Origin of the sequence: Pseudomonas guineae (assembly GCF_900113745.1) — a bacterium.
Classification (GTDB): Bacteria; Pseudomonadota; Gammaproteobacteria; order Pseudomonadales; family Pseudomonadaceae; genus Aquipseudomonas; species Aquipseudomonas guineae.
In genome coordinates, this window is record NZ_FOQL01000006.1 from 94,642 (window position 1) to 152,312 (window position 57,671).

Consider the following 57,671-nt stretch of genomic DNA (forward strand, 5'->3'; position numbering starts at 1 on the left):
CGCACGCCTTCAGCCTGTCCCTCAACGACTATGCCCAGGCCGCGCTGCTGCCCATGTTGCAGGCGCATCTGGCGCGCAGCGCTCCCCAGGTCGAGCTGCTGGTGCAAGCCGATGATGCCGACAGCCTGGTGCAGCGACTGGAAAGCGGCGCGCTGGATTTGGCCATCGACTACCTGCACTTCGATTCACCCGACCTGCACTACGCGCCGCTGCGTGAAGAACCGCTGGTGGCAATCGGCCGCGCCGGGCACCCGGCCTTTGCCGGCGGGCTGAGCCTGGAGGATTACCAACAGGCCCGGCATATCACGGTGACGCCGCGCGCCGGGCGTGGCTCGCCGCTGGAAATCGTCCTCGGCTCGGCCAGGGTGCGCCGGCAGGCGGCGCTGCATTTGCCCAACTATTTGCCGATCCCGGCCATCGTGGCCCAGACCGACCTGCTCGGCACCGTGCCCGCGCGCCTGGCCGAGGCTTTTGCCCCGGTGCATGCGTTGGAAATTGCAGCGCTGCCCTTCGATATGCCACCCGTGCAGGTCAGCCTGATATGGCATCACCAGCAGCATCTCGACTCGGCGCACACCTGGCTGCGCCAGCAACTGATCGAACTGCTCGACTGAAATGCAAACGCAATCAAAGCGTCACAGTCGCTATATAACAGCAGCGGACACAGCTGCAATGAACACAGCTTCTCTGCATATCACGCTGATCAGCGCCATGCTGCCTGAGCAAGAGTTACCGGCCGGCAGAACCCAGTATTGACATGAACCGCTGTGGGAGGCGCTTTAGCGGCGAGCGTTCCACCGCTGTTGCCGCGGCTACGGCAGTAGAAAGGTAGGGCCGCACCCGGCGGGTCTGCGGCATTCACCACATCCCTGTGGATCGCGAAGCAGAATGCCAGAGCCGAAAATCCCGCCTACAACAGCACATCCAGACGCTTGATCAGCCGCACGTCCTGCGCACTGATCACTGCGCCGTAGGCCAACACTTCCACACCGGCACTCACCGCCTCACGCAGCGCGGCGGCATAGGCTGGGTCGATTTCCTCGGCCGGACGCACCGCCTCGATATCGCTCAAATTGACGCAATACAGTTGCACCGCACGCACCCCTTCACGGGCCAACGCAGCCAGTTCGCGCAGGTGCTTGCTGCCGCGTTCGGTGCGCGCATCGGGAAAGGCGGCAACACGAGTGTCGGCAAACCCCAGGGTGACGCTCTTAACTTCGATGAACGCCGGCCCCTCTGGATAGTCCAGGCGAAAGTCGATACGGCTGCGCTCCTGGCCATACGGCACTTCGCGCTTGAGGTTAGTAAACCCATTTAGCTCGGCAATTAACCCGGCGCGCAGCGCTTCTTCCACCAGCGCATTGGCCCGGGCGGTGTTGATCACCGCGAGGCGCCCATGGGGTGTTTCGCCAATTTCCCAGGTGCCCGGCAACTTGCGCTTGGGGTCGTTGCTGCGGCTAAACCAGATGCGCGCGCCGTCGCTCATGCAGTTGAGCATCGAGCCGGTATTGGCGCAGTGGATGGTCAGCAACTCGCCACTTGCGGTCTCTATATCAGCGAGAAAACGCTTATAGCGGCGCAGCAGCCGCCCCTCTTCCAGCGGCGGATCAAACTCCATGGGGCTTCCAGGTTTTTAGGCCACGGGCAATGCGGTCAACCGCCTGCTGCAGGCGCGGCAAGTCCTGCGTGTAGGAAAAGCGCACATGCTGAGTGGCCAGGTAGCGACCGAAATCCAGGCCAGGGGTAAAGGCCACATGCTCGGTTTCGAGGAAGTGCTGGCAGAAGGCAAAGGCATCACCGCCAAAGGCGCTGATGTCGGCATATAAATAGAAAGCGCCTTCCGGCTCCACGGCGATTTTGAAGCCTAAGTCGCGCAGCGCCGGCAAGAGGAAGTCGCGGCGACGTTGGAATTCGTGGCGACGCTGCTCGAGGATCTCTAGGGTCTGCGGCGCAAAGCATGCCAGCGCGGCGTGCTGGGCCATGCTTGGCGCGCTGATATAGAGGTTCTGCGCCAGTTTCTCCAGCTCCGGCACGGCGGCCGGGGGCGCGACTAACCAGCCGAGACGCCAGCCGGTCATGCCGAAGTATTTAGAGAAGCTGTTGAGCACAAAGGCCTCGTCGTCGACTTCTAATACACTGGCGGCATCTACACCGTAGGTCAGGCCGTGGTAGATCTCATCCACCACCAAATGCCCGCCACGCGCTTTCAGCGCCTGGGATAGGCCGCCCAGCTCATCACGGCTGAGCAAGGTGCCGGTCGGGTTCGCCGGGGATGCCACCAATGCACCAACACTGCCCTGATCCCAATAACGCGCCACCAAGTCGGGGGTCAGCTGATAACGCACCTCAGGACCTACCGGCACCAGCTGCGCGGCACCCTCGACCAACCTTAGGAAGTGCCGGTTACAGGGGTAACCCGGATCAGCCAGCAACCAGTGTTTGCCGGGATCAACCAGCAGGCTGGTGGCCAGCAGCAAAGCGCCCGAGCCACCGGGGGTAATCAGGATGCGTTGCGGGTCGATATTCAGGCGATAACGCTCGGCGTAGAAGCCTGAAATCGCTTCGCGCAGGGCCGGCAAACCGCGCGCGGCGGTATAACGGGTATGCCCATTGGCCAGTGCGGCCTGCCCGGCGGCGACAATCGGCGCGGCCGTAGTGAAGTCTGGCTCGCCGATTTCCAGGTGAATCACATCATGACCATCAGCCTGTAATTGATTGGCCCGGGCCAGCAGCGCCATCACGTGAAAGGGTTCTATGGCGCGGCTGCGCGCACTGTAGGACTGGGCCATGGTGCTGCCTTGATCTGAATTAAGAGGCGGATTCTAAAGCATACCCGACACGGCTTCGACAACCGGGAGTGGCGCGGGGTGAGTTGTTCTGGTAAGTTCGCCCGCTTTACAGCCGCAGGGCCGAATAAAATCGGTAAGGGACACCGTCCTGCGCAGTGGATTAGAAGAGTGAGAGGCGGTCATCCATGCCCACCAAAGCAAAAGCAAAAAGCAGCCAACTGATTCGTGGTTTTGAGCCCTACAAAGAAACAAAGGGCGAGGAATACATGAGTGAGCCGATGCGCGCCCACTTCACCGGCATCCTTAACAAGTGGAAGCTGGAATTGATGCAGGAAGTTGATCGTACTGTGCACCACATGCAGGACGAAGCAGCTAATTTCCCTGATCCAGCGGACCGTGCCAGCCAGGAAGAAGAATTCAGCCTGGAACTACGCGCCCGTGATCGTGAACGCAAGCTGATCAAGAAGATCGATCAGACCATGCAACTGATTGAAGACAACGACTACGGCTGGTGCGATTCCTGCGGCGTAGAAATCGGCATCCGCCGACTTGAAGCCCGCCCTACTGCGACCTTGTGCATTGACTGCAAGACGCTGGCGGAAATCAAGGAAAAACAGGTCGGTTCCTGACCTAACCCAAGGGGTGCTTCGGCACCCCTTGTTGTTTCTGTCTTTTATTATGCGCAGCACCGTATGAACCCACCTGCCTATATCGGCCGCTTCGCCCCCACCCCCAGCGGTTACCTGCACTTCGGCTCACTGGTCGCGGCGCTTGCGTCCTATCTTGATGCGCGTGCGGTAAACGGCCGCTGGCTGCTGCGCATGGAAGACCTCGACCCGCCGCGTGAAGTGGCAGGCGCCCAAGCAGCCATCCTAAACGCGCTGGAGAGCTACGGTTTCGAGTGGGATGGCGAACTGGTGCGCCAAAGTGAACGCCATGACCACTACGCCACGCTGGTCGAGCGCTTGCTCAGCCAAGGCCTGGCCTACGCTTGCACCTGCTCGCGCAAGCAGCTGGAAGGCAGCCAGGGTATCTATCCCGGTAACTGCCGCAATGCGGGCCATAGCGTTGTGGACGCGGCGATTCGCCTGCGTGTGCCTGAGCTGGTCTATCACTTTAACGACCGCGTACAAGGCGATTATCGTCAGCACCTTGGTCGTGAAGGTGGTGACTTTATTATTCGTCGCCGCGATGGTTTGTTTGCCTACCAGCTGGCGGTGGTGCTCGATGATGCCTGGCAGGGCGTGACCGATATTGTCCGCGGCGCCGATCTGCTCGACTCCACCCCGCGTCAGCTGTACCTGCAGGAGCTACTTGGTTTTTCGCAGCCGCGCTACCTGCATGTGCCGCTGATTACTCAGCCGGATGGCCACAAGCTGGGCAAATCTTACCGCTCGCCCCCGTTACCGGCCGATCAGGCCAGCCTGCTGTTGATCCGCGCCCTGCGCGCACTCGGCCAGCGAGTGCCGGACGACGCCAGTTACGGCCAGCCCGCTGAGCTGCTGCGTTGGGCCAGCGAGCACTGGGACGCCACGCGCATTCCACGCAGCCTAAGCCTGGCCGAAGCACAACTTCGCTAAGAGCCATCGACGACCTGCTACGCGTCGGCCCTGCTGACTTACACCTATGTCCGCTAGCGAACAGAGCTCACCTGGGCGCTGCTGTAGGGTAGTGATAATGCTGCGACAGCATTCTTCCCGATGGTGCAGGTTCATCCCGGCCATCACGGCACCCGGGGCTTGGCTGTTGGCCGACCATAACGGCCGATACGCAAAACCAGCACGACGAAGTAACAGGGGCACAGCAATCGTGACTTCGTAGGTCCGCTGTCGCGGTCTATCAGATGGGTTTCGTTTATCGGCACCCGTCGCGCACGCCAATGATGGCTGGAACCGCGCCCCATGACCTCAGTCTTCACCGCTTTATTCAGCCGTGCTGCCTCCTCGCCATGGCGCGATCACACCCCGGTGCGCGAAGAATTGTTCGGCATCGAACGCCTCGAACAACACGCCAGCACCTTGGCTGCTGCGCAAACGGTCAGCGCCCATCCGCCGCGGGTGCTGTCCCTGCATAGGCGCCTGAACGACAACGCCAAGGTGCTGCTGGCCGTCTATCGCGCCAGCGCGGCCGAACTGGCCAACGGGCGTGGCGTAGTACCGGCGGCAGAATGGCTGTTGGACAACTACCACTTAGTGGAAGAGCAGATCCGCGAAATACGCGATGACCTGCCACCCGGTTATTACCGCCAACTACCAAAACTGGCCGCAGGACCCTTTGCCGGCTACCCACGGGTACTCGGCCTGGCCTGGGCGTTTATCGCCCACACCGATAGCCACTTCGACCCGGAGATCCTGCAGCGCTATCTAACCGCCTATCAGCAGGTGCAGCCCCTGACCATTGGCGAGTTGTGGGCCGTAGCGATCACCCTACGCATTGTGCTGATCGAAAACCTACGCCGTCTGGCCGATCAAATTAGCCTCGGGCTCAGCGCGCGCGAAGAGGCCGATGCCCTGGCCAATCGCTTGCTAGAGAAAGGCGCGGCGCATGATCTGACGGATAAGGAACTCAACATACGTTCACGCACGGCCTTGAACGAGTCGTTTGCCGCGCAATTGGCCAAGCGCCTGCGCGACCACGACCCGCTCACCACGCCGACGCTGGGCTGGCTGGAAGAACGCCTTGGTGCCCAAGGCAGCAATATCGATGAGGTGGTGCAGCACGCCCAGCAACGTCAGGGGGCGTCCAACCTTAGCGTACGCAATATCATCAACAGCATGCGCCTAATCTCCTCCATCGACTGGGCGCTGCTGTTTGAGAGTGTCAGCCTGGTTGATGCACGCCTGGCCGCCGGCAGCGACTTTGCCGCGATGGACTTCGCCACCCGCAACCTGTACCGCAGCGCCATTGAACAACTGGCCCGCGGCAGCGCCTGCACCGAGCTGGAGGTTGCCGAACAGGCCCTGCAGGCCGCGCATCAGGCGCATGCCCGCCACGCGGATGACGATGACCCACGCCTCAGCGACCCCGGCTACCACTTGATCGCCGAGGGTCGCCTGGCCCTGGAGCAACGCATCGACTTTCGCCCACCGCTGCGCCTGCGCATCAGCCGGGGCCATATCCGCCTCGGGATGCCCGGCTATGTGGCCGCGATCGTCAGCCTGGCCTGCTTGCTGCTCGGCCTGGCGTTATATGTGTTGGCCGGCCAGGGCGTCAGTGCCGGCTGGCTGCTCGCGCTTGGTTTGCTGGGTTTTCTGCCGGCCAGCGAAGTGGCCACCGCGCTGGTCAACCGTGCGGTCAGTGCCAACTTCGGCGCCATGGGCTTGCCGGGCCTGGAACTGATTGACGGCGTACCCAGCCGCCTGCGCACGCTGATTGCGGTACCGACCCTATTGGGCAGCGAGGCCGACCTGCTGGAACAAATCGAACGCCTGGAAGTGCATCACCTCTCCGGCGACGGCGGCGACCTCACCTTCGCCCTACTTACCGACGGTCTGGATGCTGCGCAGGAGCAGTTGCCCGGCGACGCAGCCTTGCTGCAACTGGCCAGCCACGCCATTGGCCAGCTCAACCTACGCTATGGGCCGGGCGTGGCCGGTAGCCGTTTCCTGCTGCTGCACCGGCGCCGTCAGTTCAACCCCAGCGAAAACGTCTGGATGGGCTGGGAGCGCAAACGCGGCAAGCTGCACGAGCTCAACCGTTTGCTGCGCGGTGCCGACGACACCAGCTTTATCCCGGTGCCGGGGCTGACCCAACGCGTGCCCGCCGCCGTGCGTTATGTCATCACCCTGGATGCCGACACCCGCCTACCGCGCGATGCGGCCCTACGCTTGATCGGCAAAATGGCTCACCCGCTGAATCAACCTCGCTTTAGTCAGCGGCTGCAGCGGGTAGTCGGCGGTTACGCAATTTTGCAGCCACGGGTGACGCCTTCGCTGCCCTTGCAACGCGAAGGGTCGCTGTATCAAAAGGTATTTTCCAGCCCCGGCGGCATGGACCCCTACGCCGCTGCCGTGTCCGACGTTTACCAAGACCTGTTCGGCGAAGGCTCCTTTACCGGCAAAGGCATCTACGACATTGATGCCTTCGAGGCGTCACTGGCCGGACGAGTGACGGAAAACAGCATGCTTAGCCATGACCTGTTTGAGGGCGTCTTCGCCCGCGCCGGACTGGCCTCGGATATCGAAGTGGTCGAAGAATTCCCTTCGCGTTACGACGTTGCCAGCAAGCGCCAACACCGCTGGACCCGTGGCGACTGGCAACTGTTGCCGTGGCTTCTCGGGCCATTCAGAGGCGCGCGTGCACTCCCGAGCAGCGGCCGCTGGAAGATGCTCGATAACCTGCGCCGCTCTGTGTTGGCGCCGGCCACCCTCGCGGCGCTGGCCGTGAGCTGGCTGCTGCCGCTGCCCGCCGCGCTGACCGCCAGCCTATTGCTGGTCGCCAGCCTGCTGATCCCCGCCCTACTGCCACTGTGCTTCGGCCTGCTGCCCGCGCGCGCCGGTATTCGCTGGCGCAGCCACCTGGCCAAGCTGCGCGATGACCTACTGCTGGCCCTGCTGCAAAGCGCGCTAACCCTGACCTTTCTCGCTGACCAGAGCTGGCGCATGCTCGATGCCATCAGCCGCACCCTATCCCGCCTGCTGATCAGCCGCCGCCACCTGTTGGAATGGACCACCGCCGCGCAAACCGCGATCAGCCCACGGCTAAAACTGCTGGGCTTCTACCGCGGCATGCTCGGCGGCACGTTGCTCGGCCTGCTGCTGTGCGGCCTAGCCCTGGCATGGTCGCCGGCGAGCTGGCTGGTGCTGCTGCCGTTCGCTCTGCTTTGGCTCAGCGCACCGGCGATTGCTTTGCAGGTTAGCCGTTCGCCGCGGGTGGCCAAACGCCTGCTGGTCGACCCGGCAAAAACCACTGAGCTACGCCTGATTGCGCGGCGCACCTGGCGCTTCTTCGAAACCTTCGTCAACGCGGCGGAAAATCAACTGCCGCCGGATAATTTCCAAGAAGACCCGAAACCCGTCATTGCCCACCGCACCTCGCCAACCAATATGGGCCTGTACCTGTTGTGCGTTGTTGCAGCCCGCGACTTTGGCTGGGCCGGCACTCAGCGCTGCCTCGCCCGCCTGCAAGCGACCCTGGCGGTAATGGCGCAATTGCAGCGCCACCGCGGGCACTTCTTTAACTGGTACGACACCCAGGATTTACGGCCGCTGGCCCCGATCTATGTGTCCTCCGTGGACAGCGGCAACTTAGCCGGCCACTTGCTCGTAGTCGCCAATGCCTGCGAAGAATGGCTCCAAGCGCCCGTCAGCAGCGATGCGCGCCAAGGCCTGCACGACACCCTGCAACTGGCCAGCGCCGCATTGGCCACCCTGCCGTTAAGTCGCAGTGAGCGAGGCCAGCAACTGCATGAGCTACTGCTGCAGATCGACGTCGCGCTAAGCGGTGTTCAACCCCTGAGCGGCCTGTTCCCCGTCTTGCTGCGGCTGAGCGATAAAGCCGCCCAACTCGCCGGAGGCAACGGCCCACTCGACAGCGATGACCACGTTGCCGACCTGTTGTTCTGGCTGCAAGCCCTGAGCCAAGCCCTGGCCGATCTGCAGCACGATGCACAACTGAGCGACGCCGAGCGCACGGACCTGCAACAACGCTTGCGCGCCGTCGCCGAGCAGGCGCGCAGCATGGCCCTGGCCATGGATTTCGCCTTCTTACTGGAGCCTGAACGCAAACTGCTGTCGATCGGCTTCTGCCTGAGCGACAACAGCCTGGACAGCAGCTGCTATGACCTGCTCGCCTCCGAAGCACGCCTGGCCAGCCTGTTCGCCATTGCCAAGGGCGATGTCAGCACCCGCCACTGGTTTCGTCTGGGCCGCACCGCGACACCGCTGGGCAACGGCTCGGCGCTGATTTCTTGGTCAGGCTCGATGTTCGAGTACCTGATGCCGTCACTGGTGATGCGCGCGCCGGCTGGCAGCCTGTTGGAGCAGACCAACCGTTTAGTGGTGGCGCGCCAAGCCGAATACGGAAATACCTTGGGCATTCCCTGGGGCATCTCCGAGTCGGCTTATAACGCCCGCGACCTGGAGCTGACCTACCAGTATTCGAACTTCGGCGTACCGGGCCTGGGCCTCAAACGCGGCTTATCAGCCAACCGCGTGATTGCCCCGTACGCCACTGGGCTGGCGACCATGGCCGATCCACAGGCCGCGCTGGCCAACTATCAACGCTTGGCCAAGATGGGCGCACTGGGGCGCTATGGCTACTACGAAGCGCTGGACTTCACCCCTAAGCGCCTGCCGGATGACCAACCCTACGCCATCGTGCGCAACTTTATGGCCCACCATCAGGGCATGAGCATTGTCGCCATTGCGAACACCCTGCATGACGGCCAGATGCGCGCGCGCTTTCACCGTGAACCGATGATTCAAGCTTGCGAACTGTTGCTCCAAGAACGCATGCCGCGCAATGTCGCGGTCGCCCACCCACGCGCCGAGGAAGTCGACGCCTGCGCCACAGAGGGCGATTGCGGCCAGCCTAGCGAACGCCGACTCAACCACTTCAGCGATAACCCACCGACCACCCACCTGCTCAGCAACGGTCGTTACAGCGTGATGCTCACCGCCAGTGGCGCGGGCTACAGCCGCTGGCGCGACATTGCCATCACCCGCTGGCAGGAAGACAGCACCCGCGACCACCATGGTTCATTCATCTTCCTCTGGGACACGCAGAACGACAGTCACTGGTCCCTTGGTGCGCAACCCAGCAGTGACATGCCCTACAACGAAGTGGTGTTCGCCGAGGACTACGCCAGCTACAGCCGCCAAGACGGCAACCTCAGTACCACCCTAGAAATCTTGGTATCCGGCGAAGATGACGGTGAAGTGCGCCGCGTCTCGCTGACTAACAGCGGCCGGGTGGCGCGAGAAATAGAACTGACCTCCTATGCCGAACTGGTGCTGGCCAGCGCCGCCAGCGACAACGCTCACCCGGCGTTTTCCAAACTGTTTGTGGTCACCGAATACCTGCCCGCCTTTGCCGCACTGATTGCCACGCGCCGGCCGCGTAGCGCCAGTGAACAGCCAATCTGGGCCGCGCACTTTGCCGTGGTCGAAGGTCAACTGAGCGCCGTGCCGCAGTATGAGTCCGACCGGGCACGCTTTCTCGGGCGCAGTTGCGCGCTGCATGCGGCGGCGGTCATCCGCCGGGGCCAGCACCTGTCCAACACCGTTGGCACGGTGCTCGACCCGATCTTCTCGCTGCGCCAGCGTGTGCTGGTTGGCCCAGGAAAAATCGCCCGCGTGGCGTTCTGGACGCTGGTGGCGCCCTCGCGTGAGGAGTTGCTCGACCTGATCGACAAGCACCATGACCGCAGCGCCTTTGAGCGGGCAAAAACGCTGGCCTGGACCCAAGCCCAGGTGGAACTGCGTCACCTTGATATGCACGCCGCCGAAGCCGCCGACTTTCAGTGCTTGGCGGCACCCATCCTCTATGCCGACTCACGCTTTCGCGCACCGGCTGCCAGCCTGCTACGCGGTTTAGGGAGCCAGGACGGGCTGTGGTCACAGGGGATTTCCGGCGACCTGCCGATTGTGCTGCTGCGCATCGCCGACGCCGAAGACATCGCTCAGGTAAGGCAGCTGCTGCGCGCCCACGAGTACTGGCGGATGAAGCGCCTGGCAGTGGACTTGGTAATCATCAACGAGCATGCCTCCTCCTACCTGCAGGATTTGCAAGTGGCCATCGAGACGGCCGTGCGCAGCAGCCAATCACGCCCACGTTTTGCCACCGAACTGGCGCAGGGCTCGGTGTTTGTATTGCGCGCCGACTTGCTCACGGGTGAATTCCGCGAGCGCTTGCAAGCGGTGGCACGGGTGCTGCTAGTGGCGCATCGCGGGCCGGTGTCCGAACAGCTGGCGCGGATTCAACCCATCACCCCACCGCTGCCAGCCAGCGCCGGCAATCAACATGCAGAGCACATCGCCGTGCACCGCGCGCAGCCGCTGCCTGACCTGCTGGAGTTTGACAATGGCCTGGGTGGCTTCGACCTGGATGGCCGCGAGTACGTGGTGCACCTAGACGCCTGGAGCAATACCCCGGCGCCGTGGATCAATGTGATCGCCAATGCGCAGTTCGGTTTTCAGGTCTCGGCTGAAGGCAGCGGCTACACCTGGGCCGACAATAGCCGGGAGAATCAGCTCACGCCTTGGTCCAACGACCCGGTCAGCGATCCACCCGGCGAAGCCTTGTATGTGCGCGACGAAGACAGCCTGGCGCTCTACAGCCCCACAGCCCAACCGCTGCGTGACAGCGGCCACTACGAAGCCCGCCACGGCTTTGGCTACAGCCGTTTCAGCCACCAGGCCGGTGGCATCGCCATGGAATTGCTGCAGTACGTGCCGTTGCATGACCCGATCAAAATTTCTCGGCTGACCCTGCGCAACCTCTCCGACCGCCCACGGCGGCTAAGCGTTAGCGCCTATGCCGAGTGGGTACTCGGCACCACACGGGCGGCCAGCGCAGCGTTTATCGTCAGCCGGCAGGACGCCGCCACGGGGGCGATCCTGGTACGCAACCGCTGGAGCATTGCCTTCGCCGGGCGCAGCGCTTTCAGCGACCTGGGCGGTCAGCAGAGCAGTTGGACCGCCGACCGCTGCGAGTTTATCGGGCGCAATGGCAGCCTCGCGCAACCGGCGGCCCTCGCCCGGCAAACAGCGCTTAGCGGCAATCTGGGTGCCGGGCTCGACCCCTGCACGGCACTGCAATGCGAGCTGGAACTGCAGCCTGGAGAAAGCACCGAAGTGCTCTGGCTACTCGGCCAATGCACCAGCGAACAGAAGGCCAGCGCCTTGATTAAACGCTACCGCCAGGCCGACCTGGACGCCGTACTGGCAGAAGTGCAGGCGCACTGGCAGCAGCTATTGGGCGCCGTACAAGTGCAGACCCCAAGCCGCGCCATGGACATCATGCTCAATGGCTGGCTGCTCTATCAAACTCTGGCGTGCCGTATCTGGGCGCGCTCGGCGTTCTACCAAGCCAGCGGCGCCTATGGCTTCCGCGACCAGTTGCAGGACGGCATGGCCCTGACGTTCGCCAGCCCAGAAATGACCCGCCGGCATATTCTGCGCGCCGCCAGCCGTCAGTTTATTGAAGGCGATGTGCAGCACTGGTGGCTGCCGCATTCCGGTCAGGGCGTGCGCACGCGCATCTCCGATGATCGCGTGTGGCTGGCCTATGCCACGGCCCAATACATCCAGAGCACGGCCGATACGGTGATTCTCGATGAGCCAGTGGATTTTCTTGAAGGCCCACAACTGGCGGCCGCCGAGCACGATGCATTCTTCCAACCCATGCAAGCGGATGCGCCCGCCTCGCTGTTTGAGCACTGCGCCCGCGGCCTGGACCAATGCCTGCAACTGACTGGCGAACTGGGTCTGCCGCTGATGGGTGGCGGTGACTGGAACGACGGCATGAACCGCGTTGGCGAACACGGCAAAGGCGAAAGCGTCTGGCTGGGTTGGCTGCTGCTGCGCACCATCGCCCTGTTTGCGCCCTATGCCGAGGTGCATGACAGCGCCCGCGCGGCACGTTGGCAGGCGCACGCCGAGGCACTGCGTAACGCGCTGCAAGCGCATGCCTGGGACGGCCAGTGGTACCGCCGCGCGACCTTCGATGACGGCACCTGGCTCGGCTCAGCACAGAACACGGAGTGCCAGATCGACTCCATTGCTCAATCCTGGGCGGTATTGTCCGAGGGTGCCGACCCAGTGCGCGCGAATATGGCCATGGCCTCATTGCAGCGCCAGCTGGTTCGCGAGGACGACGGCATCGCCCTGCTGTTCACCCCACCCTTCGACACAACCCCGCTGGAGCCCGGTTATATCAAGGGCTACCCGCCAGGCCTGCGCGAAAACGGCGGGCAATACAGCCACGCGGCGATGTGGGCGATTCTGGCCTACTGCCGGCTCGGCTCAGCGCAGCAGGCCTTCGCCCTGTTTGATCTGGTCAACCCGATCAACCACAGCCTTAACCCTGAGGCTAGCCAACGCTACAAGGTCGAACCCTATGTGCTCGCGGCCGATGTTTACGCGGTGGCGCCGCATATCGGCCGTGGCGGCTGGACCTGGTACACCGGTGCCGCCGGTTGGATGTACCGCGCCGGCATTGAGGGGATTCTCGGCATTCGCCGTGAAGGTGATTGGCTGCTGCTCGAACCGTGCATCCCAGCCGACTGGCCGGGCTTCAGCGCGTGTATCCGTCTGGGTGACAGCCGTTACCAGATTGAGCTGAGTAACCCGGCGCAGCGTAGCCAGGGCATACGCCAGGCCTGGCTGGACGAGCAAGTACTCGACTGCACACAAGGGCACATCAAGGTAGCGCTGGACGGGGCTGCGCATCAGTTGCGCGTCGAGCTGTAGCAGATGGTTTTTTCAACGATCAGCTTGGTCGAGCGGGACAAGCTCGGCCATTAGCTCGGCCAGTTCATCACAGCCACTTTGCACAGCCACTTGGGCAGCGGCGCAAATGCCGCGGTAGCGTTGCAGTACCTGCTCGCCGGTGGCGGTGAGCTGGGTGCCACCGCCGTGCTTGCCACCGGCCAGGGTGCTGACCAGTGGCTGCTTAAAACTACGGTTCATGGTTTCCACCAGCAGCCAGGCGCGCCGGTAAGACATGCCCAAAGCACGTGCAGCCGCGCTGATCGAGCCATGCTCAGCAATCGCCGCCAGCAGCTCGGCCTTGCCGGGGCCGATGGCAATATCGCTGCCGTTATGCAGGCGGATTTTCAGATCAAGACGATACATGCGCTGACCACAACGAGGGATTCGCTGCGCAGCCTAACGCCTGATCAGATCAGGTGGAAGGTTCGACGCAACCGGTAGGAGCGGCGGGGACGCCGAGTTCATGCCCGCGATGCTTTGCTGTCGACATCGATTCGCGGGCAAGTCCGCTCCGACAAAGGTTACGCATGTTGGCATGGCAGCTTTAAATTATGCCCATTACGAGCAGCACCACCAGCACAATCACCACTACGCCCAAACCGCCCGTAGGCCCGTAACCCCAGCTTTTGCTGTGTGGCCAAGCGGGTATGGCGCCGATCAATAACAGCACCAGCACGATCAATAGAATAGTACCCAGGCTCATGGCGTTCTCCTTGATGAGTCACTGCAGCACGCCGGAACATCAGGTGCCAAGATGGCACCCAAGCGTCGCATCATCCTGCGCGCGAAAATGGCCCGTGTCGGTGCGCTATCGAACCCATGAGCGTTGCGCTATTCGGCGGCCAATGCGCCATCCACAATCTGCTGCGCCTCACTGAAGATGCGCTGCAAGTGCGCTTCATCGCGGAAGCTTTCGGCGTAGATCTTGTAGATATCTTCAGTGCCCGACGGCCGCGCGGCGAACCAGCCGCCGTCGCTGATCACCTTGATCCCGCCAATCGCCGCGCCGTTACCTGGTGCCTTATCCAGCACCTGGATGATGGCATCGCCGGCCAGTTCACGGCTGCTGATTTGTGCGGGCGAGAGTTTGCCCAAGGCCTTCTTCTGCGCGGGTGTCGCGGGCGCATCAACGCGGTCGGCGTAGATCGCGCCGAACTCATCGCTCAGGCCTTGGTACAACTCGCCAGGGTCGCGCCCGCAAACCGCAGTCATTTCTGCCGAGAGCAGCGCCAGGGCGATGCCGTCCTTATCGGTGGTCCAGACCCGACCATCACGGCGTAGGAAGGTCGCACCGGCGCTTTCCTCACCGCCAAAGCCCAGGGAGCCATCGAACAGGCCGCTGGCAAACCATTTAAAGCCCACCGGCACTTCCTGTATTGGCCGGCCCAGGCGCTGGCTAACGCGGTCGATCATCGCGCTGCTGACCAGGGTCTTGCCCACCGCCGCGGTGGCGCTCCACTGTGGACGATGCTGGAACAGGTAATCGATGGCCACGCTGAGGAAGTGGTTGGCCGGCAACAAGCCGACACTCGGCGCGACGATGCCGTGACGGTCGTAATCGGTGTCGCAGGCAAAGGCGATGTCGTAACCGTTTTTCAAGCTGATGAGGCGCTGCATGGCATGGCTGGAGGATGGGTCCATGCGGATCTGCCCATCCCAGTCCAGGCTCATAAAGGCAAACTGCGGGTCGATGGTCTGGCTTACTACGTCCAGATTAAGGCCGTACTGCTCGGCAATCCGCCCCCAGTAATGCACGCCTGCACCGCCCAGCGGATCGACGCCCAGGTGCAAGCCAGCGGCGCGAATTGGGGCAAAGTCGATGACGTTGCCCAGGTCATTCACATAGGCACTGAGGTAATCGTACTCATGCACATTGGCGGCCTGGCGCGCCTGCGCCAGGGGCATGCGCTTAACCTCACGCAAGCCACCTTCAAGCAGCGCGTTGGCACGGTTCTGCACCCAGCTGGTGATGTCGCTGTCGGCTGGGCCGCCGTTAGTGGGGTTGTACTTGAAGCCGCCACTGTCCGGCGGGTTGTGCGACGGGGTGATGACGATGCCATCGGCCAAGCCGCTGCTGCGGCCCTGGTTATGCACCAGAATGGCCTGGCTGATCGCGGGCGTCGGAGTGAACTCGCCACCGGCGGAGATCATTGTTTGCACGCCATTGGCGGCCAGCACTTCAATCGCGCTGTCCAGCGCCGGTTGCGACAGCGCATGGGTATCCGCGCCGATAAACAACGGCCCGCTGATGCCCTGCGCTACCCGGTAATCACAAATCGCCTGGCTGATGGCCAGCACATGCGCTTCATTGAAGCTGTGCGCCAGAGAACTGCCGCGGTGCCCGGACGTACCAAATGCCACGCGCTGGCTGGCCACTGTGGGGTCTGGCTGCAGGTCGTAATAGGCGGCCAGCAGTGCAGTGATATCGGTCAACATCGAGATGGGTGCCGGCTGACCGGCCAAAGGGTGAATACGCGGGCTCACATCAGACTCCAGATAATCTCAGGGCGGTAGAACGTGCGCCAGTCTAGCAGCCCTGCTGGTGTAATCGGGCCTGCGCTCGGGGAGACTCGCTAAGTGCGCTTGCGCACCGACAGCGCCGCGCCAATCGTTAAATCTAGTGCTGCGCTTCCTAGGCCTGTTAATTGGCCAAGGGCTGCGTGGGTTACCCGGAATCACCCTCGGCCCGCCCGGGGTGACTAACTAAATAGGCTAAAGCTGCAGTTATCGACGTCATGTCGCAGGTCATCGCGCGCTTGGACGTTGTGCGTTAAGGAAAGACGCCTAGCAACCGTCCACTGCCGTGGAGAAATGTCATGCACAGGCTCGGATACGTACGTTCAATCGCCCAGCACAGCCTTTTGCTTCTGTTACTGCTCAGCGCCGCTGCACAGGCAGAGGGTTTACTTGCTCCGGCGGTATTCATTACCGCCCCTCAGCAGACCCGCACACACGCTTTAAGCACGCGCAGTAGCCTGGACAAAGCAGCCTTACAACCCGTGGCGGCCGATCGGCAACTGCCGGCTAAGCGCAATGCCGGCCAGTGGCTCAGCCACTCAGTAAAACCGTCCGACTCGGCTGCCCCGCTGCTTCCCAGGTTGCGTTTCTAAAACACAGGCTAAGCGAGCGCTCACATGAGCTAACGCTGCATCCGCAACCGCAGGCGCGCCAAATCCGGCGTAACCCTCGCTAGGAAGTGTCGGCAACATGGTTAATCACATTCTGGTCATCACCGCTAACAGCGACGACGCTGCCACCCTGGATAAGGTTTTGGACAGAGCCCACGACGGCCCTTTTTGCATTGAATGGGTGACCCGCCTGAGCCTGGCCCTGGAGCGCTTGCGGCTTAAGGAGCCTGTAGCGATTGATGCCATCTTGATTGATTTAGCGTTACCCGACAGCCAAGGTCTGGCTACCTTTAGCCAATTGTTTGCCCTGGCGCCGGGCATTCCAATCATGACCCTTAGCGAGCTTGATGCTGACCAGCAGACGGCTGAAGCGATCCGCCTTGGCGCTCAGGGCAGCCTGTCCAAGGGGCATTTCGGCAGTGCCCTGGTGCCACAAGCGCTGCGCAATATCATCCGCCGTAAAGCGGTTGAAGAAGCGCTGTTTGTGGAAAAGGCGCGCCTGATCATCACCCTGAACTCAATCAGCGATGCGGTCATCGGCACCGACCTGCACGGTAACGTCGACTACCTCAATAGCGCGGCCGAACAGATGACTGGCTGGTTACAAGCCGACGCGCAAAACCAGCCGATCGACAGCGTTATGCGCCTGGTTAATGACCAAACCCGCGCACCCGTTACCAACCCGATTTTCAAGGTCCTCCAAGACGATGCCTGCAAGCTGCTGGCCACCGGCACCATCCTGATCCGCCGTGACGGCAGCGAATCGGCCATCGAAGATAGCGCCGCGCCGATCCATGACTCAGCAGGGCACCTCAAAGGCGCGGTGATGGTCTTTCATGACATCGCTGCGGCCCACGCGATAACCGAAAAAATGGCCCATCAGGCGCAACACGACAGCCTGACTAACCTGCCCAATCGCTCCCTGCTGAATGACCGCATCACCCAGGCCATTGGCCTGGCCGAGCGCCACAACAGCGAACTGGCCCTGCTGTTTCTTGACTTGGACAACTTCAAACACATCAACGACTCACTCGGGCACTGCATCGGTGACCAACTGCTTCAAGCCGTGGCTCTGCGCTTGTGTAGCTGTGTGCGCAGCTCGGATACGGTCAGCCGAATGGGCGGGGATGAGTTTGTCGTGCTGCTGAGCCAAAACCATTCGGCGGAAGATGCGGCGCACACGGCTGAAAAAATCCTCGAAAGCCTGGCGGCCACCTTTGTGATTGCTCAACAGCAATTGTTTATAACCGCCAGCATCGGCATCAGCACCTACCCTAATGATGCCCAGACGACGCAGGATCTGATCAAAAATGCCGATACGGCGATGTACCAGGCCAAGGAGGAAGGCCGCAACAACTACCAGTTCTTCCGCAGTGAAATGAACCGCCGCGCCGTGGAACGGCAAGTGATTGAAGCGCACCTGCGCACAGCCATGGATAACGGCGAGTTCATCCTCCACTACCAACCCAAGATTGACCTGCACAGCGGCAAAATTACCAGCGCCGAAGCGCTGATCCGCTGGCAGCATCCGGCGTGGGGGTTGATTTTACCGGCCCGCTTTATTCCGGTAGCCGAAGCCTGCGGACTGATCGTAGCGCTCGGCCGTTGGGTGCTGGTGCAAGCCTGTACCCAAGCCAAACGCTGGGAAAATTGTGGCTATCAGCTCGACTCAATAGCGGTGAACATCTCAGCTCAGGAGTTTCGCCATAAGAGTTTTGTCGCCAGCGTGACGAACGCCTTGGCCGTCTCAGGGTTGCCGCCGCACAACTTGCAACTAGAAATCAGCGAAAGCGTACTAATGCGTGACGCCGAGGCCAGCGTGACGATTTTGCAGCAGCTTAAGGCGCTGGGCGTCCAGCTAGCGGTGGACGACTTTGGCACCGGCTATTCCAGCCTCAGCTACCTCAGCCAATTCCCCCTCGACGTGCTGAAAATTGATCAATCCTTTATCAAAGACATTCACCGCACTAACGGCATCATCGTCAATGCGGTCATCGCCATGGGCAATAGCCTTAAGCAACGGGTGATTGCTGAAGGCATCGAAGAAGCGGTGCAGTTGGAGTTCCTGCGCCACCATCACTGCGGCGAAGGCCAAGGGTTTTTGTTCAGCCACCCGGTCAGCGTGGAGCGCTTTGCTAATTTACTGCGCTGCGGTATCAGCTCGCCAATCAATACGCTTTGCCAAGCAACCGGGACCTAAAGCCTACTGCTGTTTCGGTGCCGGCGCCGGCAAGCGAAACGGCAGTAAGCACCTGCACCTAGAACTGCGCGTGATAATCGTCCTGCAACGCGGCATAACACTCGCAGGCGGCATGCTCTAATCCACCACGGTCGAGAATCTTGATTTCACCCCGGCTGTAGCTGATCAAACCGCGCTCTTGCAAGGCGGCAGCGGCGATCGATACACCGCTACGACGCACCCCGAGCATGTCTGCCAGAAACTCATGGGTCAGGTGAAAGTGATTGGCATGGGCGCGGTCATGGGTCATCAGCAGCCAGCGCGCTAAACGCGGCTCAATTTCATGAAAGTGAACGCACGCCGCGCTCTGCGACAACTGCGCCATGACTACATACAGATAGCGCTTAAGGGTGCGCAACAGAGCTGGGCTTCTCAGCAGCTGCTGCCGAAACAGCACACTGCTAATGCGCAAGGCACTGCCTGAGCCTTGCACCACCGCGCGTATAGGCGCTTGTGCAACCCCTAACGCGAGCGTCGCGCCGAGCATGCCTTCATTGCCGATCAAGCCCATTTCCAGGGGTTGGTGACCCTTTAGCGTGGTCACCAGGGCTATAAACGCACTCAGCGGAAAATACACATGGCCAATCGGCTGATTGGCCTCATACAGCACACTGCCAAAAACCAGTTCCACCGGCTCACAGACGTTGAGTAGCTGTTTGCGTTGCTTGCTCGGCAGGCCTTCAATCAGCTGGCTGAGGATGTGCCGCGGTGCTATAGCAGACATTCATTGGTCCTTAGCACGACGCTTGCCAAAGAATGGCGCGATAACGGTGCTTGACGCCCTCGCCATTGCAGTCTGCCTGAGTAGCCGGGCAGCGCTCTGTGCGCTGCGGCACCCAAGCCAGGGCCACCACTTAATGCGTCAAATGGGGGGCATTGCAAGGCAGTAAACGATCAGTTTCGGACTTGACCACGGCGTAGCATTCACAACTCAGGCTTTCGAGTCTTTCGCGGTCGCGCACGGTGATCAGCCCCCGGCTGTAGTCAATTACACCCAGGCGATGCAGCTTGCCGGCAGCTTCAGTCACGCCCTCACGGCGCACGCCGAGCATATTGGCGATCAGCTCCTGAGTCATGGCCAATTGGCTACCTGACAGGCGATCAAGCGACAACAGCAACCAGCGACACAGCTGCTGGTCAATCGAGTGATGACGGTTGCACACTGCCGTCTGCGCCATCTGGGTAATCAGCGCCTGGCTGTAACGCAGCATCAGATGCAGCATCTCGCCGTGACGGTTGAACTCTTCTTTAAAGCGTTTGCCCAGCACCCGGTAGGCACTCCCCGCACTTTGCACAATGGCGCGGCTGGTGGTGCTTTCACCGCCCATAAACAGCGCTACGCCAATCACCCCGTCATTGCCCACCACGGAAATCTCCGCCGATGCGCCGCTTTCCATCACATACAGCAGGGATACGATTGAGTCAGTCGGAAAGTAGACATGCCGCAACGTGTCGCCCGACTCGTAGAGCACCATACCCAGCGGCATGTCCACTAACTCAAGGTGCGGCAACAGACGCTCCACTACCTCGCGGGGCAGCGTGGCAAGAAGGTGGTTCTGCTGCGGACTGGGGGTTACGGACATCATTGTCTCCGATCAAGATCCTGCGGACGGGGTGTGCGCGACCGGAATAGGGCTCTGACCGCATAGAGCAGCGTAATCCAATCTAGAATTTTATCTGTACGCTAGCGTACAGACAGACACCATCGCGAGCCGTTAAAAGAATAGGAAAATGACCATCGTGCAGGTGAGCCAAAAGCAGCATCTGCAGCGGTAACGGCCATTTCCGGCTATTCTTGCCAGCCTTTTTGATCCTGCAGGATGACCCGAATGAAAGCCCAGCTCGAAGAACTGATCGGTAAAATAAGCTCGGGCTGCATGCTGGCCAACGACATCGCACGCATCGCCGAGGACGCCGCCCAGGCCTATGCCGACCCGCAGGCATTCCTCGCGGCCAACCCGGACATCAACTACGACGACAGCTTCCCTATTCCGCTGGGTGAGTGGATGGTCATCGGCAGCCTGCCGGAAACCGTGTTATTCCAGGCTGATAGTTATGATGCGCTGTTTCAGCAGATCGTCGAATCGTTCGGACCAGAGGTGAGCTTTGTGCTTAAGCCCAAGCAACTGGCCAAAGTCGAACCGCTAAAAGCGCTGAACCGCATTCAGGTGCAACTCGCCAGTCTGTCGCCGGAAACCAAGGGGTATGTGTTGCTGGATTTCAGCGAGCCGCTGGATGACGAGCTGCAAGCCGTGCTGGTCTACAGCAGCGATTTGGAAAGGGTGATGGCATTAGCGGTGGAAGTCGGCATTTACGCCGCGCCGGCCTACGAAGCGCTGAAAGCAGCGCACAGCGAAGAATAAAACCGATTCGCCAGCAGCGCACTCAGCGCTGCTGGCGACGCAACTCGGCAAGCTTGCCAGCCAGCGCATCCAACTCGGCACTCTGCCCACGCGGCAAGCGGCGCAGCACCCCCTGGGCCAGGCGCAACTGCTTAATAAAGCGCCGGCAATTGACGCACATGGTCAGGTGCATACGCACGGACAGACGCTTATGCAGCCCCATCTGACCATCGATATAGTCACTGGAGTGGGCCACCAACTCCTTGCAGCTCAACATTGTCCGGTCTCCTCAAAATGCTCCAAGGTGGCAAAAACCTTGAGTCGAGCACGGTGCAGCAGTACCCGCACATTAGAGAGAGACACCTGCAAAAGATTACAAATCGCCTGCAATTCCAACCCTTCACGCTCACGCAAGTGCAAAACACTGGCTTGCAGTTCGGGCAGGCTGGCCAGGGTATGTTCCAGGCACTCGCGCAACTCCTCTTCGCTCAGCAGTGCTTCCGGGGAGTCGTGATGCCAGGCATGCGGGGCAAGTAACCAATGGCCATTCTCCCTGAAACGCTCATCGCCGACACTGCCATGGGGTGAGGGAATATCGTCGAGCAACACTTCGCGGCGATTGCCTTTCAGGCGGGTTTTCGCAGTGTTGGCGGTGATGGTCAACAGCCAGGTTTTCAGGCTTGAGCGCGCCTGAAAACCGTCAAGGCTACGCACCACGGCCAGCCAGGCATCTTGCACCACTTCGTCAGCATTGCGGCTGCCAACAATGGCAAAAGCCACCGCGCGCATCGCCCCCTGATAGGTGACGACTAGCTCACGGTAGGCTTTCTGTTCGCCTGCACGCAGGCGAACTAGGAGCGCCTGATCAACCGGGTACTCCATCAATGTTTGCGCAGAATCACGCTACCAATGGAATACCCCGCACCGAACGAGCTGAGCACGCCCAGCGCGCCGCTCGGCAGGTCATCTTGGTATTTATGCAGGGCAATCACCGAACCGGCCGAACTGGTGTTGGCGTAGGTGTCGAGAATCACCGGCGCTTCGCCTGGCTCAGCATCACGGCCGAGCAGCTTGCGCGCGATCAGCAGGTTCATGTTGAGGTTGGCCTGATGCAGCCAGAAGCGCTTCACGTCACCGACATTCAGCTGATTTTCCGCCAGGTGCGCGGCAATCAGTTCTGCAACCATGGGGCAAACGTCCTTAAACACCTTGCGGCCTTCCTGAACGAACAGCTTGTCGCGCGCACCAACGCCCTCCTCCGCACAGCGGTTGAGGAAGCCGAAGTTGTTGCGAATATTGTTGCTGAACTGAGTAATCAGCTTGGTGCCGACGATATCGAACTGACAGTCCGAGGTGGCCTGGTCAGCGCGCTCAATGATCACTGCCGTGGCCGCATCACCGAAAATGAAGTGACTGTCGCGGTCACGAAAGTTTAGGTGACCGGTGCAGATTTCCGGGTTGACCATCAAAATCGCCCGGGCCTGGCCCAGTTGCACGCTGTTGGCGGCGGCCTGAATACCAAAGGTGGCCGAGGAGCACGCCACGTTCATGTCGTAACCAAAGCCCTGAATGCCCAACGCGGCCTGCACTTCAATGGCTACGGCCGGGTAGCCACGTTGCAAGTTGGAGCAGGCAACGATCACCCCGTCGATATCGGCGGCAGTTTTACCAGCACGCGCCAGGGCGTCTTTGGCGGCGCCGACGGCCATTTCGCAGAGGATGCCCCACTCGTCATTGCTGCGCTCAGGAATGCGCGGGGCCATACGCTGTGGGTCAAGAATGCCGGCTTTGTCCATGACAAAGCGGCTTTTGATACCGGAGGCTTTTTCGATAAAACCACTGCTCGACTCGCTCAGCGCGTCGACTTCACCGCTGGCGATAGCCGCGGCGTTATCGGCATTAAATTGCTGCACGAAGGCGTTGAATGACTCGACCAACTCATCGTTGGAAATACTGTTTGCCGGGGTATAGAGGCCGGTACCGCTGATCACGACGTTATGCACAGTCATTCCTCATGTTCTTCGCCGCAGGCAGCGGCCAGTTATGCAGTAGGCCCAGGGCTGGCTGGCCATGAGCAAAAAATAGGCTGACAGGCTCAGCACACTCAGTCCCTGAAACAGCCTGTTACTTACCACGGAGTTTGCCACAGCCATGGGGCCTTCGTCCGCTCAGCACGTCAGGGCAGATGCAACGTGCTGTCGGCTAATGAGGCAAAGATGCTCATAACGTCGCACAAGACACATCCGGCCGAAGCCTAATCGCCGGCGCTTGAGTCGTCAGAAACAACCGCCTCAGTCCTGAATATAGTGGGCACATCAGCGCTCAGCGGCACGCGTAAATATGATTAGGTTGGCCAGCGCAAGCATGCCATTTGCCAACAACGTCAAGGAAGCCAGCGCGGCTAGCCCTGACCCAGCTGCGGAGACGCGCGCCAGCCAGCCACTTGACTATCGAGTCACAGCGTGAAAAAACGGAGGCCGCAGGCACGACCCTGCCCCCTTACGCTTTTGGATACCTACCTTATGGCCCTGCATACCTGGCTTTTATTTGTTACCGCGGTGTTGGGTCTGGCGTTAACACCGGGCCCCAATGGCCTACTTGCGCTCAGCCATGGCGCGCTCTATGGCCACCGTAAGACCCTGTTTACGGTCAGTGGCGGCGTGCTTGGTTTTACCCTGCTGATGGCCTTGTCGATGCTCGGCATTGGCACCTTGCTGCAAGCCTCAGCGCAGGCGCTGATCATTCTCAAATGGCTGGGCGGTGCCTACCTGATCTGGCTTGGCATTCAACTCTGGCGCGCCCCGCCCTTGCACTTGAGCATGGCCGAGAAAGCCACTGAGCGCAGCGGTCTGAAACTATTCCGCCAGGGCCTGCTGTCGGCGCTATCCAACCCGAAGGTGATCCTGTTTTTTGGCGCTTTTCTGCCGCAATTTCTCGACCCACATGCCGATCTCTGGCTGCAGTTCGCCATCATGGCCATGACCTTTGCCGTGGTCGAAGGCAGCGTAGAATACCTGCTGGCGCGCATGGCTCATCGTGTGCGGCCCTGGTTACAACGCAGCGGTAAAGGCTTCAACCGTTGCTGCGGAGGGCTGTTTGCACTGATGGGCGCCGCCCTGCCAATGACCCGCTGAACGGCCACGACCAGAAAGGATCTGCACTGGTGTTGAAGTTGCTGCTTACGCCGCTGTTGCTCATGCTGAGTGCTGTGACACTTGCAGATGAGCGGGCGATTCGCTTTTCAATTAACGACAGCTGGGCCATGCCGATACTGCGTTTTGAGCAAGGCCGAGCCGTGGAAGGCATTCTGTTTGACCTGCAGCAACAGCTCGCGGCGCGGGTTGGACGTAAAGCAGAGTTTTTGGTGATGCCCAGCCTGCGCGTTCATCACGCGATGAACAATGGCGATATCGATGTGCGCTGCTACGTCAGCCCGAATTGGGTCAACAACTCTCATCCTCAGTTTATCTGGAGCCGGCCCTTTATGGTCCAGCGTGACTTGCTGGTGGGCACCCACGCTGAAGCGCGGCAGCCTGAACAGCTGCACGACGAACGTCTGGGCACGGTGATGGGCTTTTCCTATCCACGCCTGGAGCCGCTGTTCGCCAGCGGCCAGATCCAGCGCGAAGATGGGCGTACGCAGGAGCAAGTGCTACTTAAATTAGGGGCCCGCCGCTACAACTACGCCATCAGCAACGATCTGTCGCTGCACTGGTTCAACCGTAATCGAGCGCCCCAGCAGCACCTCCATGCACTCAGCGAACTGGCCAGCGAGCCGGTCGCCTGCATCATCCGCGACGCCGCGGATGTGCCAACCATGACCCTGCTGCGGGCCATGGTTCAGATGGAACAAGAGGGTGAATTCGCCGCCCTGCTCGCGCGTTATCGCTGAGCGGAGCATCAGGCGTAATGAAGGATCATGCTGCGGCGGGAAACATCACTGAACGCCAGGCCGGCACCTGATAGGGACCGGCTATTCAGGGCGTTACTGGCTAACCGGCAGGATATCGAAGCCCTTGCGATTATCGCTGACGATGCGGAAATCCTGTTGCGAGCCGGGTTGTACGTTCACTGCCAGTTCGCGGCGCAGGCGGCCTTTGCCGCACAGGGTATCGTCCATCTCGTCGATGCCAATGCTCAATACCCGCGTACCACTTGGTACCAAGAAGCGCACCTGCTCACCTACGCCGATGCGCGCAGCCACCTTGCGGTCCACCAGCACCGCAACATAGCAACCACCCCCCATACCGCCGACATCGCGGTTGACTCGTAATTGTCCGCCCTGTTCAAGGGGCTGCTGATAGCCAAGCAAACGCTCTGCCGGTACCGGCTTGATATCTTCCGGCGCGGGCTTCCAGGACGAACAGCCGGCCAACAGCAATAGCGGTAAAACGGCACCAAGTAATCGCATGGGAGCCCTCCATGGGCGCAGGTGAAAAGTAAGCAGAGCCGCTGGAGTATTGCCCCAGGCGCGACCCACCTCAAGTACAGAGGCGCATACCGCCAGGTCAGCCCGCGATACGCTTGAGCAACCGCGCCTGCAACGCCGCCAGTTGTTCGGGTTCAGCCTTACCGGCAGCATGCGCGCCAAGTGCCTCGCCCTCGTAACGCGGCACGATATGCACATGAATATGGAATACCGTCTGCCCCGCCGGCGCGCCATTAAACTGCGCCACCTGCACCCCGGCAGGCTCAAGCTCGGCCACCAGCACGCCGGTGAGTTGCTGTACTACCGCCATCATGTTGCCCAGGCTGGCGGCATCGACATCCAGCAGATTGCGCGCCGCCGAGCGTTTAGGAATCACCAGGGTGTGACCGAAGGACTGCGGAAACACATCGAGGAAGGCCAGCACCTCTTCATCTTCGTAGAGTTTGTAGCAAGGGGCTTCGCCGCGAATGATCTGGGCAAAGATATTCTGGCTATCGTATTCACCGTGCAGGCTCATCGGGTTCTCCAGTGCGCAGGGGTTGAAAGGGCTCCAACCATACCGATTTCTGCGCCCGGGGAAAAACCTACAACCTGACCAAATTGCCAATCCCCGTTATCCTGCGCCTTTCGCCAGCCAATCTGGAGCGCCCATGTCAGCCCTATCCGCCTACACGATCACGCACAAATGGCCGCGCAACCCCTTCATTGGCGAATCACAGCGCCAGCGCGCTGCCGATACTCACGCCAAACAATTCCAACAGCACGCGGTGACAGCATGATCGAGGTAACCGAAGTTTCTATTGCCCAATTGCGCGCTGCACTCGAAGCCGGGCAGACCACGGCCGTGGAGTTGGTGCAGGCCTATCACGCGCGCATCGATGCCTACGACGGCCTCGACACACCGACCCAGCTCAACGCCCTGGTGGTGCGCAACCCCGCCGCGCTCAAGGAAGCACACGCATCCGACGCCCGCCGCGCCCGTGGTGAGGCCCTAGGCCCACTGGACGGTATTCCCTATACGGCCAAAGACAGCTACCTGGTCAAAGGCCTTAGCGCCGCTTCCGGCAGCCCGGCCTTCAAAGACCTTACGGCCCATCGTGACGCCTTCACCATCGAGCGTCTGCGCGCTGCGGGCGCTATTTGCCTGGGTAAAACCAATATGCCGCCCATGGCCAATGGCGGGATGCAGCGCGGCGTTTATGGCCGCGCGCAAAGCCCGTACAACGCTCATTACCTCACTGCACCTTTCGCCTCAGGTTCATCCAACGGCGCAGGCACAGCTACAGCGGCTAGCTTTGCCGCCTTTGGCTTGGCCGAAGAAACCTGGTCGAGCGGTCGTGGCCCTGCCTCTAACAACGGCCTGTGCGCCTATACGCCTTCACGCGGGGTGATCTCGGTACGCGGCAACTGGCCGCTAACGCCGACCATGGATGTGGTGGTGCCGTTCGCTCGTACCATGGCCGACCTGCTTGATGTGCTCGACGTAATAGTCGCCGATGATGCCGACACGCGCGGCGACTTGTGGCGCTTGCAGCCCTGGGTGCCCATTCCTGCGGCGTCTTTGGTGCGCCCAGCGGCTTATGCCGAACTCGCCGCTAGCGCCGAAGCGCTGGCCGGCAAACGCTTCGGTGTGCCGCGCATGTTTATTAACCAAGATGAACACGCCGGCAGCAGCGCAGCCCCAGGCATCGGTGGTCCGACTGGCCAGCGCATCCACACCCGGCCCTCGGTCATCGCGCTGTGGGAAGCCGCGCGCAAGGCACTTGAAGTAGCTGGTGCTGAAGTGGTCGAAGTCGACTTCCCGCTGGTGTCCAACTGCGAAGGCGACCGCCCAGGCGCGCCGACCGTGTACAACCGCGGCATGGTCAGCCCGGAGTTTCTCCATCACGAACTCTGGGACCTATCGGCCTGGGCCTTCGATGACTTCCTCCAGGCCAACGGCGACCCCACACTTAACCGCTTGGTCGACGTCGATGGCCCGCAGATCTTCCCGCACGACCCTGGCACTCTGCCTAACCGTGAAGGCGATTTAGCCGCTGGTATGGACGAATACGTGCGCATGGCCGAACGCGGCATCACCCCATGGGACCAGATCAGCACATTGGCCGACGGCCTACGCGGCCTGGAACAAACCCGCAAGCTCGACCTGGAAGACTGGATGGATCAACTCGGCCTCGACGCCGTGCTGTTCCCCACCGTCGCCGACGTTGGTCCAGCAGACGCCGATGTAAACCCCGCATCCGCTGACATCGCTTGGAGCAACGGTGTGTGGGTGGCCAACGGCAACCTGGCCATCCGCCACCTGGGCGTGCCTACCGTCACTGTACCCATGGGCGTAATGGCCGATATCGGTATGCCTGTCGGCCTGACCTTCGCTGGCCGCGCCTACGATGACTCGGCGCTGCTGCGCATAGCGGCGGCGTTTGAATCGACCGGCTGCAAGCGTATGGTGCCGCCGCTTACGCCGCCGTTGTCGCAGCGCTGAAACAAAAACGGGATTGGCGCAAGAAGCGTCAATCCCCATTTTTCACAAATAACGCATGGAGGCGTAGATGATCCGTTGCCTGTTTTTTGTTTTGACCTTGGCCCCCGCAATAACCCTGGCTGGCAACTGTAAAGTATTCAACGTCAGCGATGGCGACACCTTCACTTGCCTTACAGACGCGAATGAACAGATAAAAGTTCGATTAGCCGAGATCGATGCACCTGAGCTAAACCAGTCCTATGGCGACCGTTCCAAGCAGTCACTGTCCGGCCTCATCCTCAGCGAAATAGTGAGACTGGAGGTGCAGGACACGGATGACTATGGCCGGACTGTCGCACGGACCATAAGAGTGGATGGGGTTGACGTGAACGCTGCGCAAGTCCGCTCAGGATCCGCGTGGGTTTATCCGTTGTACCTAAAAGACAAGTCACTCTTGGTCTTGGAAGCTGAAGCAAAGAACAACCGACGTGGCCTGTGGGCATTGCCATCCTCAGATCAAATGCCACCCTGGGAGTGGCGTCGTGCTGGGCAAACAGGGTCAGCGCCTGAGGCACCAGTGGCGGCCCAACCAAAGCGCCAAACAACCTTCTCGCAGTTTGATTCGTCATCAGACGGCTTTAACTGCAACACGCTCAAGTGGTGCGGCCAGATGAGTTGCGCAGAAGCTGTATACCAACTCACCCAATGCGCAAACCCTCATATCGACGGTGATGGCGACGGCAGGCCCTGTGAAAGGCAGTGTAGGTAAAGAAGATGTTGATCGTGCCCACGCTCGATCAAGGTCAATAGCGCAGCGTGCGCAAGGCGCGTGGAAACAAACGCTCGAACTCGTTTTTTACCACGGCATAGCACTCACAAGAGCGCCCCTCTAAACCTCGGCGGTCGAGCAACGTAATGCAACCGCGCCGATAGCTAATGAAACCTGCGCGCTGCAGGTTGCCTGCCATTTCAGAAACCCCGCCGCGCCGCACTCCGAGCGTGCTGGCAATCAACTCTTGAGTCATCTGCAGGTGAATAGCCGGCAAGCGGTCAAAGCACTGCAACAACCAGCAGCAGAATTGCTGATCCAGCGAATGCGCACGGGTACAGACCAGGCGCTGGGCCATTTGCGTCAGTAGTGCTTGGGTATAACGCAGCAGCAACTGTTGCAACGGGCCGGCGTTGCCGAAGGGTGATTTGAGCACCTGCCCCTTCATGCGGTAGGCCGAGCCGGAGCTTTGCACGATGGCTCGGCTGAGGGCGGTTTCGCCACCCATGTACAAGGCGAGACCAACCACGCCTTCGTTACCCATGACGGCAACCTCCACCGATGAGCCATCCTCAACGCCGTATAGCAGCGAAACGATAGAGTCGGTTGGGAAGTAAAGGTAGCGCATTTGCTCCCCGGACTCGTACAGCACGGTGCCGGCGGGCAATGCAATCAGCTCGAGAAAAGGTAACAGGCGCGCTAAATCTTCTTCAGGTAAGGCAGCCAACAGATGGTTATTACGTGAGTCAGTGGGGGTCTGCATAGCATCCTATGAGCAACGGAACAGCTCTCCCTTGCGGGCTTATGCCTGCACCCCTGCATCATGGAGAGAAAAGCCAAGAAGTTCTGTCCGTTAGCGTACAGAGCGCGAGAAAGTTAGCGATTGTGCCGATAATCAATGGCGTAAGGCGCGGCTGCAGCACAGCCATTAAGGGGCTCGCAGCACGCCTCGACAACAGGAGAGCCACTCCACAGAGCAACAACAGATGGCTGGTGAAAACACTTCCAAGACATGCACCCGCAAGACTGCTGATCACTGGCTGAGTGAATGCAGCTTGCCGCGAAGGGTGTAAGCAATCGTGGCCTAGATGGACGCCGAATTTTCCATTGGTAAAGAACTCTCAGGCGCGCCGCCGCTAATTGCCCAGTCGCTCTGTTTACCCATGGCGTTCTGCGGCAGTGCCAGGCCAAAAGTGAACACTTTAGGGCGTTCCGCTGCGGTTAAATGGCGCATGCACCAAGCATGCAGAAGCGCCTCGATAGACGCTTGGTCACCGCAGCCCTCTGCCGGCACGATGAAGGCTTTCAGGCGTTCACCTTCATGCGCAGACATAAGCCGAACAGCTACCGCAGCGAGCTCTGGCAAACGCTGTAAGCGCTCGGCAACAAGAGCGGGAAAGACGTTAACCCCACCTACCTGCACAGCTTCATCGCGGCGACCTTCAGGGCAGAAATGGGCGGTGTCCAACCAGCGCAATTGATCATTCAATTCGTAGGCTGCACCGGTCTTACACTCGGTCAAGCTGTTGTCCTGAGCGCCACGTTCCCATCGGGGAAGCAGCTTGAAAGGCTGCTCGGGGTTGCTGCGAACGCCAATGCCGGCCGTCTCGCTTGAGCCGTATACCTCGACCATGCGCGCCAGGCCTTGACGCTGCAGATCACGAATTATCGCAGGATCGCAAGGACCGGTAGAAGTGATGCCGATAGCACCCGCTGGAAAGCTGGCGCCCTGGCGGCTCAGCTGCCGCCAGATAAACGGAAAACCAATCATCAGGTCGCCGGATTGCAGCTTGCGTTGCGGGATCATTGCTAATGCTTTAAGGCCGCGTATCACAGGCAGTTGCAGCGCCGTGGGCAACAGTATGCTGAAGATAAAGCCATAAATATGATGACAGGGGCTGAGTGCGATGATGCGCTGTAGCGGCTGGTCGGAACCCCTAACAAAGTACTCCGCAAAAAAAACAGCCTCGGCGACCAAGGCATCCCATTGCTGCAGGCATTGCTTGGGCGCGCCGGTGCTTCCGGACGTGGCAAACGTAATGTTTTCAGACCCGCGCTGACGCGCAGTAGCCACCAAGTCTGCCCATTCACCAAGGGTCTTGAAGCGCAGGAGATAGTCTTCAAGACCGCTGTCATAGATGTTGAAAAACGTAGCGACACAAGTAGCCAGACTCAGCAGCTCCAAGGAGTCTGCACCGATGGCGACAGGGTCTTGATCAGGCGCAGCGGTTGCTGGCATTTCACCGACTAGGGTTGAAGCATCCCAGCGCTCGCTACCTACTTGGTGTGAAGACAGGTGACGCAGGGATTTGAGCTCATCAGCCAGCAGCGAGACGATAACAGCCAGGATGCTGGCTTTATCCAATTCAAGTCGGTTCAAGATGTTCTCTGCTGGCTGATTACAGATGAAGGGTGAATCAGAGGCGCTTAACGAAAACCCAGTAGGTATCGCCGGTCAGAGCCTTCTTCATGTGCACTTTTACTTTGGTGGGCTTCATTTGATAGTCGAAGACGTATTCGAACATGGTGTTGAGGTTGCCACTCTTAACGCCCTCGGCGAAACGGCCTTGGAACTCAGGGCGATTGGTGCAGGGGGCAACATCACGGAAGAAGCTCTTACCAATTACGTCACTCGGCTTGCGCCCAGTGATGTCACCTTCAGCGGCGTTGTACTGCAGAATTTTCCCCGATGCATCGAGCTGAATAGCGCCAAATGCAACCTTATCGAGCTGCCCGGCAGACATCTTGGAGAGCGTGTTTTCGATGTCGTTCGAACCAAAGCTAACTAATTCCATGGGTATTCCTAACAGGTTGGTATGGATATGACTAAAACTTGTACAAACAATATATCACGTACAATTTATGTAGAGACATGTATTTGCAGCGCTCGATAGGCGACGAGCCACGATCGCAAAGCCTTGATCGGTGCTCGAACCCACGCATCGGTTCTGCTCAGCCGTAAACCACCACCTTAACGTCGCGACCTAACAAAGCGGCGTCACGGCAGGCCACAGTCAAAAGCACATTTCTATCGCTATCGACTTGCACGCGGCGACGACAAAAAAGCCGGTTGGATACGTTTCAAGACTAATTCCGCACGGGCCGACAGGGGCCATTCCGCGCGGTGCAACAGCCATAGGGTATCGATAAGTTGAGTGGCGCCTTCGATCACCTGAATCGACTCAGGCCGGGGAAAAGCCAGGCGCGCATAGCGCGGTAGTACGCTGAAGCCCAAGCCACGCGACACCGGTTCAAGAATCAGGCTGATCTGATTGATAAAGCCGCGGCAAGGCAAGCTGCGCACGCCTGGTCCACCGGGAAACTGACGGCTGAGCAGACGCCCAGCCATGGCCTGACCATCCGGGTGATCGATAAAGCCCAGGCGCTCAAGGTCGGTCCAGCCATGAACCTGCTCACCTACCGGCACCACCAACTCCAGCGGTTCCTCGGCGAAATGGCTAACGGTTAGGCGCGGGTCGTCAGGCTTGAGCGTGACTAACCCCAGTTCAAAACGATTCTCCAATACCGCATCGAGCACTTCGTGGTCCGGGGCAAAACGGTGACGGATGCTTAAGCCAGGATGGGATTGCTGCACCTCCAGCAAGAGCGGATACAACGCCAAACCAATACTGCCGGGGCTGATCAGTGCAACCTCACCCCGCTCGGTATCAGACTCAGTCAGGCGTTGCTGCAAGCGCTGATCCGCAGCCCCCACTTCCGCGCAGTAGGCCAGCAAGGCGTGACCGGCGGGAGTTAACTCGAGTTGCCGTGGGCGGCGGATCAACAGCGGCCCCAAACGCTCTTCAAGGCGCTGCACATGCTGGCTGACAGCCGCCTGGGTCAGGTCCAGCTGCTCGGCGCTGCGGGTGAAGTTACCCTGCTCTACAAGTGTGATGAACGTGCGCAGCCATTGCGGATTAAGCATAACGATCTCTTATTGAAACCATAATCTTATGATTATTTTGATTATGACTATCGCTTACTAAACTGACCTCTGTCCACTCAACCTGAGGTACTGGTTATGTCTCCCGTTTACCCACGCAGCTTTTCCCATATTGGCCTGTCGGTCACCGACCTCGACGCCGCTGTGACGTTCTACACCGAAGTAATGGGCTGGTACCTGATCATGCCCGCGACCACCATCAGCGAAGACGAGTCGGCCATTGGCGTGATGTGCACTGACGTTTTCGGCGCGGGCTGGGGTTCGTTTCGCATCGCCCACATGTCCACCGGCGACCGTATTGGCGTGGAAATCTTCCAATTCCGCAATGCGGTAAAACCAGATAACAACTTCGAATACTGGAAGACCGGCATTTTCCACTTCTGCGTACAGGACCCGGACGTCGAAGGCCTGGCCGCCAAAATTGTCGCCGCTGGCGGCAAGCAGCGCATGCCAGTTCGCGAGTACTTCCCTGGCGAGAAGCCGTTCCGCATGGTTTACATGGAAGACCCGTTCGGCAACATCCTGGAAATTTACAGCCACAGCTATGAGCTGACCTATTCGGCAGGCGCCTACGCCTAAAGCAAGCGGAGTAGCTGGATTCTTCAGCGAGCAATGGACTGGCGCCCGCCCTCTACCCAGAGTCGGTTACGCCAGTTTTTTAAGTTCGGCTAAACGCAGTGCAACATGTTGCGATGCAAAGGCCAAAACACTGCGGCGTTTAACGCGGCACTGACCGCAGATCACTGCCATACGCGACCTAACCAGCCGTAAATCATCGCTGATATTTGCTAGCGCCTCTGCGGTAAAGGCAGCAGGCATCTGCTAAAGAGCGAGGCGATTCAGCCTACCCCTGGCAGGCTTCCGGTTGATCTAAAGCAACAACTGCTCATTCAGTCATCACTACACTGCTGCATGCCCCCAACCTCGGATGGCATAACTCACTAGGAGTAAGGCATGTTTAAAACGGGCCATTTGCACCGTGCCAACCTGACTGAAATGCCCGGTACTCCCGAGTTCTCAATTGATATCTATTACGAGGTGCGGACAGATTCGACTGAAGGCCAGATGGTGCATTTCCGCATACTCGGTGAGGTGCAAGGTAAGCCGTTCGAGGAGAACGTCGAATTGCATCGCGACACGGTATTCAATTTCGCCAGTACGCTGACTCGAATTGCTGACAAACACGGCTTGCATCCCAGGTTTGGTGCGGTGCTGTCCAACCACAAAGAATACGACCAGATGTTTGAGGACATCCGCAGCAAGGTGCATGGCGTGTCTGGCGAGTCGATAAATTTCGACCATTTACGCCAAGACGGTTTCTAACTGCTGAAACGTCGCTCGTCCTTCATTCAACGCCGCCACCCTCACCTAACGGCAGTTACGCCGCCTAAAAGTAGCCAACTCGGCACTTATTGACCCAAATCAACACCCACAACAGCGCAAAAGCGCCAACTGGCCTCCGGACTAAGCGTTTAACGGAGAGTTGCTATGACGGAGTCAACACACAAACTCAAACTTGGCGCCTTGGTTGCCCTCGTTGTGGGCTCGATGATCGGCGGGGGAATTTTTTCGTTACCGCAAAACATCGCGGCCAGCGCCAGCGCCGGTGCGACACTGCTCGGCTGGCTGATCACTGGGGTCGGCATGCTGACCCTGGCGTTCGTCTTCCAAACTTTAGCCAACCGCAAACCTGAGCTCGATGGCGGTGTTTACGTCTACGCCAAGGCCGGCTTCGGTGACTACATGGGCTTTTCTTCGGCCTGGGGCTACTGGATCAGCGCCTGGATCGGCAACGTAAGCTACATGGTGCTGTTGTTCGCCACTCTCGGCTATTTCTTCCCGCTCTTTGGTGAAGGCAATACCCTACCGGCCATCGTCGGTGCCTCGATTCTGCTTTGGCTGCTGCATCTGCTCGTGCTGCGCGGCATCAAGGAAGCAGCGTTTATCAACTTGGTAACCACTGTCGCCAAGATCGTACCGCTCGCCATGTTCATCGTCCTGGCCGCCATCAACTTCAAGCTTGACCTGTTCACCACGGATTTCTGGGGTAAAGGTAATCTTGAGCTGGGCAGCGTGATGGACCAAGTCCGCAACATGATGTTGGTCACCGTCTGGGTATTTATCGGCATCGAAGGTGCGAGCATCTTCTCCGCCCGCGCTGCAAAACGCAGTGACGTCGGCACCTCCACCGTGATCGGCTTCGTCGGTGTGCTGTTGTTGCTGGTGATGGTCAACATGTTGTCGATGGGCATCATGAACCAGCCAGAGTTGGCCGGTCTGAAGAACCCCTCCATGGCCGGGGTGCTGGAGCATGTCGTGGGCCCGTGGGGCGCGATTTTGATTAGCGTTGGGCTAATTGTTTCGCTGGCCGGTGCGCTGCTGTCCTGGACCCTGCTGTGCGCTGAGATTCTGTTCTCCAGTGCTAGCGACCACACCATGCCGGCGTTCTTGCGCAAAGAAAACGCAAAAAAAGTCCCCGTTAACGCTCTGTTCCTATCGAACCTGATGATCCAAGTGTTCTTGATCATCACGCTGTTTAACGATGCGACTTACCTAAAGCTGCTGTACCTGGCCACTTCAATGATTCTGGTGCCGTACTTCTGGTCCGCCGCCTATGCCTTGTTGCTGACCGTGCGTGGCGAAAGCTACGAGACTGACCCGGCCGATCGCAACAAGGACCTGGTGATTGCCGCGGTGGCCACTCTTTATGCCGTTTGGTTGTTGTATGCCGGTGGCGTGCAGTACCTGCTGTTGTCCGCACTGCTCTACGCCCCTGGCGCAATCCTCTTCGCTAAAGCCAAGTCAGAAATGGGCGAGCCGGTGTTTACCCACATCGAAAAACTCATTTTCGCAGCGGTTCTGCTCGGCGCCTTATTTGCAGCCTATGGCCTGTATGCCGGCTTCCTTGCTATCTAATAGAGGTTAGACATGAACACAGTAAAACTCGGCGTTCACTCAGAAGTCGGCAAACTGCAGCAAGTGATCGTCTGCTCACCCGGTTTGGCACACTTACGTCTAACCCCGAACAATTGCGATGAGCTGCTATTTGATGACGTTCTCTGGGTCAGCCAAGCCAAACGTGATCACTTCGACTTCGTCAGCAAAATGCGCGAACGCAATATCGATGTACTGGAAATGCACAACCTGCTGACCGACGTGGTGCAAAACCCTGACGCATTGCAGTGGATTCTCGATCGTAAAACCTCGGTCAACCAAGTAGGCCTCGGCTTGGGTAACGAATTGCGCAGCTGGCTGGAAGCTCAGGAGCCGCGCAAGCTCGCCGAATACTTGATTGGCGGCGTCTCCATTGCAGAACTCACGGCGGGCGGCGGCAGTGAAATCGCCAAGATGTTTAGCGAGTTCCTCGGCGCATCCAGTTTTATTCTGCCGCCGCTGCCGAATACCCAATTTACCCGGGATAACAGCTGCTGGATTTACGGTGGCGTCGTACTCAGCCCCATGTATTGGCCAGCGCGGCAGCAAGAAACCCTGCTGATGGCCGCAATTTATAAATTCCACCCGAACTTCACCAAGGCTGATTTCAAGATTTGGTACGGCAACCCGGATGAAGCGCATGGTGCCGCTTCGCTAGAGGGTGGTGACGTCATGCCGATTGGTAATGGCGTGGTGCTGATCGGCATGGGCGAGCGCACCTCACACCAGGCCATCGGCCAACTGGCGCAATCGTTGTTCAAGGCCGGCGCGGTGCAGCGAGTCATCGTTGCCGGCCTGCCGAAATCACGCGCCGCGATGCACCTCGACACTGTGTTCAGCTTCTGCGACCGCGACCTGGTGACGATCTTCCCATCGGTGGTCAACCAGATTGTGGCCTTCAGTATTCGCCCGGATGAAAGCCAGCCTGGCGGCATGGATATTCGTCGCGAGCCAAAGTCCTTTCTGGATGTGGTGGCCGAGTCGCTCAACCTGAAAAAGCTGCGGGTGGTGCAAACCGGTGGCGACAGCTATGAAGCCGAGCGCGAGCAATGGGACGACGGCAACAACGTGGTGTGCCTGGAGCCCGGCGTGGTGGTCGGCTACGACCGCAACACCTACACCAACACCTTGCTGCGTAAAGCCGGCGTAGAAGTGATCACCATCAGCGCCAGCGAGCTTGGCCGGGGCCGTGGCGGCGGCCACTGCATGACCTGCCCGGTTATCCGCGACCCGATCGATTACTAAGTCATTTTTACAGTGGCGTGCGCTGCGAAAACGCACAACGCCACTGCACTTGCTCTTAATTTATGCAGAGGCAACCCAACATGGCGTTCAACATGCACAACCGCAGCCTCCTCAGCCTGATGCACCACACCCAACGTGAGCTGCGCTTTCTGCTGGACCTGTCCCGCGACCTTAAACGGGCCAAATACACCGGTACTGAGCAACAGCATTTAAAAGGCAAAAACATTGCTCTGATTTTTGAAAAAACCTCGACGCGCACCCGCTGCGCGTTTGAAGTGGCGGCTTACGACCAAGGCGCCAACGTCACGTACATCGATCCGAACTCCTCACAAATCGGCCACAAAGAGAGCATGAAAGACACCGCTCGCGTCCTTGGCCGTATGTTTGACGCGATTGAGTACCGTGGTTTCGGTCAGGAGATCGTCGAAGAGCTGGCCAAGTTTGCCGGTGTACCCGTGTTTAACGGCCTCACGGCTGAATTTCACCCCACGCAAATGATTGCTGACGTGCTGACCATGCGTGAACACAGCGACAAGCCACTGCATGAAATCAGCTACGCTTACCTCGGTGACGCCCGCTACAACATGGGCAACTCGCTGCTGATGATCGGCGCCAAACTCGGCATGGACGTGCGAATTGGCGCACCCAAAGCCCTCTGGCCAACGGAAGAATTTATTGCCCAGTGCCGCCGCTTTGCCGAGGAAAGCGGCGCGCGCATTACCCTGACGGAAGACCCCGAAGAAGCGGTTAACGGCGTCGATTTCATCCATACCGATATTTGGGTGTCCATGGGTGAACCTGCTGATGCATGGGACCAGCGCATCGCCCAGCTGCTGCCTTACCAAGTGAACGCAAAAATGATGAAAGCGGCCGGTAACCCACGAGTCAAGTTCATGCATTGCCTGCCAGCTTTTCATAACAGCGATACCAAGGTCGGCAAAGATATTGCCTCGCGCCATCCAAACCTGGCCAACGGTGTAGAAGTGACTGAGGACGTATTTGAGTCGCCCGCCAACCTGGCCTTCGAGCAAGCGGAAAACCGCATGCACACGATCAAGGCAATTTTGGTTTCGACCCTCGCCAACCTCTAAGGAACAGTGGATATGCGCATCGTCATCGCCCTCGGCGGAAACGCTCTTTTACGCCGTGGTGAACCCATGACGGCTGACAATCAACGCAGCAACGTGCGCATTGCCACCGAACAAATCGCTAAAATCGCCGCCGGCAACCAGCTGGTCATTGCTCACGGTAATGGTCCGCAGGTCGGCCTATTGGCCCTGCAAGCAGCGGCTTACACCTCGGTCAACCCCTACCCTCTGGATGTTCTCGGCGCAGAAACCGAAGGCATGATCGGCTACATAATCGAGCAGGAACTGGGCAATCTGCTGCCATTCGACGTGCCGTTCGCCACCTTGCTCACACAGGTAGAAGTCGACCCTAACGATCCGGCGTTCGCCAACCCCAGCAAGCCGATTGGCCCGGTTTACAGCCAGCAAGATGCGCAGCGTTTAGCAAAAGAAAAAGGCTGGAACATCGCCGCCGACGGCGACAAGTTTCGCCGGGTCGTGGCCAGCCCTCGGCCCAAACAAATTTTTGAAATCCGCCCAATTAAGTGGCTGTTGGATAAAGGCACCATCGTGATCTGCGCCGGTGGTGGCGGTATTCCAACCCAGTACAAAGATGGCAAGCTGCAAGGCGTCGAAGCGGTGATCGATAAAGACCTCTGCAGCGCACTGCTGGCGGAGCAACTGGAGGGCGACTTACTGGTCATCGCCACTGACGTTAACGCCGTGTTTATCGACTGGGGCCAGCCGACGCAAAAAGCGGTGGCCTGTGCCCACCCGGACGCGCTGGAGAAAATCAGTTTTGCCGCCGGCTCCATGGGGCCGAAAGTTCAGGCCGCCTGTGAGTTTGCGCGTAACACCGGCAAAGTCGCGGTAATCGGCTCTTTGGCCGACATTGAAGCCATTGTTAACGGCGGCGCCGGCACACGCATCAGCACCGCTGCAACCGGCATCAGCTACCGCTAACCACAGCAAAGCGGCAGGTACATGGTAGCGCTGCAGCTCGCGGCTAAGACTAAACCTGCAGGGGCAGAAGCTTCTTGGCGGCGTAGGCTCAACGCTTAGGGCAAGACATAGCGCTTTACGATCCGCTGATAACTGCCATCTGCCACCAGTTCACGCTGCGCCTTGGCGTAAGCCTGAACAAAAGCTTGATCGTTGGTTATCTTGCTAAACGCAACTTCCGCGGCAGCGCTAGACACCACGACAGTAGAAGGTTGTATCTCAGCCTCCAGCCCCAGTTGGTGAATTTCGTAAGCACCGGTATTTTCATCGGCAATTACACCGTCGATCCGCCGCTTAGCCACCATGCCCCACAAATTGAGCCGATTAGCCGACATAAACACCCGAGAAGCCGTGGCCTGATCGCGCATCAAAAGCTCAAAGTCAGCGCCGTAGGAGACATTGATCTGCGCGCCCAAACGAAAGTCAGTGTTTTGTAGCGCCAGCAACTGGCTAACCGGCCAGCGCGTCAGCGCCTCTTTGTGCATAAACAGAATATTGCGCGAAGGCGGCAAAATGGTGCCGGAGAAGTACGCATAGTGCTCGCGCTCGGGTCGTTTGAAGGCTCCAGGTAAGATATCCAGCCGGCCAATTTTAAGCTCTCGAAGCGCGCGTGCCCAAGGCAGCTTACGTAACTGCACCTGACACCCCAAGCGCTGCAGCACCTCTCGATTAGCATCGACATAAATGCCGACCACCGAGCCATCTTCAGCCTGCATGCTAAAGGGTGGGTCATCAGCCCAGCGCAGGGTTTTATGACAGGTTGCGGAGGCCAAAGCCGGCAGTAACGCCAGCAATAGCCACACGAACAAAAACTGACGGGGAAATGCCCACAGACGCGCAAAGGCTGCAGTCAAGATGGCGACTCATGCAGGGAAATAGGAAGACCGAGTCTAGCAGCCTATGAAGCGCATGGAGGTGACTCACATCACCTGCCACTTAGCCTTCCACACCACTCCACTGCTTGCTCAGACGCTTGTCCGATACCGGTAGTTTGGTGCCCAGTTGTTGGGCGAATAACGACACGCGGTACTCCTCCAGCAACCAGCGGTACAGCGTGAGCTGCGCATCGCGCTTACCTTCCTGACTGTGCTTGCCCAGGCGCGCCTGATATTGCTCCCAGTAACCGGCCAGCTCGCCGCTCCACACCCGATCGCGCTGCACTTGGCCGGCAATTTTGTCAAGGCGCTGCTCAATGGCCCTGAGGTAGCGCGGCGCTTCCTTGAGCCACTGCGCTGGGGTTTCACGGACAAACCCGGGGTACACCAGATTGCTCAGCTGCTGCTTGATGTCATTCAACGCCATGGCCTGGGCCAGGTCGATTTTGCCTTTGAAGCGTTTCTGTAGGCCGTGCCAGAGTTTGAGAATTTCCAACGTCAGTTTGGCTAGACGTTCGGCGTGGCTGGTCCAGTCGCCACGCTTACGCTCGGCTAGCGCCGCCAAACCGGCACCGTCACGTGGTAACGGCTCACTGCCTTCCAGAACGCAGCTGTCGAGGCTGGCCAGCAGGATGTCTTCGACCAGCGCATCGACACGGCCCAACTCGCGGTAGAGCAACGCCAGCTCGGTCAGCCCCGGCAATTTGTTGCGCAGAAACTTAGCCGGCTCTGCCAGTTGCTGCAGCAGCAGGCGTTGCAGTGCGCGGCGGTGCTGGAACTCGGCTTCGGCCAGGGTCGGGAAGCGCCCCTCTTTAACCACGCCCGCCTCTTCTACCAACGCCGGGTAGACGGTCATGGACAGACCAGCGACCTGCTGCTGAGTCTTGGCGGCCACTTCGCTAAATACTTTGGCTTCAACCGGCTGCTGGCTCTTGGCGGTTTTCGGCAGGGCCAAGCCGGCTTGAGTCGCCTCGGTGAAGCGTGCGGTCAGCTCGGCTAAGTCGCGACCTTCGCCCAAGGGTTTACCCTGGTTGTCGACCACTTCGATGTTCATCCGCAAGTGGCCTTCCAGCTGCGCGGCGGACTCGACCCAAGCTTCGACGCTGACGCGCGTACCGGTCATGCGCGTCAGCTCGCGGCCCAGAGCCTCGGGCAGGCTACCGTCGGCAAAACTGAGCTTACCCAGCGCCGCGCCGACAAAGTCCGGTACTGGCACGAAGTTCTTGCGCAGCGCCTTGGGTAAACCGCGCACCAGGGCCATGCACTTGGCCTCTAGCAAGCCCGGCACCAGCCACTGCAGCCGCTCAGGCGGCAATTGCGGCAACAGCGGCGCCGGCACGCGCAGGGTCACGCCATCACGCGGGTGATTGGGCTCGAAGTGATAGCTCAGCGGCAGGCTCAACTCACCCAGGTGCAGGATGTCCGGGTACTGCGCTGCGGTGACTTCTTTCGCGTCGCGCGCGAGCACGTCTTCTTCGCGCATGATCAGCAGCTGCGGGTTTTTCACGCTTTCGCTTTTGTACCAACTGTCGAAGGTCGCCGTCTGATAAATAGTGGCCGGCAGACGCGCCTCGTAGTAGGCATAAAGGGTTTCTTCATCGGCCAAGATGTCGCGGCGCCGAGCCTTGGCTTCTAACTCATCAAGCTTTTCCAATAGCTGGCGGTTAGCGCTGAGGCACTTAGCGCGGCTGTGCATTTCGCCGCCCACCAGACCTTCGCGGATAAACAGTTCACGCGACACCACCGGCTCAATCGGGCCGAAATGCACAGCGCGGCGACCGACCACAATCATGCCGTAGAGGCTGATCTGCTCGTAGGCCACGACCTGGCCGCGCTTCTTCTCCCAGTGCGGCTCCAAGTGATTTTTCTTGATCAGGTGACCAGCCAATGGCTCGATCCAGTCCGGTTCGATTTTGGCCACCATACGGGCGAACAACTTGGTGGTTTCCACCAGCTCACTGGCCATCAACCAGTTAGGTTTCTTCCGGCCAATCACCGAGGACGGGTGCACCCAGAAGCGCCGCTGGCGGGCACCGAGGAAGTCGCCCTCTTCGGTTTTATGGCCAATCTGACTGAGCAAGCCGGCGAGAATCGCCTTGTGCACCGCGGCGTAGCCTTTGGCCCGTTGCGCGGCCTGATCTTTTTCGGCCAGTTCTTTTTCTTTCTGGGCGGCCGAGAGCAGTGGTCCGGCATTCCGGCGGTCTTGGCTAGTCGGTGCCTGCTCTTTAGCGCGCGGATCGCCCCTACCCGCTTCGCTGGTAGGTTTACCTAATTGCAGATCACGGGTAATCAGCACCAACTGGCGGTGGGAATCACGCCATTCACGCAGGCGCAGATAGTTGAGAAAGTTCTTCCGGCACCAGCTGCGCAGCGCGCCCGAGCCCAGCGCTTGACGCTGCTCCTCGAAACCGCGCCAGATGTTGATCAGTGCAGCAAAGTCGGAATCAACATCTTTCCACTGTGCATGAGCCTGGTCGGCAGCTTGCTGGCGATCAGACGGGCGCTCACGCACATCCTGCACCGACAGCGCACTGGCGATGATCAGGATTTCTTCCAGGCTGCCCTGTTTGGCCCCTTCCAACACCATACGGCCCAGGCGCGGATCCACCGGCAAGCGCGCCAATTGGCGGCCCAATGGGGTGAGCTGGCCCTCGCGGCTGACCGCTGAGAGTTCCTGCAATAAATTGAAGCCGTCGCTGATGGCCTTGCCATCCGGCGGTTCAATAAACGGAAACGCCTCGATCTCGCCCAAGCGCAGATGCAGCATCTGCAGAATGACCGCCGCTAGGTTGGTGCGCAGAATTTCCGGATCGGTAAAAGCTGGGCGACCGGTGAAATCCTCTTCACTGAACAGGCGGATGCAGATACCCGGTTCAACCCGACCGCAGCGGCCTTTGCGCTGGTTGGCGCTGGCCTGGCTGATAGCCTCGATAGGCAGGCGCTGCACCTTGGCGCGGTAGCTGTAGCGGCTGATGCGCGCGGTACCGGAGTCGATCACGTAGCGGATACCCGGCACGGTCAGCGAGGTTTCCGCGACGTTGGTGGCCAGGACAATCTTGCGTGCGCCCATGGGCGCAAAAATCTTCTGCTGCTCGGCCGGGGTCAACCGTGCATACAACGGCAGCACTTCGGTCATACGCAGATTGGCCTTGCGCAGCACCTCGGCGGCGTCGCGAATCTCGCGCTCACCGGGCAGGAACACCAGCACATCGCCGGGGCGCTTGCCTTCGGCTTTCTCGAAGGCGCTGATTTCATCGAGTGTGGCGAGAATCGCCTGATCAACCGAGAGGTCTTCTTCGACCCGGTTGCCCTCCTCATCCTGCTCGGCAGCCAACGGCCGGTACCAGGTGTCCACTGGGAAGGTGCGCCCAGACACTTCAACAATCGGCGCGCCGTCAAAGTGCTCGGAGAAACGCTGCAGATCGATAGTGGCCGAGGTGATGATCAGCTTGAGGTCGGGGCGACGCACCAGCAGAGTTTTCAAAAAGCCCAGCAAAAAGTCGATATTCAGGCTGCGTTCGTGGGCCTCGTCGACGATGATCGTGTCGTACTTTTCCAGGTAGCGATCGTGCTGGGTCTCGGCCAGCAGGATACCGTCGGTCATCAGCTTGATCAGGCTGCGCTCGTTGCTTTGGTCCTCGAAACGCACCTGATAACCGACCAACTCGCCCAGCGGCGTGCCGATCTCTTCGGCCACCCGCGTGGCCACGCTGCGTGCGGCCAAGCGGCGAGGCTGGGTATGACCGATCAGCCCGTGCACGCCACGACCCAATTCCAAACAGATCTTCGGCAACTGGGTGGTTTTGCCCGAACCGGTTTCGCCGGCGATCACCACCACCTGATGCGCAGCGATGGCGGCCTTGATTTCATCGCGCTTGGCGGCAATCGGCAGCGCGTCGTCGTAACGCATTGCCGGCACACTCAGCCTGCGCGCTTCTACCTTGGCCACTGAGGCCTCAAAGCGCTGCAGCCACTGCGCCAGCTTGGCCTCGTCCACCGGGCTCTGCTTGCGCAGCTCATGCAACTGTCGGCGCAGGCGATGACGATCGCCGAGCAGAGTCTGGTCGAGATTTTTCAGCAGCTGGTCAAAAGCGGGCGTGGCATCGGTCATCAGGTAATCGCGGGGTGGGGTCAAGGGGAAGGGCATGAGGACGGCGATTGTCGCAGATTTGGCCGCAAGAAAACGACCGAGGGTGTTTTGCAGAACCGTAGGATGGGTTGGTCGCGGCACGGCGTAACCTATCACCGCGACGGAACAGCATGGGTAGCGCTGCGCTCAACCTATTCTAAGATGAGGGTGATGTCCGCTAGTCGCGCTCAGACCAGAGCACGCCGCCGGTGGCCCAATCGCTTTTCTTTATGTCCTCGAAGATCACATCGACCGTACCAGCCTCGCAAACGAGCACCTTAGTCGAGGCGTCGGTTAGGGCTTTGGCGTACTCGCGCTTGATCTCGTCAGAACGGCCTTCGAATATTTTGACCCGAATGGTGGGCATCTAATAATCCTCAAACAGGGAACAGGACTGCTTAGACCGGTCACGGCGATCCGCTTGGCGCAATGGCGCGGGGCATTATGTCGCGAGTTACGGTTTTTGACGTGCGCCGCAGGACCTGTAGGAGCGGCCTTGGCCGCGATGCTTTATGGCGTTGATCGCGGGCAAGCCCGCTCCTACAAGAGCATCACGCCCCTGTGTCGATAAAAACAAAGGGCCGCATTAAGCGGCCCTTTGCAGGTGCAGACAAAATCAGCCGTGACGGCGTCGACGCCACAACCACATCGCCAGCACAGCCAGGGTGAGTAACAACGGCACCAGGGCAATATTGAGGAACTTGAGCGTGCCGCCCAGGGCTTCAATATCGGCGTTGAGTTGGTAGCGCACGTTGCGCAGCTCCTTACGGATGGCCAGCTTCTGCTGCACAAACTGCTGCACCGCCGCCTGCTGCTCGGGCGTTAGCTCCATGACTTTGCTCGGATCGTCGCTCTGCTGCAGCTGCGCCAGCTTTTGCTCGGTATCCGCCAACTGCGCCTGCAGGGCCTGCTCCTTCTCGCGGAACTTGACCTCGGCCTCACGCTGGATGGCATCCACCACCTCGAACGGCCGGGTGAAGCGACCGCGCGAACGCACGCTGATCAGCGCTTCAGAGCCAGCCAGGTTATCCAGGGCGTTGATCGCAAAACCGGCGTTATCCGCCCACGGCTGCGGAATGCGCTGGCCGAAGAAGTCCTGCACCTGCACCCACATGCGATCGGTGAGCATGTCGGTATCAGCGACGACAATTACATTGATATTGTCCGCCTGCTTGAGGCCATCCTTCTGCCCCTCGATACCATCAGGGAAGGCCGACTGCGCCGGACCACTGATGCGCGCTGCCAAGGTGTAGCGTTCACCTGTGGGTTGCAGTTCGCGAATCAGCTCTTCGGGGTTGGCCAGCATGCCGAAGCGTTTGACATCAAACGGCATGGCGTACTGCGAGCTGCGAATCAGCGGGGTGAACTGGGTTTTCGCCCCTTCCAGCGGCTCGAGCATGCCTGCGGTGGCTACCGTGATGGTTTCCAGCGAAGCGGTACTGATGTCGTCTTTGTCCAAGGCATTCTTCGGCAGGCTCAGCCACGCCGCGTGGCGCACCGGGCGCTGATCCTGGCCCATGCTCACCGACATGGCGTAGGAGCCATCACCGAGCACCTGATCCGGCACCATGCGCAGGCCCCAGGCTTTGAACAGCTCTGGCAGATCGGAGGCCTTGTCGACCACCATTTCACCAGGCATCTCAGCTTGAGTATCGGCCTCGCTGAACGGGTCAACGAAAGTCAGCAGTTTGCCGCCGCGCAGGACGAACTGGTCGATGGCATACAGGGTCTGCTCGGGCAGTTGCTTAGGGTGAATCAGCAGTAGCACGGAGACGTTCTGCGGGATCAGGTCGACGTCACGCTTGAGGCTTTCGATCTGGAACAGCTGGCGAATTTCTTCGATCAGCATCCAGGCCGGCGTTGGTTGACGCGCCGCCATATCGAAGCCGCCATTGACCTGCAAACCAGCCAGCACGCCCACCACCGGCCGCTCGGGCTTGGCCAGGCTCTGCACCAGACGGCTGAGCTCATACTCGAGAAACTCCTCCTGATCGAGGGCGAAGAACGGGATCACCTGCACCTGACCTTCGGCATTTTTGCCGGCCAAGCCGAAGTAGATCGAGTCACCGCCCTGCTGCAGCGGAATGCCCTGCAGGCCGAACTCGGCGGCTTTGTCTTCTTCCTCGGAGAACGGCTCGGGGTCGATGATGCTCAGCTTGAGCTTGTCGCCCGCCTCGCGCTGGTAAGCCTTGAGCATTTCTTCAACGCGCTTGGCGTAGGTGCGCAGGGCCGGCAGGTCCTTGGTGGCGGTGTCGGAGTAAAAGAAGCTCAACTCCATGGGCTCGTCCAAGTCAGCCAAAATCTGTTCGGTACCGCTTGAGAGGGTATAGAGCTTCTGCTCGGTCAGGTCCAGGCGTACGCCACTAAGACCAAAGCTTGCGAACAAGTTAAACGCGAGAAACGCCAGGGCAATGAGTGCAAGCCCGGCGCTGGAAACCATCAGCTTTTTCATGGGCGTCCTCAGTCTGCTTTCTTCAGGTCGATAACCACCGCGGTTGCTGCCAGCCAGGCAGCAATCAGGGTGAGGAAATACAGCAGGTCGCGCAGATCAATCACGCCCTTGCTGATCGCATCGAAACGGCTCAGGAAGCTGAGTGAGGCCACCGCGTCAATCATCCACTGCGGTGCCCACGCGCTGAAGCCATCCAGGACCATGGGGAAGCCGCTGACGATAAACAGGAAGCACACACTGACCGTCAGAATGAAGGCAATCACCTGATTCTTCGCCAGCGCCGACATGCACGAGCCGATGGCCAGGTAAGCCCCGGCCAGCAGCCAGCTGCCGATATAGCCAGTGATGATCGCGCCGTTATCCGGCTCACCCAGGTAGTTGACGGTGATGATCATCGGGAAGGTCAGCAGCAACGCCAGGCCGGCGAATACCCAGGCGGCCAAGAACTTGCCGGTGACCGCGTCGAAACGGGTGATCGGCAGAGTCATCAGCAACTCGATGGTGCCGCTCTTACGCTCTTCGGCCCACAGGCGCATGGCAATTGCCGGCACCAGAAACAAGTAGAGCCACGGATGGAAATTAAAGAACGGCGCGAGGCTGGCCTGGCCGCTTTCAAAGAAGCCACCGAGGTAGAAGGTGAACACCCCAGACAGCACCAGAAAAATCAGGATAAACACGTACGCCAGCGGCGTGGCGAAGTAGCTCGCCAGCTCGCGCTTGAAAATCACCGGTAGCTTGGTCATACGCTCTCTCCACGGGTCAGGCTGCGGAACACTTCATCCAGGCGACCGCGTTCGACATTTAGCTCACGCACTTTCCAACCACGTTCAGCGATCAGCGCATTGACCTGCGCGAAGATCACTTCGCCCGGCTTGGCCAGAATACTCAGGCTGTGTTCCAAGGCGTTTTCTTCCACCCCGGCAACGCCCGGCAGTGCCGCCAGCGCGTCTTTATCCAGCGGCTCTTCAGCCACCAGGGTCACCGCTTGGTGATAGCGCGAGCGGCTTTCCAGCGCCAGCGGCGTGCCATCGGCCAGCAGCTTGCCGTGGGCGATCACCACAGCGCGGGTGCACACCGCCGAAACTTCTTCGAGGATGTGGGTGGAAATGATCACGATTTTGTCGTGGGCCAAGCTCTGAATCAGCTTGCGCACCTGATGCTTCTGGTTCGGGTCGAGGCCGTCGGTGGGCTCGTCGAGGATCAGCACCTTGGGGTCATGCAGAATCGCCTGAGCCAGGCCGACACGACGCTTGAAGCCCTTGGACAGGGTTTCGATGCTCTGCTCCAGCACCGTTTCAAGCTCAACTTGGGTCACGGCTTTAGTCACCCGCGCACGCTTTTCTACGCCCTTGAAGCCGCGTATCTCGGCAATAAACTCGAGGAAGCTGCGCACCGTCATGTCGCCGTAGCAGGGCGCGCCTTCGGGCAGGTAACCGATCTGCTGCTGCGCTTTGAGGGTGTCTTTCTGGATATCGAACCCGAGGATGCTGGCACTGCCGGACGTCGGCGCCAAAAAGCCGGTGAGCATCTTCATGGTGGTGGATTTACCGGCGCCGTTGGGGCCGAGAAAGCCGAGGACTTCGCCGGGCTTAACGCTGAAAGATAGGTTATCCACGGCAGTGTGCTGGGCAAAATGCTTGGTTAGCTGAGTTATTTCGATCATGGCCTCTCACCGTTGCGGTAACAGGCCCTGCTTGCAGCCACTACAGACGCAAGCCGGGCGCTTAAGTGCCGGCGGACTATAAGGAGTCGCGCGCAGGCAGCGCAAGCGAAGAACCGGCGGGTCATGTATCGATTAACTACCAGCCACTCAAAGCCGGCCCTATAAATGGCCGGCCGTGTTAAAGCGACAGCTTAAAGCGTGCCGCGCAGGGCTTTCTCAAACAGTTCGCTGTATTGAGCCGCCGTGAAGACAATCGGATTGGTGCCGGCGGAAGGGTCAACTTCAGCCATCTGCCCGACCTGTTCGATGCGCTTATCGTCAATGCCGATTTCGCCCAGCCGATGCGGGATACCGACCTGCTCACGCAGCGCCATCACCCACTCCAGCACACCGCTGAAACCGGGCTGAGCCAGGTTCAGGTAACGCGCCATTTTTTCCATCTGCGGCTCGATACGTTCGCGGTTGGCCATCAACACATACGGCATCAGCACCGCATTGAGCAGACCATGATGCGCGTCATACAGCGCGCCGAGCGGGTGCGCCAGCGCATGCATGGCGCCCAAGCCGCGCTGAAACGCGGTGGCGCCCATGCTCGAGGCCACTAGCATCTGCAACCGCGCTTCGACATCCGCGCCTTGGGCCACGGCCCGTGGCAGGTACTCCTGCACCAGACGCATGCCCTCCAGCGCAATGCCTTCAGCCATGGGGTGAAACAACGGCGAGCAAAAGGCTTCAAGGTTATGCGACAGCGCGTCCATACCCGTAGCGGCGGTGATCTTGGCGGGCAGGCCGACAGTCAGTTCCGGATCAAGAATTACCAGCGCCGGCAACATGCGCGCATGGAAGATAATCCGTTTGATATGCGCCGCATCATCGGTGATCACCGAGGCGCGGCCGACTTCTGAGCCGGTACCGGCAGTGGTCGGCACCGCCACCACCGGGGCCATGCCGGCTACATTGACGCGCTCGCAGTTGTCACCAATGTCTTCAAAATCCCACAGCGGACGATTCTGCCCAACCATCAAGGCGATGGCTTTGCCGGCATCCAGCGCCGAGCCGCCGCCAAAGGCGATCACCCCGTCATGCCCACCGGCCTTGAACGCCGCCACCCCATCCATCACGTTGCCGCCAGTAGGGTTGCCCTTAATGCCGTGAAACAAGCCGGCCTTGAGGCCATCATCGCGGCAGTGCTGCATCACCTTGTCGATCATCGGCAAGGCGGCCAGACCGGGGTCGGTCACCAGCAGCGGCGCCTGCATGCCCAACTGCCGGCAAGCGGCGGCCAGTTCACTGATACGACCGGCACCGACGCGCACGGAGGTGGGGTAATTCCAGTTCATGCGGTAATGATTCAGGTCCATGTGCGCCTCACAGCTTGGTTTTTAGATGGAAGGATTTAGGCCGGGTGACATGCTCAAAACCGAGGCTGGACAAGGTGCAGCCGCGCCCGGAGTTCTTCACCCCGGTCCAGGCCAGTGCCGGGTCGAGGTAGTCACAGCGGTTGAGGAATACCGTGCCCGCTTGCACGCGATCCGCCAAGGCCATAGCGGCGTCGACGTCACGGCTGAAGATGGCGGCAGTGAGGCCAAACTCACTGTCGTTCATCAGAACCAGGGCTTCCTCGTCATCCTTGACTTTTTGGATGCCGACCACCGGGCCGAAGGACTCTTCCGTCATCACCCGCATACCATGGTGCACGTTGGTCAGCACCTGCGGCGCGAGGTACTGCGAACCGGGATGGTCGAGGGCAAAATCCGCCGGTACCACATGCGCCTGCGCGCCCTGCTCGACTGCATCATGAATCTGCCCTCGGACAAAGTCGGCGGCATCGGCACGCACCAGTGGCCCCAAGGTGGTGTCCGGGTCATCAGAGCGGCCCAGCTTGTACTGTTTGACCAGCGCCACCGCTTGCTCGACAAAGGCCTCGTACAGCGCGGCGTGAACATAAATGCGCTCGATGCCACAGCACGACTGACCGGAGTTGAAAAACGCGCCATCAATGGTGGTTTCCACCGCATGCGCGAGATCGGCGTCGGCGCGCACATAGGCGGGGTCTTTGCCGCCCAGTTCCAGACCAATACTGAGGAAGCGCCCCGCCGCTACACGCTCGACCATGGTGCCGCCCGGTACCGAACCGGTGAAGGCCACGTGGGCGATAGTCGGCGCTTGAATCAACGCCTCGGTTTCACCGTGGCTCAGGTGCAGGTACTGGAATACTCCGTCCGGCAAGCCGGCCTCGCTAAAGGCCTCCACCATACGTTCACTGCACAGCGGCGTTTGCGCCGAGTGTTTGAGTAGCACCGCATTACCCGCCAGCAGCGCTGGCATCACCGCGTTAACAGCTGTCAGGTAGGGGTAATTCCAGGGCGCAATCACCAGCGCTACACCCAGCGGCTCGCGGCGGATAAAGCGAACAAAGCCGGGTTTATCCGGCAACTGGATATCGGCCAGGGCCTGCGCGGCAATGTCCGCCATGTACGTGGCGCGCTCGACAAAACCGCGCACCTCGCCGGCTGCATAACGAATCGGCCGGCCCATCATCCAGCACAGCTCTTTAGCCAGCTGATCTTCCTTGGCCGCGAAGGCGGTAATCGCCTTACGGCCGATGGCGATGCGCTCGGACAGCGGGGTACTTTTCCAGGCCACCTGCGCCTTCTCGGCCTTGGCCAATGCCGCTTGAATTTCCGGGTTGGAGGCCAGGTGACGCTCGACATACACCGAGCCGTCGATGGGGGATATGCACTGCAGTTTGCTCATTGCTTGCACCATAGAGTCCTGTCACCAACAACAGGTAGGTCTGTTGTGTATCTACAAGCCTGGATCTCGTAGGGCGGATGGCGCTTTACCCATCAACCGATACGCGTGTGGATGAAAACAGCGTCATCCACCCTACCCAGCGCCTCTAGCCCCTGTGTCTATCTGTGAGCCTTGCTAGGCAGGGCATCAAATAATTTCGAAGTAGCGATCCAGCTCCCAATCGCTGACATGCCGGCGGTATTCACGCTCCTCCCACTCGCGGCTGGCAGCGAAGTGCTCGACGAACTCATCGCCAAATAACTCACGCGCGGCCTTCGAGCTTTTCAGGCGCTGCGCGGCATCCCACAGGGTGCGCGGCAGGGCAAGCTCATCCGGATGTTTCATGTCGTAGGCATTGCCCACCACCGGTTCAGTCGGTTCCCACTCCTGCATCACCCCGTAAAGACCTGACCCCAGAGCTACGGAAAGGGCGAGATAGGGATTGCCATCGGCGGCACCGAGGCGATATTCCTGACGTTGAGACTTGTCGGTGCCGGGAATCACCCGCAGTGCGGCGGTGCGATTCTCCACCCCCCAGGTGGCATCAGTGGGGGCCCAAAACCCTGGAATCATGCGCCGATAGCTGTTCAGTGTCGGCGCTACCATGCACAGGAATTCCGGCATCAAGCGCTGCTGGCCGGCGAGAAAGTGACGCTGTAATTTGCTCATATTGTGCGCTTGGCTTGGGTCGTAGAACGCCGACTTACCACTGGCCAGATCGCGCAGCGATACATGGATATGCCCGCTCTGCCCTGGATATTTGCCCGACCACTTGGCCATAAAGGTGGCCATCAAGCCGTTGCGCTGGGCCAGCACTTTCATAAAGGTTTTGAACAGCGCGCCCTTGTCGGCCGCCGCTTCGGCACGGTCATAGGCAATGGCTGCTTCCAGCACGCCGGGACCAGTTTCGGTGTGCAGGCCTTCGATGGGGAAGTCCATACGTTCGGCCATTTCGAGGATCTCGTGGTACAGCTCGGCATGCACCGAGCTGCGGATCATTGAGTAGCCGAACCAGTCCGGAGTAAAGGGTTTGAGGTTACGAAAGCCTTTGGCACGGGCCGAGTCGGGGGTTTCATCGAACATGAAGAACTCATATTCCAATGCGGCAAAGGCATCAAAGCCCATGGCCGTGCAGCGCTCTATCACCCGGCGCAAGGTGGCGCGCGGGCAGACCTTTTCCGCTGCCTCGGCAAACTCGCAGATAAACAACAGCATGCCGTTCTCAAAGGGTAATTCACGGCAGGTATGCGCGAGAACACGGACGGGAGCATCGGGATAGCCGGTGTGCCAGCCGGTGTACTGCACGTTGTCGTAGAGCTGGTCTTTCACATCCCAGCCCAGCACCACATCGCAGAAGGCAAAGCCGCTATCGAGAGCAGAAAAAAATTTACTGCGGCTGAGGTATTTACCGCGCATCACCCCATCGTTATCAAACACCCCAACCTTGATATGGCTAAGGCCCCGCTCCTCGACAATGCGCCGGGCATCATCGACGGTTTTCACGTCTCGCGGATTGAGCATAAATGCACCTATCTATTGTTGTTATGACCGACTGGTATGGCCGACATCCGGTGTCAGTCCTGCAGGCAACAACAGCGTCTAAGCGCATCCCCAAACAACCGCACAATGCGCCACGGCTAGCACCTCAGGCCTGGTTAGAACGACCGGGAAAAGCCCAGTGAGTGTGGTACAGGATTGCCAAATTGGCCGGCTGATCGTGCAATTATCTGCACCGGGCCATGGCCGTTACGTTGCAATCCAAGCAGGCGTGATACTACAGACAGTAAAACGCCCGTACTTAGCGGTACGGGCGTGAGGCTTACAGATGGATCGAGGCAGTCAACGATAAGGCGCGCCAGCCTTGGCCATCAGGGCGTTGTACTTCTTGAAGATTTCCACCACCCGCGCGCAGCGTGGGCTGGTTTTAGCGATTTCATCCCAGAACTTCAGCGCCTCGGCTTCCACCGTGGCCCATTCTTCGGCGGGAATGGAGGTCAGCTTCAGCTTACCGCCCTCAACCCGCAGTTGCGCCTCGCCGCCCCAGTACCAGTGCTGACGGTAGTAGTTGGAGCTGTCCATGCACAGTTTGAACAGGGTTTGTAAGTGCTCGGGCACCTCGTTCCAACGATCCGAGTTGGCGAAGTAGGAGCCGCACCAGGCGCCAGAAATATTGTTGGTGAGGAAGTAATTAGTTACGTTAGCCCAGCCGACGGTGTAGTCCTCGGTGATGCCGGACCAGGCAATGCCATCCAGCTCGCCGGTTTGCATCGCCACCTCGACATCCTCCCAAGGCAGGGTCACCGGAATCACACCGAAACGGGAGAGAAACTTGCCGGCCGTAGGGAAGGTGAAGATGCGCTTGCCCTTGAGGTGCTCAAGCTTGGTAATCGGCTCTACGGTGGCGAAGTGACACGGGTCCCAAGCGCCGGCACCTAGCCAAGTCACGCCTTTAACCTCACCGTAGGCCTCGGCCCAGATCTCGTTGAGGCCATATTTTTCGAACAGTACCGGCACATCCAGGCTGTAACGGGTGGCAAACGGGAAATAGCCGCCGAACACCGAGATATCCACCGGCGCGGCAATGGAGTCGTCATCACTCTGCACAGCGTCGATGGTGCCCTTCTGCATGGCACGGAACAGCTCACCCGTAGGCACTAGCTGGTCGGCGTAATACAGCTGAATTTCCATCTCACCATTGGCCGCTTTGTTGAAGGCATCAATGGACGGTTTAATCACATGCTCGCCCAAGGCCGCGCCGGCATAGGTCTGCAAGCGCCAGGTAATTTTCTTCGGTTCGGCCGCATAAATATGCGACGAACCCAGAGCCGTTGCCCCTGCTGCCCCAGTGGCGACCGCGGCGGTTTTCAGAAAACTGCGTCTCGTACTCATGCTGTTATCTCCAAAATTGTCGATTCAGATGGCATACAACCGCACTGCCTGGTCCACGGGACCCTGGCAGGGTTTTCAGAGGGGCAACCTGCATCTGGCTCAAACCAAACGGTTGAGGATTACGCACAACCTGCGCGGCAACCCTCATTGGCATGGGCAGATACGACTGCGCTGGCCTACAGCTGAAATTTCATGTACTTAACCGCCGTAGTGCCACTGTGGTAACCACAGGGCGATTTGCGGAAAGACCATGACCAGCACCAGCGCCAGCAGCATGATCAGCACGAAGGGGGTAACTGAAACATAGATGTCACGCAGCGAAACCTCGGGCGGAGCCATGGCGCGCATCAGAAATAAGTTGTAGCCGAACGGTGGGGTCATGTAGGCGATCTGGCAGGTAATGGTGTAGAGCACGCCATACCAAACCAGGTCAAAACCCAGCGCGCCTACCAACGGAATATAAAGGGGGGCGACGATCACCAGCATGGCGGTGTCATCAAGGAACATGCCCATGATGATGAATGACAGCTGCATCAGGATCAGCACCTGCCAGGGCCCCAGCCCAAGGCTTTCGAGAAAGAACGCCTCAATCGCCTTAACCGCCCCCAGGCCATCGAACACCGCGCCGAAGCATAGGGCCGCGAGGATGATCCACATAAACATGCAGCTGATGCCAAGGGTCTTGCGCAGGGTTTCTTCCATCACGCTGCGGTTCAACCGGCCTTTGACCAACGCCATCAGAGTTGCCGCCGCCGCGCCTACCGCAGAACTTTCCACCAGGCTGGTGATGCCCATCAGAAACAGCCCAGTCATGCAGAAAAAAATAAACAACGGTGCGATACCGGCTTTAAGCAGCAGGAGTTTTTCGCGCCGGCTGATCTGCCCTCGCTCCGCCTCAGATAACGCAGGGCCCAGTTCCGGCTGCAAGCGGCAACGCACGGCGATATAGAGGATAAATAGCCCAGCCATTAGCAGCCCAGGCAGCACCCCCGCTAACCACAGTTGGCCGACCGGCTGACGGGCGATCATGCCGTATAGCACCAGTACTACGCTTGGTGGAATCAAAATACCCAGGGAGCTGCCGGCCTGAATCACTCCGGTGACCATGATTTTGTCGTAACCGCGACGCAGTAACTCCGGCAAAGCGATGCTCGCGCCAATGGCCATGCCGGCCACACTCAGGCCATTCATCGCCGAGATCGCCACCATCAGGCCGATGGTGCCAATCGCCAGGCCGCCATTAAGCGGGCCCATCCAGACATGGAACATCTTGTAGAGGTCTTCGGCCAGGCCCGATTCGGAGAGCATGTAACCCATAAACACGAACAGTGGCAGGGTCAGCAGCGGGTACCACTTCATCAGTTTCATGGCCGCGCTGAAGGCTATTTCCGAACCGCCATCGCCCCACAGCAGCAGGGCCGCCGCCACGGCAACAAAGCCAATCGCGCCAAACACCCGCTTGCCGGTGAGCAACAGCAACATCATTGAGGAGAACATCAGCAAGGCGATTAGCTCGTATTCCATTACAATGACTCCCCCCGCGCAGCAGCAATATCCTTGAACAGAGTGGCGATCGCCTGCAGCAGCATCAGGGCGATACCGATACACATAATGATCTTGATTGGGGCCATGGGCGGCGACCAGGCCGAGTAGCTGGTCTCGTTATACTCAAGCGCGTACTGGGTGGAAGAAATCCCCCCATACAACAGGAATACGAGGTAGAAAATCAGAAAGCCAATGGTGAGTATGTCCATCACCGCCCGGGTACGCGGCGACCAGCGGCTGTAGAACAGATCCATGCGCACGTGGGCGTCGAGTTGCATGGAGTAGGCACCGCCGAGCAGGAAATAGGCGACCATCAGAAACTGCGCCGATTCCAGGGTCCAGGCGGCGGGCAGAAAAAACGTCTTGCTGATCGAGGAGTACAGCAGCACACCGAGGATGGCGAAGATCAGGTACATAGCGAAGCGCCCAACGACGCGGTTGAGCGCTTCCACTGCGTGCACAAACAGCCTGATGACCTTAGGCATACCGCACCTGCTGAGTAATTGTTATTCCGAGAGCCTAGACCATGATTGGATAAGTCCAATCGCTGCTCTGTGCGATAGCACAAAGCAGGCCAGCTGCTTGGCAGTCACAATCTCTCCCGAAATATCAGCGGTTTAAGCGCTTACCCAGAGCGCAGGCCAGTACTTGCTAGCCCTCTAAAAAGCGCTTCAGCACCGCTACGGTGCGTGCCGAATCCTCTTCTTGGGGCACATGGCCAAGGTTCTCAAACAGCACCAGGCGGCTGCCTTCGATATCACGCTTGAAGTACTCGCCGTTAACTGGCGGAATCAACTGATCGCGACCACCCCAGATAATCAGCGTCGGCATCTTCAGCGCGGTAATTCGGCTGTAGGCCTGTCCTGCTTCAGCCTGATTAAAGCGCTGGCTCAAGGCTGCACGGTTGCCGGCGCGCAGGGTCAACTCGTAATACCGGTCAACCAGTTCATCAGTGACTTGGCTCGGGTCGCCATAGACGTTGCGCACACTGGCTTCGATCATCGCTCGGGGCAATAGATTGGCCATCAAGGGCGCCAGCGCGGGTATCTGCGCCAAGCGAAAGCCAATCGGAATGGAGGTTGCGTTGCGCGGGTAACCCGCCGCATCTACCAGCACCAAGCGCTCGACCCGCTGCGGATGGTCTAAGGCAAATTGCCAAGCCAGCTGACCACCAAAACTGTTGCCCGCCACCACTGCCCGCGGCACCTGCAACTGATCCAATACATTGGCGAGAAAGGCGCTGTAATGGGCCATGCGGTAATCGCCATCAGGGAAGGGCCCGGTCAGGCCAAACCCTGGCAAATCCAGGCTGATCACCCGACGCGTACTTTGCAACGCTGCCACCCAGCCCTCCCAGGTGTGCAAACTGGCTGAGGTGCCATGCAGCAGCACTATAGGTGTAGGGTCATTACGCGGGCCCTGATCACGCAGGTGGACCAGCATGCCGTCGATGGCCACGAACTGCGATGGCGGCAATGCCCAGCGCGGTTTGAGCTCAGCCACCGTCCGGTCGGGTGCCCAATTCCAGGCGACCGCAGCCGCCATCGCCAGAAACAGCAGCAACACAACAGCCAGCAGAACCTTGGCAACACGCTTCATGGGATGTCCTTTTTCATCAGAGGGGGCTCAAGCAGGCCTTGAGCCAATATTAGCCAAAGCGCTGTGGCTTGCCTGTTAAGTAATGTATGGCGCTTCGAGACACACCCTCGCCCAGCATGCAGACGAAAAAAAGCCCCGATGTGCCGGGGCTTGAGGAGTGCGGCGCCGTTTCCCGGCGCACACAAAAAACAGCAGAACTTAAACCAGGCTCATCAACGCTTCACGGCTGAACGGCAGAATGTCCTGCTCACGGCCATCACGCACCTTCACCGCCCAATCTGGGTCAACCAGCAAGGCACGACCTACAGCAACCAGATCAAACTCCTGTTTGTTCAAACGCTCCAGCAGGTTCTCCAAGCTGGCCGGCTGGGCCACTTTATCGGTGTTAACCATGAATTGCAGGAACTCGCCATCCAGGCCGACGCTGCCGACGGTGATGGTTGGCTTGCCAGTGAGCTGACGCGTCCAGCCTGCCAGATTAAGGTCAGAACCTTCGAATTCAGGCTCCCAGAAGCGGCGCGTCGAGCAGTGGAAAATATCCACACCGGCGTCGCTCAATGGCTTGAGAAAAGCCTCCAGCGCTTCTGAGGTCTGTACCAGACGTGCGCTGTAATCCTGCTGTTTCCACTGCGAGAAACGGAAGATGATCGGGAAGTCCGGGCCTACGGCGGCGCGCACAGCCTGGATCAGCTCGATGGCAAAGCGCGAGCGCTGGGCCAGATCGCCGCCGTATTCGTCGGTGCGCTTGTTGGTGCCTTCCCAGAAGAACTGGTCAACCAGATAACCGTGGGCGCCGTGAATTTCTACACCGTCCATGCCGATGCTCTGTGCATCCTTAGCGGCCTGGGCGAAGGCTGCGATGACTTCGTTGATGTCATCCTGGGTCATGCCGTGAACCACGACAGTACCGTCTTTGATTTTTTCGCTCGGGCCATAGCC

General features: G+C 59.6%; 46 protein-coding genes (2 of these 46 only partly in view). 16 read left to right on the forward strand and 30 right to left on the reverse strand.

Annotation, left to right across the window (positions count from 1 at the left end; all coding sequences use genetic code 11):
- Positions 1 to 614: the 3' portion of a LysR family transcriptional regulator BsrA gene (gene bsrA, locus BMZ32_RS17890; protein ID WP_090244527.1), read on the forward strand. Its footprint begins 289 nt before the window's first position; only the last 614 of its 903 coding nucleotides appear in the window; the start codon falls outside the window, past its left edge; the stop codon is at positions 612 to 614.
- A 296-nt stretch (positions 615 to 910) separates the two neighbouring features.
- Here the strand turns inward: bsrA and sfsA are convergent, their stop codons facing one another.
- Together sfsA and BMZ32_RS17900 are read right to left on the reverse strand one after the other, a co-directional pair.
- Complete coding sequence (gene sfsA, locus BMZ32_RS17895) at positions 911 to 1,618, reverse strand: DNA/RNA nuclease SfsA (protein ID WP_090244529.1); 708 nt, start codon at positions 1,616 to 1,618, stop codon at positions 911 to 913.
- The gene (locus BMZ32_RS17900; RefSeq protein WP_090244532.1) at positions 1,608 to 2,789 is read right to left on the reverse strand and encodes a pyridoxal phosphate-dependent aminotransferase; all 1,182 of its coding nucleotides are present in this window, start codon (positions 2,787 to 2,789) and stop codon (positions 1,608 to 1,610) included. Before BMZ32_RS17900 ends, sfsA begins: the two co-directional genes overlap by 11 nt.
- Before the next feature lie 185 nt (positions 2,790 to 2,974).
- Between BMZ32_RS17900 and dksA the strand changes: the two genes are divergently transcribed.
- The 3 genes from dksA (at position 2,975) to BMZ32_RS17915 (ending at position 13,201) form a co-directional block, all read left to right on the forward strand.
- Positions 2,975 to 3,418 carry an RNA polymerase-binding protein DksA gene (gene dksA, locus BMZ32_RS17905; protein ID WP_090244534.1) on the forward strand — a complete coding sequence of 148 codons (444 nt, stop codon included), beginning with the start codon at positions 2,975 to 2,977 and terminating at the stop codon, positions 3,416 to 3,418.
- Positions 3,419 to 3,481: 63 nt separating this feature from the next.
- Positions 3,482 to 4,369 (forward strand): tRNA glutamyl-Q(34) synthetase GluQRS, encoded by an 888-nt coding sequence (gluQRS, locus tag BMZ32_RS17910; RefSeq protein ID WP_090244536.1) that lies wholly within the window; start codon positions 3,482 to 3,484, stop codon positions 4,367 to 4,369.
- 321 nt (positions 4,370 to 4,690) lie between these two features.
- Positions 4,691 to 13,201: a glycoside hydrolase family 94 protein gene (locus BMZ32_RS17915; protein ID WP_090244538.1), complete on the forward strand. Its 8,511-nt coding sequence runs from the start codon at positions 4,691 to 4,693 to the stop codon at positions 13,199 to 13,201.
- Positions 13,202 to 13,213: 12 nt separating this feature from the next.
- On the opposite strand, the gene BMZ32_RS17920 is transcribed toward BMZ32_RS17915, so the two are convergent.
- The 3 genes from BMZ32_RS17920 to pgm all read right to left on the reverse strand — a co-directional run bounded on the left by BMZ32_RS17920 (position 13,214) and on the right by pgm (position 15,706).
- A complete protein-coding gene (locus tag BMZ32_RS17920; RefSeq protein ID WP_090244540.1) occupies positions 13,214 to 13,585 on the reverse strand; it encodes a winged helix-turn-helix domain-containing protein in 372 nt (123 codons plus the stop codon).
- 181 nt (positions 13,586 to 13,766) lie between these two features.
- A complete protein-coding gene (locus tag BMZ32_RS17925) occupies positions 13,767 to 13,925 on the reverse strand; it encodes a DUF3309 family protein (protein WP_090244542.1) in 159 nt (52 codons plus the stop codon).
- Between the two features lie 128 nt (positions 13,926 to 14,053).
- Positions 14,054 to 15,706, reverse strand: a complete 1,653-nt coding sequence (pgm, locus tag BMZ32_RS17930) for a phosphoglucomutase (alpha-D-glucose-1,6-bisphosphate-dependent) (RefSeq protein ID WP_090244544.1) — start codon at positions 15,704 to 15,706, stop codon at positions 14,054 to 14,056.
- A gap of 723 nt (positions 15,707 to 16,429) precedes the next feature.
- Between pgm and BMZ32_RS17940 the strand changes: the two genes are divergently transcribed.
- Positions 16,430 to 18,550: a putative bifunctional diguanylate cyclase/phosphodiesterase gene (locus tag BMZ32_RS17940; RefSeq protein WP_090244548.1), complete on the forward strand. Its 2,121-nt coding sequence runs from the start codon at positions 16,430 to 16,432 to the stop codon at positions 18,548 to 18,550.
- A gap of 58 nt (positions 18,551 to 18,608) precedes the next feature.
- On the opposite strand, the gene BMZ32_RS17945 is transcribed toward BMZ32_RS17940, so the two are convergent.
- Positions 18,609 to 19,313 (reverse strand): Crp/Fnr family transcriptional regulator, encoded by a 705-nt coding sequence (locus tag BMZ32_RS17945; protein ID WP_090244550.1) that lies wholly within the window; start codon positions 19,311 to 19,313, stop codon positions 18,609 to 18,611.
- A 130-nt stretch (positions 19,314 to 19,443) separates the two neighbouring features.
- Positions 19,444 to 20,172, reverse strand: a complete 729-nt coding sequence (locus tag BMZ32_RS17950) for a Crp/Fnr family transcriptional regulator (protein ID WP_090244552.1) — start codon at positions 20,170 to 20,172, stop codon at positions 19,444 to 19,446.
- 246 nt (positions 20,173 to 20,418) lie between these two features.
- On the opposite strand from BMZ32_RS17950, the gene BMZ32_RS17955 reads away from it, so the two are divergent.
- Positions 20,419 to 20,952 carry a hypothetical protein gene (locus BMZ32_RS17955; protein ID WP_090244555.1) on the forward strand — a complete coding sequence of 178 codons (534 nt, stop codon included), beginning with the start codon at positions 20,419 to 20,421 and terminating at the stop codon, positions 20,950 to 20,952.
- Between the two features lie 22 nt (positions 20,953 to 20,974).
- Here the strand turns inward: BMZ32_RS17955 and BMZ32_RS17960 are convergent, their stop codons facing one another.
- Genes BMZ32_RS17960 through BMZ32_RS17970 form a run of 3 tightly spaced genes read right to left on the reverse strand, consistent with a single transcriptional unit; the run spans position 20,975 to position 22,934 of the window.
- The gene (locus tag BMZ32_RS17960; RefSeq protein WP_090244559.1) at positions 20,975 to 21,208 is read right to left on the reverse strand and encodes an anti-sigma factor family protein; all 234 of its coding nucleotides are present in this window, start codon (positions 21,206 to 21,208) and stop codon (positions 20,975 to 20,977) included.
- Positions 21,202 to 21,813, reverse strand: coding sequence for an RNA polymerase sigma factor (locus BMZ32_RS17965; protein ID WP_090244561.1), 612 nt, complete (start codon positions 21,811 to 21,813; stop codon positions 21,202 to 21,204). The genes BMZ32_RS17960 and BMZ32_RS17965 overlap by 7 nt, the downstream gene beginning before the upstream one ends.
- Entirely contained in the window at positions 21,813 to 22,934 is a 1,122-nt protein-coding gene (locus BMZ32_RS17970) for a beta-ketoacyl-ACP synthase III (protein ID WP_090244736.1), read from the reverse strand. Before BMZ32_RS17970 ends, BMZ32_RS17965 begins: the two co-directional genes overlap by 1 nt.
- A gap of 519 nt (positions 22,935 to 23,453) precedes the next feature.
- On the opposite strand from BMZ32_RS17970, the gene BMZ32_RS17975 reads away from it, so the two are divergent.
- Entirely contained in the window at positions 23,454 to 24,065 is a 612-nt protein-coding gene (locus tag BMZ32_RS17975; protein ID WP_090244562.1) for a LysE family translocator, read from the forward strand.
- A 29-nt stretch (positions 24,066 to 24,094) separates the two neighbouring features.
- Positions 24,095 to 24,823: a substrate-binding periplasmic protein gene (locus BMZ32_RS17980; protein WP_244154009.1), complete on the forward strand. Its 729-nt coding sequence runs from the start codon at positions 24,095 to 24,097 to the stop codon at positions 24,821 to 24,823.
- A gap of 93 nt (positions 24,824 to 24,916) precedes the next feature.
- On the opposite strand, the gene BMZ32_RS17985 is transcribed toward BMZ32_RS17980, so the two are convergent.
- Positions 24,917 to 25,342 carry a 3-isopropylmalate dehydratase gene (locus BMZ32_RS17985; RefSeq protein WP_090244564.1) on the reverse strand — a complete coding sequence of 142 codons (426 nt, stop codon included), beginning with the start codon at positions 25,340 to 25,342 and terminating at the stop codon, positions 24,917 to 24,919.
- Between the two features lie 97 nt (positions 25,343 to 25,439).
- Complete coding sequence (locus BMZ32_RS17990) at positions 25,440 to 25,877, reverse strand: HIT family protein (protein WP_090244566.1); 438 nt, start codon at positions 25,875 to 25,877, stop codon at positions 25,440 to 25,442.
- A gap of 258 nt (positions 25,878 to 26,135) precedes the next feature.
- Here BMZ32_RS17990 and BMZ32_RS17995 point away from each other — a divergent pair, with 258 nt between their 5' ends.
- Positions 26,136 to 27,845, forward strand: a complete 1,710-nt coding sequence (locus BMZ32_RS17995) for an amidase (RefSeq protein WP_090244568.1) — start codon at positions 26,136 to 26,138, stop codon at positions 27,843 to 27,845.
- Positions 27,846 to 27,912: 67 nt separating this feature from the next.
- A complete protein-coding gene (locus BMZ32_RS18000) occupies positions 27,913 to 28,593 on the forward strand; it encodes a thermonuclease family protein (RefSeq protein ID WP_090244570.1) in 681 nt (226 codons plus the stop codon).
- A gap of 34 nt (positions 28,594 to 28,627) precedes the next feature.
- On the opposite strand, the gene BMZ32_RS18005 is transcribed toward BMZ32_RS18000, so the two are convergent.
- The 4 genes from BMZ32_RS18005 to BMZ32_RS18020 all read right to left on the reverse strand — a co-directional run bounded on the left by BMZ32_RS18005 (position 28,628) and on the right by BMZ32_RS18020 (position 32,518).
- Positions 28,628 to 29,356 (reverse strand): Crp/Fnr family transcriptional regulator, encoded by a 729-nt coding sequence (locus BMZ32_RS18005; protein WP_090244572.1) that lies wholly within the window; start codon positions 29,354 to 29,356, stop codon positions 28,628 to 28,630.
- Between the two features lie 321 nt (positions 29,357 to 29,677).
- Positions 29,678 to 30,973 carry a 4-coumarate--CoA ligase gene (gene pcl, locus BMZ32_RS18010; protein ID WP_167376779.1) on the reverse strand — a complete coding sequence of 432 codons (1,296 nt, stop codon included), beginning with the start codon at positions 30,971 to 30,973 and terminating at the stop codon, positions 29,678 to 29,680.
- 37 nt (positions 30,974 to 31,010) lie between these two features.
- The gene (pyp, locus tag BMZ32_RS18015; RefSeq protein WP_090244576.1) at positions 31,011 to 31,388 is read right to left on the reverse strand and encodes a photoactive yellow protein; all 378 of its coding nucleotides are present in this window, start codon (positions 31,386 to 31,388) and stop codon (positions 31,011 to 31,013) included.
- 239 nt (positions 31,389 to 31,627) lie between these two features.
- Positions 31,628 to 32,518, reverse strand: a complete 891-nt coding sequence (locus BMZ32_RS18020; RefSeq protein WP_090244578.1) for a LysR family transcriptional regulator — start codon at positions 32,516 to 32,518, stop codon at positions 31,628 to 31,630.
- Positions 32,519 to 32,614: 96 nt separating this feature from the next.
- Between BMZ32_RS18020 and BMZ32_RS18025 the strand changes: the two genes are divergently transcribed.
- The 6 genes from BMZ32_RS18025 (at position 32,615) to arcC (ending at position 38,745) form a co-directional block, all read left to right on the forward strand.
- On the forward strand, positions 32,615 to 33,115 hold the full coding sequence (locus tag BMZ32_RS18025; RefSeq protein ID WP_090244580.1) for a lactoylglutathione lyase family protein: 501 nt from the start codon (positions 32,615 to 32,617) through the stop codon (positions 33,113 to 33,115).
- A gap of 375 nt (positions 33,116 to 33,490) precedes the next feature.
- Complete coding sequence (locus tag BMZ32_RS18030) at positions 33,491 to 33,859, forward strand: DUF5064 family protein (RefSeq protein WP_090244582.1); 369 nt, start codon at positions 33,491 to 33,493, stop codon at positions 33,857 to 33,859.
- A 165-nt stretch (positions 33,860 to 34,024) separates the two neighbouring features.
- On the forward strand, positions 34,025 to 35,452 hold the full coding sequence (arcD, locus tag BMZ32_RS18035) for an arginine-ornithine antiporter (RefSeq protein WP_090244584.1): 1,428 nt from the start codon (positions 34,025 to 34,027) through the stop codon (positions 35,450 to 35,452).
- A gap of 12 nt (positions 35,453 to 35,464) precedes the next feature.
- Complete coding sequence (gene arcA, locus BMZ32_RS18040; RefSeq protein ID WP_090244586.1) at positions 35,465 to 36,715, forward strand: arginine deiminase; 1,251 nt, start codon at positions 35,465 to 35,467, stop codon at positions 36,713 to 36,715.
- A gap of 80 nt (positions 36,716 to 36,795) precedes the next feature.
- Positions 36,796 to 37,806 (forward strand): ornithine carbamoyltransferase, encoded by a 1,011-nt coding sequence (locus tag BMZ32_RS18045; RefSeq protein ID WP_090244588.1) that lies wholly within the window; start codon positions 36,796 to 36,798, stop codon positions 37,804 to 37,806.
- A 12-nt stretch (positions 37,807 to 37,818) separates the two neighbouring features.
- A complete protein-coding gene (arcC, locus tag BMZ32_RS18050) occupies positions 37,819 to 38,745 on the forward strand; it encodes a carbamate kinase (RefSeq protein ID WP_090244590.1) in 927 nt (308 codons plus the stop codon).
- Positions 38,746 to 38,840: 95 nt separating this feature from the next.
- On the opposite strand, the gene BMZ32_RS18055 is transcribed toward arcC, so the two are convergent.
- The 14 genes from BMZ32_RS18055 to BMZ32_RS18120 form a co-directional block, all read right to left on the reverse strand.
- A complete protein-coding gene (locus BMZ32_RS18055; protein ID WP_244154010.1) occupies positions 38,841 to 39,638 on the reverse strand; it encodes a substrate-binding periplasmic protein in 798 nt (265 codons plus the stop codon).
- 82 nt (positions 39,639 to 39,720) lie between these two features.
- Positions 39,721 to 43,770: an ATP-dependent RNA helicase HrpA gene (gene hrpA / locus BMZ32_RS18060; RefSeq protein WP_090244592.1), complete on the reverse strand. Its 4,050-nt coding sequence runs from the start codon at positions 43,768 to 43,770 to the stop codon at positions 39,721 to 39,723.
- Between the two features lie 196 nt (positions 43,771 to 43,966).
- Positions 43,967 to 44,155, reverse strand: a complete 189-nt coding sequence (locus BMZ32_RS18065; RefSeq protein ID WP_090244594.1) for a 4-oxalocrotonate tautomerase — start codon at positions 44,153 to 44,155, stop codon at positions 43,967 to 43,969.
- A 249-nt stretch (positions 44,156 to 44,404) separates the two neighbouring features.
- On the reverse strand, positions 44,405 to 46,240 hold the full coding sequence (locus BMZ32_RS18070; RefSeq protein WP_090244596.1) for a GldG family protein: 1,836 nt from the start codon (positions 46,238 to 46,240) through the stop codon (positions 44,405 to 44,407).
- A gap of 8 nt (positions 46,241 to 46,248) precedes the next feature.
- Positions 46,249 to 46,983: an ABC transporter permease subunit gene (locus tag BMZ32_RS18075; protein WP_090244599.1), complete on the reverse strand. Its 735-nt coding sequence runs from the start codon at positions 46,981 to 46,983 to the stop codon at positions 46,249 to 46,251.
- Positions 46,980 to 47,903, reverse strand: coding sequence for an ABC transporter ATP-binding protein (locus BMZ32_RS18080; RefSeq protein WP_090244601.1), 924 nt, complete (start codon positions 47,901 to 47,903; stop codon positions 46,980 to 46,982). Before BMZ32_RS18080 ends, BMZ32_RS18075 begins: the two co-directional genes overlap by 4 nt.
- A 191-nt stretch (positions 47,904 to 48,094) precedes the next feature.
- Positions 48,095 to 49,264, reverse strand: a complete 1,170-nt coding sequence (locus tag BMZ32_RS18085) for an iron-containing alcohol dehydrogenase (protein WP_090244602.1) — start codon at positions 49,262 to 49,264, stop codon at positions 48,095 to 48,097.
- Positions 49,265 to 49,271: 7 nt separating this feature from the next.
- Positions 49,272 to 50,660, reverse strand: coding sequence for an aldehyde dehydrogenase family protein (locus BMZ32_RS18090; RefSeq protein WP_090244604.1), 1,389 nt, complete (start codon positions 50,658 to 50,660; stop codon positions 49,272 to 49,274).
- 186 nt (positions 50,661 to 50,846) lie between these two features.
- On the reverse strand, positions 50,847 to 52,220 hold the full coding sequence (locus BMZ32_RS18095; RefSeq protein WP_090244607.1) for a glutamine synthetase family protein: 1,374 nt from the start codon (positions 52,218 to 52,220) through the stop codon (positions 50,847 to 50,849).
- A gap of 318 nt (positions 52,221 to 52,538) precedes the next feature.
- Positions 52,539 to 53,588, reverse strand: a complete 1,050-nt coding sequence (locus BMZ32_RS18100; RefSeq protein WP_090244609.1) for a TRAP transporter substrate-binding protein — start codon at positions 53,586 to 53,588, stop codon at positions 52,539 to 52,541.
- Positions 53,589 to 53,786: 198 nt separating this feature from the next.
- The gene (locus BMZ32_RS18105; RefSeq protein WP_090244611.1) at positions 53,787 to 55,112 is read right to left on the reverse strand and encodes a TRAP transporter large permease; all 1,326 of its coding nucleotides are present in this window, start codon (positions 55,110 to 55,112) and stop codon (positions 53,787 to 53,789) included.
- The gene (locus BMZ32_RS18110; protein ID WP_090244613.1) at positions 55,112 to 55,618 is read right to left on the reverse strand and encodes a TRAP transporter small permease subunit; all 507 of its coding nucleotides are present in this window, start codon (positions 55,616 to 55,618) and stop codon (positions 55,112 to 55,114) included. The genes BMZ32_RS18105 and BMZ32_RS18110 overlap by 1 nt, the downstream gene beginning before the upstream one ends.
- Before the next feature lie 166 nt (positions 55,619 to 55,784).
- Entirely contained in the window at positions 55,785 to 56,732 is a 948-nt protein-coding gene (locus BMZ32_RS18115) for an alpha/beta fold hydrolase (RefSeq protein ID WP_090244615.1), read from the reverse strand.
- 198 nt (positions 56,733 to 56,930) lie between these two features.
- Positions 56,931 to 57,671, reverse strand: partial view of an NADH:flavin oxidoreductase gene (locus tag BMZ32_RS18120; RefSeq protein ID WP_090244617.1) — the 3' portion only. 369 nt of this gene lie beyond the right edge of the window; only the last 741 of its 1,110 coding nucleotides appear in the window; its start codon lies beyond the right edge, outside the window; the stop codon is at positions 56,931 to 56,933.

Coding starts and splice junctions, on each gene's coding strand:
- arcC (WP_090244590.1), top strand. CDS start 37,819: ATGCGCATCGTCATCGCCCTCGGCGGAAACGCTCTTTTACGCCGTGGT.
- BMZ32_RS18000 (WP_090244570.1), top strand. CDS start 27,913: ATGATCCGTTGCCTGTTTTTTGTTTTGACCTTGGCCCCCGCAATAACC.
- BMZ32_RS18080 (WP_090244601.1), bottom strand. CDS start 47,903: ATGATCGAAATAACTCAGCTAACCAAGCATTTTGCCCAGCACACTGCC.
- BMZ32_RS18005 (WP_090244572.1), bottom strand. CDS start 29,356: ATGCAGACCCCCACTGACTCACGTAATAACCATCTGTTGGCTGCCTTA.
- BMZ32_RS18045 (WP_090244588.1), top strand. CDS start 36,796: ATGGCGTTCAACATGCACAACCGCAGCCTCCTCAGCCTGATGCACCAC.
- dksA (WP_090244534.1), top strand. CDS start 2,975: ATGCCCACCAAAGCAAAAGCAAAAAGCAGCCAACTGATTCGTGGTTTT.
- BMZ32_RS18115 (WP_090244615.1), bottom strand. CDS start 56,732: ATGAAGCGTGTTGCCAAGGTTCTGCTGGCTGTTGTGTTGCTGCTGTTT.
- BMZ32_RS18085 (WP_090244602.1), bottom strand. CDS start 49,264: ATGGACCTGAATCATTACCGCATGAACTGGAATTACCCCACCTCCGTG.
- BMZ32_RS18105 (WP_090244611.1), bottom strand. CDS start 55,112: ATGGAATACGAGCTAATCGCCTTGCTGATGTTCTCCTCAATGATGTTG.
- BMZ32_RS18095 (WP_090244607.1), bottom strand. CDS start 52,220: ATGCTCAATCCGCGAGACGTGAAAACCGTCGATGATGCCCGGCGCATT.
- sfsA (WP_090244529.1), bottom strand. CDS start 1,618: ATGGAGTTTGATCCGCCGCTGGAAGAGGGGCGGCTGCTGCGCCGCTAT.
- arcD (WP_090244584.1), top strand. CDS start 34,025: ATGACGGAGTCAACACACAAACTCAAACTTGGCGCCTTGGTTGCCCTC.
- BMZ32_RS18020 (WP_090244578.1), bottom strand. CDS start 32,518: ATGCTTAATCCGCAATGGCTGCGCACGTTCATCACACTTGTAGAGCAG.
- gluQRS (WP_090244536.1), top strand. CDS start 3,482: ATGAACCCACCTGCCTATATCGGCCGCTTCGCCCCCACCCCCAGCGGT.
- BMZ32_RS18110 (WP_090244613.1), bottom strand. CDS start 55,618: ATGCCTAAGGTCATCAGGCTGTTTGTGCACGCAGTGGAAGCGCTCAAC.
- BMZ32_RS17900 (WP_090244532.1), bottom strand. CDS start 2,789: ATGGCCCAGTCCTACAGTGCGCGCAGCCGCGCCATAGAACCCTTTCAC.
- BMZ32_RS17940 (WP_090244548.1), top strand. CDS start 16,430: ATGGTTAATCACATTCTGGTCATCACCGCTAACAGCGACGACGCTGCC.
- BMZ32_RS17990 (WP_090244566.1), bottom strand. CDS start 25,877: ATGAGCCTGCACGGTGAATACGATAGCCAGAATATCTTTGCCCAGATC.
- BMZ32_RS17920 (WP_090244540.1), bottom strand. CDS start 13,585: ATGTATCGTCTTGATCTGAAAATCCGCCTGCATAACGGCAGCGATATT.
- BMZ32_RS18065 (WP_090244594.1), bottom strand. CDS start 44,155: ATGCCCACCATTCGGGTCAAAATATTCGAAGGCCGTTCTGACGAGATC.
- BMZ32_RS17955 (WP_090244555.1), top strand. CDS start 20,419: ATGAAAGCCCAGCTCGAAGAACTGATCGGTAAAATAAGCTCGGGCTGC.
- hrpA (WP_090244592.1), bottom strand. CDS start 43,770: ATGACCGATGCCACGCCCGCTTTTGACCAGCTGCTGAAAAATCTCGAC.
- BMZ32_RS18070 (WP_090244596.1), bottom strand. CDS start 46,240: ATGAAAAAGCTGATGGTTTCCAGCGCCGGGCTTGCACTCATTGCCCTG.
- BMZ32_RS17965 (WP_090244561.1), bottom strand. CDS start 21,813: ATGGAGTACCCGGTTGATCAGGCGCTCCTAGTTCGCCTGCGTGCAGGC.
- BMZ32_RS18075 (WP_090244599.1), bottom strand. CDS start 46,983: ATGACCAAGCTACCGGTGATTTTCAAGCGCGAGCTGGCGAGCTACTTC.
- BMZ32_RS18030 (WP_090244582.1), top strand. CDS start 33,491: ATGTTTAAAACGGGCCATTTGCACCGTGCCAACCTGACTGAAATGCCC.
- BMZ32_RS18100 (WP_090244609.1), bottom strand. CDS start 53,588: ATGAGTACGAGACGCAGTTTTCTGAAAACCGCCGCGGTCGCCACTGGG.
- BMZ32_RS17950 (WP_090244552.1), bottom strand. CDS start 20,172: ATGTCCGTAACCCCCAGTCCGCAGCAGAACCACCTTCTTGCCACGCTG.
- arcA (WP_090244586.1), top strand. CDS start 35,465: ATGAACACAGTAAAACTCGGCGTTCACTCAGAAGTCGGCAAACTGCAG.
- BMZ32_RS17975 (WP_090244562.1), top strand. CDS start 23,454: ATGGCCCTGCATACCTGGCTTTTATTTGTTACCGCGGTGTTGGGTCTG.
- pyp (WP_090244576.1), bottom strand. CDS start 31,388: ATGGAATTAGTTAGCTTTGGTTCGAACGACATCGAAAACACGCTCTCC.
- BMZ32_RS17960 (WP_090244559.1), bottom strand. CDS start 21,208: ATGTTGAGCTGCAAGGAGTTGGTGGCCCACTCCAGTGACTATATCGAT.
- BMZ32_RS17925 (WP_090244542.1), bottom strand. CDS start 13,925: ATGAGCCTGGGTACTATTCTATTGATCGTGCTGGTGCTGTTATTGATC.
- BMZ32_RS17995 (WP_090244568.1), top strand. CDS start 26,136: ATGATCGAGGTAACCGAAGTTTCTATTGCCCAATTGCGCGCTGCACTC.
- BMZ32_RS17985 (WP_090244564.1), bottom strand. CDS start 25,342: ATGCGATTACTTGGTGCCGTTTTACCGCTATTGCTGTTGGCCGGCTGT.
- BMZ32_RS18090 (WP_090244604.1), bottom strand. CDS start 50,660: ATGAGCAAACTGCAGTGCATATCCCCCATCGACGGCTCGGTGTATGTC.
- BMZ32_RS17945 (WP_090244550.1), bottom strand. CDS start 19,313: ATGTCTGCTATAGCACCGCGGCACATCCTCAGCCAGCTGATTGAAGGC.
- BMZ32_RS17915 (WP_090244538.1), top strand. CDS start 4,691: ATGACCTCAGTCTTCACCGCTTTATTCAGCCGTGCTGCCTCCTCGCCA.
- BMZ32_RS18025 (WP_090244580.1), top strand. CDS start 32,615: ATGTCTCCCGTTTACCCACGCAGCTTTTCCCATATTGGCCTGTCGGTC.